Here is a 55686-nt window from a genome sequence, read left to right as displayed (position 1 = left end):
CGCGCCGGGCTGCAACCCGCCGGCCTCGGTCTACGCCCCGACCCAGATCGGCGCCGAGGCCTGCGGCTATGACTACATGGCCGACACCGAGATCTATCCCAAGTCCGACAAGACCTCCTTCCTCACCCGCGGCGTGATGAAGCTCAGCGAGGGCCGCCAGGTCTTCGGCGAGCTGCTGCTGGCCCGTGCCGACACCGAGTACGTGCTCTCGCCCAACCCCACCACGCTCAGCGGCATGAGCTGGTCCGCCGTGAACGCCTTCCTGCCCAAGCCGGTCACGAACGGCCGGACCTTTGAGATCCGCTTCCGCGCCAAGGAGCTGGGCAACCGGACCAACGAGGTGCGCAGCGACGCCAAGCGCGTGGTCGTCGGCACCAGCGGCACGGTCTTCGGCGACTGGGACTACACCGCCGCGCTGAGCCACGCGCAGAACGAGGTGGCCGACCGCTACGTCGACGGCTACTTCAAGTTCAACGAGCTGCTGGACGCTGTGCGCGCCGGCAAGATCAATCCCTTCGGGCCCTCGCCGGAATCGAGCCGCGGCCTGATCGAGTCCCTGCGCGTGGACGACGTGGCCCGCCGCAGTGAGGGCACGACCTCGGGCCTGGACTTCAAGCTCACCGGCAGCCTGGCCCAGCTCCAAGGCGGCGACCTCGGCCTGGCCGTGGGCGCCGAGCTGCGCCGCGAGACCCAGCGCTTCACGCCCTCGGCCCTGCTGATCAGCAACAACATTGGCGGTGACCGCGACAGCACCGGCACCAGCCCCGCGCCCGAGGCCACGAACTACGGCCGCAACATCACCTCGGCCTATGCCGAACTGAGCGCCCCGCTGAGCAAGCAGCTGGAGCTGCAGGCCGCCCTGCGCGCCGACCACTACGAGAAGGTCGGCAGCTCGGTGAACCCCAAGCTGGGCCTGCGCTATCAGCCCAGCAAGACCGTCGTGATCCGCGGCTCGGCCGGCACCGGCTTCCGCGCGCCGACTTTCAGCGAGCTCTACCGCCCGGCCACCTACGGCACCAGCCCGGCCTTCCTCTATGACAAGGTCTATGACGCCTTCGACCAGTACCCCACCGAGAAGGTGGCCAACCCCGACCTGAAGCCCGAGAAGAGCAAGCAGTTCTCCCTTGGCATCGCCTTCGAGCCCAGCAGCACCAGCCTGGTCAGCGTGGACTACTGGCAGATCCGCAAGACCGACGTGATCAGCGACCTCTCCGGCAAGATCATCCTGGAGAACGCCGACCGCTACGCCTCCTACATCAAGCGCGACCCGGCCGATGACTACCCCACCCTGGTCCTGAAGAAGGAGAACCAGGGCGGCCTCAAGACCTCAGGGCTGGACTTCGAGGCCCGCTGGCGCTCGGCGGCCACGGACATGGGCCGCTTCGGCCTGAACTTCAGCGGCACCTACGTGATGCACTACCAGCGCCAGTTCGGCGCCGCCGAGCCCTACCTGGAAAACGCCGGCCGCTTCCTGCAGGACCAGGTCATTCAGCGCTGGCGCCATCGCCTCTCGGCCGACTGGGACTTCGGCCCGCTCTCGATGACCCTGGCCAACAGCTACTTCTCCGCCTACACCGACGACAGCTACCTGCCCGGCACCGAGCCGCGCCAGGTCAAGGCCTACTCGCTGTGGGACCTGAGCGGCAGCTACCGCTTCAACGAGCGCCTGAGCGTGCGCGCCGGCATCCAGAACCTGCTGAACACGGCCCCGCCCTTCTCCAACCAGTCCTACTATTTCCTGTCGACCTTCGACCCGACCTACACCGACCCGCGCGGCCGCAACTTCTTCGTCAGCCTGAACTACAAGCTGCGTTGATCCTGTGCTGATCGAGGTCCGCGGACCCTGACAGCCCCGGTGCCTGCCCTGGTGCCGGGGCTGTGTGCTTTTTGACCGGCGCTGCCGGCTCAGTACAGGCGGATGGCGGTGTCGAAGTGCCAGGTGCGGCGGATCTCGATCACGTCGTAGTCCTTGGCCAGGGCTGGCGGGAAAGGCGGGTAGACGGCCAGGTCCCGCACCGTGCGCTCGATGGCGGCGTCCAGGGCGGGCAAGCCGCTGGAGCGCACGAAGCTCACCGACTCCACCGAGCCGTCCGCGCGCACGGCCACGGTCACCAGGGCATCGAAGTGCGGCTGGCGAAGCAGCTCGCGCAGGCGCTCGAAGCTGACGGTATCGAGCTGGATCTTGCGGGCCCAGGTCTCCCCATAGGCCACGAGCTCCGGATTGGGATCGCTGCGGCCCATGAGCCGGCCGCGGCGCGCACTGCTGGCATAGGGCAGGTCCTTGGACTGGCGGGCGGACGCGGCGGCGGCGTCGCGCTGGGCGCGTTCCTCGTCCAGCTGGCGGCCGATCTCGCGCAGGCGGGCCTCGCGCCGTTCGGCGGCTTCCTGTTGCGCGGCCCGGCTTGCGGCAGCGGCCTGTGCTGCTGCCTGGCGGGCCGCTTCCTGGCGTGCGGCGGCCTGGCGTTCGCCTTCCAGGCGCTCGGCCTCCTGGCGGGCCGCGGCCGCCCTGGCCGCTTCGGCGCGCTGGGCCTCCTGCCGCGCGGCTTCGGTGCGCTCGGCCTCCTGGCGTGCTGCTTCCTGCCTGGCCGCTTCTTGTCGTGCCGCTTCTTGTCGTGCCGCTTCGGCGCGCTGGGCTTCTTGACGTGCAGCCTCGGCACGCTGGGCTTCCGCGCGTGCCGCGGCCTGCCGGGCTGCTTCGGCCCGCTCCGCTTCTGCACGCAGGGCTTGCGCCTGCGCGGCGGCAGCGCGGGCGGTGGCCTGCTGCTCGGCTTCCGCCCGGGCCGCGTCGCGGCGGGCGGCCTCCTGTCGGGCCGCTTCCGCTCTCGCGGCGTCCTGGCGCTGGGCTTCGGCGCGGGCGGCCTGGCGGCTGGCTTCCTGGTGCGCGAGTTCAGCGCTGCTGCGGTCGGCCTGTGCCTGTGCCTGTGCCTGCGCGCGCGCCTCCTGGCGTTCCTCTTGCCGTGCTGCCTCGCGCTGGTCCTGCCTCTGCCGGGCCTGAGAGCGCTGCATCAGGCGCAGCAGCTCCTGCGCATCGGCCTCGGGCGCCGGGGTCGGCGCAGGCGCCGCCGCGGCTACGGGTCGCTCCGGCTCCAGCGGACGCAGGGCCTGGCGGGCCATCAGGGCCTGCATCTCGCGGCGGGCTTCGGAGGCGTCCAGGGGGAGGGACTCCTGCGCCGCACGGGCCGGCTCCGGCGCGGAGGCGGCGCTGGCTTCGGGCACGACCCAGCTGTCCGGCTGTGAGGGATCCAGGGCCAGCAGACGACGGTCGGTGGCGGCCTCAGCGGGTGCGGTGGCGGGTGCGGTGGTGGGCGAGTCCGTGGCGGCGAGAGGCGAGGGGCGCGTTGGTGGGGCGGCTTGGGAGGCCTCTGATCGCGTCGCCGCAGGCGGCGGGGCCTCGTGGGCGTCTGCCTTTTGGGGTGCTGGGTCGGGCAAGGCCGGCGCGGGGGGCGGTGCCACCGAGGTGCTGGCCGACAAGGTCGCTGCCGAGGCCGGCACCGGAGGCGGGATCAGCCGGGCCTGCAGGGGCGGGAACTCCATCCGCTGCTCGCTCCAGGGCAGGCCCAGGCCGGGCAGGCCAAGGCCCTGGCCACCAAAGGTGAGGCTCAGCACGAAGGCATGCAGGGCCAGCGACAGGGCCAGGGACAGCCCCGGGCGACGCACGGCCGCGCGCTCCCGGCCGCCTGCGTCCGCATGGGCCGATGCCGCCAGGGCCGCCAGTTCCGCAGGCAGCTGCACGCGGAAAGCGGTGGGGGTCGCGAAGAGGGGCGCGAAGGGGCGGCGGAGTGCTTTCAAGCGTGCGTCGGGCTGGGAGTGCGGCGCTGATTTTCACCGTTTCCTCGCCGCGTCACGCGCCCGGGCCTGCGGGGGCCGGGCGGCGACAGACCCAGCGGCAATCGGGGTGCCGGCCCGCCTTGTGCGCAGGCCGGCCAGGGGTGCCCCCCGACTGAGGGATGCGCACCTCCCGGTTGCTGGAAAACGCCGTTGTGCGCTGCGGCATGATGCGGCAGATTGCCGCAGTCCGTTGCTGGCCCCGTCTCCTTTGGCGGGGTCTGTCAAACGCCTGTCGAATGCATCTGTCATAAAGCGGGCTGGCCAAGCACCGCCGCAGGGCCGGGAAGGCTCGCTCAGGCCGTGAGCCAGGGCAGGGTCCAGATCACATGAGGGGATGTATGAGTCGTTGCCGCCGCCCGTGCGCAGGGCGTGGGTTCACTTTGCTGGAGCTGCTGGTGGTGATGGTCATCATTGGCCTGCTGGCGGGCTATGTGGGGCCACGCTTCTTCGGGCAGATCGGGAAGTCCGAGGTCAAGGTGGCGCGCGCGCAACTGGACGCCCTGCAAAAGGCCCTGGACCAGTACCGCATCGACACCGGGCACTACCCCTCTGCCGAGCAAGGCCTGCAGGCCCTGCGCGAAAAGCCCTTGGACGAGGCTCGATGGGCCGGCCCCTATCTCTCCAAGGCCGTCCCCAAGGACCCCTGGGGCCAGGCCTACCAGTACAAGGCCCCTGGCGACCATGGGGAGTACGACCTGCTCTCCTTCGGCCATGACGGCAGGCCCGGCGGCGAGGGAGAGGATGCCGACATCACCAGTTGGTGAGCCCGGCCTGCCTTTGACCATGCCTGACTACATCGTCCGCTACCAGCCCGAGCGCGCCGGCCTGCAGCAGACCCGGCTGCAGGCCCCTGACCGCCAGGCACTGGCCGGCCTGCTGGGGGTGAGCCCGCAGCGCATCCTGTCCGTGCAGGAGGTCGATGAAGGCCCTGAGCCGCTGTCCGCGGCCGCCGGCAAACGTTTCCCCCTGCAGCTCTTCAGCCAGGAACTGGCAGTGCTGCTGGGTGCCGGGGTGTCCCTGGTCGAGGCCCTGGAGACCCTGAGCGAGAAGGAAGCTCAGCCCATGGTGCGTGCGGCCCTGACGGCCGTGGTGCAGGCACTGAAGGCCGGCCAGCCCTTGAGTGCGGCCTTGCGTGCCCAGCCCCAGGCCTTCGACGAACTGATCTGTGCCTTGGTCGCAGCCAATGAGCGCAGCGGACAGCTGGCCCCGGCCCTGGCCCAGCACGCGCGCTACCTGGCCTGGGTGCAGCAGCTGCGCGACCGCCTGGTGGCCGCCTGCGTCTACCCAGCCCTGCTGCTGGGGGTGGGTTCGGCGGTGATCCTCTTCCTGCTGCTCTTCGTGCTGCCGCGCTTTGCCGGCATCCTGGACGGCCTGGGCTCCGACCTGCCCTGGGGTTCGCTGGCGCTGCTGCGCTTCGGCCGCTTCGCCGGCGAGCATCCGGCGGCCGTGACCGGGGGCCTGGGTGGCGTGGCCCTGGCCGCGGGGCTGGCCCTGCGCTCGGCGCCCGTGCGCGCGATCCTGCAGGCCCGGCTGTGGACCCTGCCGGCAGTGGGCCCGCGCCTGCGCGTGCTGGCCCTGGCCCGCTTCTATCGCAGCCTGGCCATGCTGCTGGCGGCGGGCGTGCCGGCCCTGCAGGCCCTGAAGATCGTACAGCCGCTGATGGCCCTGCCTTGGCAGGACGCAGTGGCCCGCCTGGCCACCGCCGTGGGCGGGGGCCAGCGCTTCTCCGAAGCCCTGGAGGCCCAGGGCCTGGCCACGCCGGTGGCGCGGCGCATGGTGCGCGTGGGCGAGCGCAGCGGCGAGCTGGCGGCCATGCTCGAACGCGCCGCCGCCTTCCACGACGAGGAAGCCGTGCGACTCACCGACTTCCTCAGCCGCGCCCTCAACCCCGCCCTGATGCTGATCATGGGCGTCCTCATCGGCGGCATCATCGTGCTGATGTACCTGCCCATCTTCCAGCTCGTGGAGCAGGTGCAATGACAGCCGTTCACCTCCACGACTGCCTGCCTGCCGAGCATGGCCCCTGGCAGCTGGACTTCGAACGCTGGCCGCAGGCCCAGGCCCAGCGCTGGCGGGCGGTGCTGGCGCAGGGGGCGATGTCGCGCCTCGTGCTGCTGGCCGACCGCGACCCTGATGTGCTGCTGCTTCAGAGCGTGGAGGCCCGTCTGCAGGCCGCGGTGGACTGGCAGCGCTGCGAGCCTGCGGCCCTGGCGCACTGGCTGGGCAGCGGCGAGGCTGACTTCCGCGCCCTGGCCGAGGTCGACGAGGGACTGGGCGCGGGGGAGGCCGGCGTCGTGATGGTGGAGGAACTGTCTGCCCTCTCGCTGTCCGAGTCGGTCTCGCCGGCCGTGCGCCTGCTCAACGCCACGCTCTTCGATGCCCTGCAGGACGGCGCCAGTGACGTCCACATCGAGTGCACGGCCCGTGGCGCCCAGATCCGCTTTCGCATCGACGGCGTGATGGCGCCGGTGCGCCAGGTCGAGGGCGCGGCCCTGGCCGAGCAGTTGGTCTCGCGGCTCAAGGTCATGGCCGAGCTGGACATCGGCGAGCGCCGCGTGCCGCAGGACGGCCGATTCAAGCTGCGCCACGCCGGCCGCGAGATCGACTTCCGTCTCTCCATCATGCCCAGCGTCTTCGGCGAGGACGCCGTCGTGCGCCTGCTGGACCGCGCTCGCATTGAACAGGACCAGGGCGCCCTGAGCCTCGATGCCCTGGGTTTCGATGAGACCGAGCGCGCCGCGCTGCGCCTGCAGGCCCGTCAGCCCCATGGCATGTTGCTGGTGACCGGTCCCACGGGCTCGGGCAAGACCACCACGCTCTACGCCACGCTGACCGAGATCCACACCGGCCAGGACAAGATCATCACCATCGAAGACCCAGTGGAGTACCAGCTGCCCGGCGTGGTGCAGATCCCCGTGAACGAGAAGAAGGGCCTGACTTTCTCGCGCGGCCTGCGCTCCATCCTGCGGCACGACCCGGACCGTGTCATGGTGGGCGAGATCCGCGATGCCGAGACCGCGCAGATCGCCGTGCAGGCGGCGCTCACCGGCCACCTGGTCTTCTCCACCGTCCATGCCAACAGCGCTTTTGATGTCATCGGGCGCTTCATGCACATGGGCCTGGACCTCTACAACGTGGTCTCCGCCCTCAACGCCGTGCTGGCGCAGCGCCTGATGCGGCTGAATTGCCGCCACTGCGCGACGCCCGTCACGCCGGACCCGGCCCTGCTGGCGCGCCACGGGCTGCAGGCCGGCGAGCACCGCTTCATGAAGGGCGCAGGCTGCGGCCATTGCCGTGGCACCGGCTATCGCGGCCGGCGCGCGGTGGCCGAGTTGCTGCGCCTGGACGACGGGCTGCGCGACCTGATCGCCAGCCGGGCGCCGATGTCCCAGATCAAGGAGTCCGCGCGCAGCCGCGGCATGAAGCCCCTGCGCCAGCAGGCCCTGGCGGCCGTGTGCCGCGGCGAGAGCAGCTTCGAGGAGTTGGACCGTGTCACCCTCGACGAATGAAGCCCGGCGCGCAGCGGGGGCCCGCATGCCAGGCCGCTGGACTCGCTGGCGCGCAGCCGCCGGGCGACCCCTGTGGCTGGGCCTTGACGGCCTGCGCGATGCGGACGGCGATGGTCTGGCCGACCTCAGCGCGTTCGGGACCGGCCTGGACCTGGTGCTGTCCGAACAGTTGCTGACGCCCCTGGTGGCCGAGGCGGGCCTGGACTTGCCGGGAGCCGATGCCATCCGCGCGCATGCCGTCCACTTGCTGAGCCATTACCACGGGCCCCAGGCACAGCATTGGCCGCTGGCGCCCTGGTCCGAGGGGCGGGGCGGGCTGCGCCGCTGTGGCGCCTGGGCCTTGTCGGCGCCGCAGTGCTGGCCGGAGCCTGGACCGCGTCTGCGCAGTGCGCGCCCGGCCTCGCTGGTCTGCCTGGAGGCCTGCCGCCGGCAGGATCCCGCCTGGGCGCACTTGCCGCATGCGGCCCTGGCCTGGGTGGAGGGCGGCCTCTTGTGCTGGCTGGAGTTGCAGGCAGGCGTCCTGCAGACAGTACGCCATTTGCGCCTGGCGTCGCCCTGCCCCGAGGCCCTGCTTCAGCGCCTGCAGCCCCTGCTGGCGGCGCTGCCGAAGGGCAGTGAGACCCTGCTGGCGGGGCACGGCCTGTCGGCGGCGCTGGACGCCGTGCCGGCCGGGGTGCGCTTGCTGAATCCTCTGCATGTCGCGACACCCGCTCCCTTGCTGTGGGCTCACGCGGCCCGGGCGCCGTGTGAGGCTTCGGGTGACTTTCTCCCGCCTTTCCCGCCGCTGGCGCGCTGGCGTTGGCCCCTGCTGGGCGTGGCGCTGTTGTGCCTGGGGCTGGCGGTGCAGGAAGCCTGGCAGGCGCACGCCCAGCGGCAGTCCGCCCGCGAGGGCGTTGCCAGCCTGCAGGCCAGGCTGAGCCGCAGCGTGACGCCGTCCCAGGGGCGTCCGGGTGCCCGGGCCCTGGCGGGTGATCCCAAGGCACTGGCCGAGGCTCGCCAGGCGCTGCAGCAACCCTGGCGGGGGGTCCTGACCCAGATCGAGGCGGCCGCCCTGGATGAGCAGCAGCGCCCTCGCGTGGCCTGGCTGGGGCTGGACCTGCAGGCGGCGCGGGCAGAAGTCAGGCTGGAGGGGCAGGCGGATGACCGCGCCCAGATCCTGGCCGTGGCCGATGCCCTGGCGCGGCTGCCGGGCTGGACGGAAGTCCTGCCCGGCGCCATCCAGGCCGAGGACGGCGGCCGGCCCGGCCTGCGATTCAGCCTGCAGGCGCGGCTGGCGCCCGTGTCAGCGGCACCGGCCGCGGCGCCGACGCCTGCGGTACAGACCCCGATTCCGCCAGCAGGAGGCCGCCCATGAACTCCCGGATCACCCCTTGGCAAGACCTGACCCCCGCTGCCCTTCGCCATCGGGCGCGCCTGGTCTGGCAGGCTCTGCGTGCGCTTGGCAAGCCGGGTGTCCTGGCTGCGCTGTGCCTGCTCTGTGCTGGCGTGCTGGCTCTGCAGCTGACACCGCGCTGGCAGGACGAGGCCGAGGAGCTGGCCGTGCAGCAGGCCGCCTTGCGCCGCTCACTGCGGTCGAACGCACCCCGGAGTGCCGTTGGCGCAGACTCGCCCGCGGCACTCCTGGCGGCATTGCCGCCCTCGTCCCAGCGCCAGCAGCGCCTGGCCGACCTGCTGGAGATCGGCCTGCGCCTGGGCCTGGTGCAGCAGCGCAGCGAGCAGCGGCTCAGCGTCGATGCCGACACCGGCCTGGAGCGCCTGCGCGTGAGCATGCCTGTGCAGGGCAGCTACGCCCAGCTGCGGCCCTACCTCGGTGCGGCCCTGGCCCACGACCCGGCCTTGAGCCTGGACAGCCTGCGCCTGCGTCGCGCGGAGCGCGACTCGCAGACGTTGCAGGCAGAGCTGGTCTGGACCCTGCACAGCCGTCGTGAAAGAGAGGCCTTGCCATGAGGGCTTCCCTGAAGACCGGTGCGTCCCCGTCCCGCCGGCAGTGGGCCCTGGCCCTGGCCCTGGGCGCGACGACTGCCGCCTGCATGTGGGCGGCGCAGCTGCCGGACCAGGCGCTGCCCGACCTGGCAGACGCTGCCCCAGCGCGCCGGTCGATGCCGGGTGGGGCTGGCGCCGAGGCATCCGCCAGAACGCAGCCCTGGCGCTGGACGGCGCCGCCACGCGAGCCCTGGCCCGAGGCCGAGTCCGCCGCGCTGGCCGCCTGGCAGCCTGTCCCGCCGCCGCAGGTCCAGCTGCCGCCGAAGAGCCGGGCCCAGCCCGCGCCCCCGCAGGCGCCGTCCTTTCCCTACCAGCTGATTGGCCGCCTCGTGCAGACGGGTAGCGTGCAGGCGCTGCTGGGCTCCGAGCAGCGCAGCCTGGCGGTGCAGGCAGGCGACACCATAGACGGTCAATGGCGCGTCCAGTCCATTGGCGAAGATTCCCTGGAGCTGCTGTGGCTGCCCGGCCCGCTGCCTCAGACGCTCCGATTCAAACCTTTGTGAGTGCCATGTCCAACGCACGGTGCCGCGCGGCCTTCCGCGCCCTTCCCCTTTCCCTGCTGGCCTTCAGCCTCGGCAGCCTGCTGGGCTGTGCCAACCCGGCCCTGCGTGAGGCCGACGAGCTGCTGCGTGCCAACCAACTGGGCCAGGCTGATGCCTTGCTGGGCGCTGCGTTGAGGTCGGCACCGCAAGACCCGGCCCTGCGCAGCGCCCAGCTGCGCGTGCGCGAGCAGCGGGTCTCGCGCTGGCTGGTGCAGATCGAGGGCCTGCGTGCCGCCCAGCGCTGGGACGAGGCCCAGGCCCTGCTCGACCAGCTGCTGCAGCTGGAGCCCCAGCATCCACGCGCCCAGGCCCTGGCCGTGGAGCTGCCGCGCGGCCGCCGCCACGAGCAGCGTCTGCAGGAGGCCCGCCAGCAGGTGAAGGCCGGTCGGCCCGGCATGGCCGACGCCCTGCTGCGAGAGATCCTCGCCGAGAACCCCCTGCATGCCGGCGCCCGCCAGCTGCAGAACCAGATCGCCCAGGCCAGGCCGCTGGAAAGCGGCGCCCAGGAGCTGGGCCCGGCCTTCCAGGTGCCCGTCACGCTGGAGTTCCGCGATGCGCCCCTGCGCCAGATCTTCGAGGCCCTGAGCCGCAGCAGCCAGGTCAACTTCGTCTTCGACCGCGATGTGCGCACCGACGCCCGCGCCAGCATCTTCCTGCGCAACGTCACCCTGGACGAGGCCATGCGCGTGCTGCTGTCCACCCAGCAGCTGGACCGCAAGCTGCTCAACGAACACTCGGTGCTCATCTATCCCAACAGCCAGGCCAAGCAGCGCGAACACCAGGAGCTGATCACCCGCACCCTCTATCTCAGCAATGCCGACGTGAAACAGGTGCAGAACCTGGTGCGCACCATCGCCAAGGTGCGCGACCTGCACATTGACGAGCGCCTCAACCTGATGGTGGTGCGGGACACGCCCGAAGTGGTCCGCCTGGTGGAGAAGCTGATCGCCTCGGTGGACCTGCCCGAGCCCGAGGTCATGCTGGACGTGGAGGTGATGGAGATCGGCTCCGACCAGGTCGAGGCCCTGGGCCTGCAATGGCCGGACCAGGTGCAGTACGGCCTCTTGGGCGCCGACGGCAAGATGGGCGGCACCGTGCTGCTGGGCCAGCGCAATGAGTTCCGTGGGTCCATCGCCAACCCGGCCCTGGTGGCCACGCTGAAGGGCACGGCGGGGCAGGTCAATCTGCTGGCCAATCCCAAGATCCGGGTGCGCAACCGCGAGAAGGCCAAGGTCCAGATCGGCCAGAAGCTGCCCATCTTCACCACGACGACCAACTTCAGCGGCACGACCTCGGTGGCGGCCTCGGTCAGCTATCTGGATGTGGGCCTGAAGCTGGACGTGGAGCCCACCATCCAGCTCGACGGCGACGTCATCATCCGCATGGGCCTGGAGGTCAGCAATGTGATCAAGGAGATGACGGGGCCCGGCGGCACCACCGCCTACGCCACCGGCACCCGCAACGCCACCACCACGCTGCGGCTCAACGATGGCGAGACCCAGGTGCTGGCCGGCCTGATCAACGACGAGGACCGCAGCGCCGCCCAGGGCGTGCCGGGGCTGTCCCGCCTGCCCTTGCTGGGCCGGCTCTTCGGCGTCACCACGGACACCCGCAACAAGACCGAGGTGGTGCTGCTGATCACGCCGCGCATCGTGCGCAACGTGCCCCTGCCCGACGTGCGGCTCACCCAGCTGATGGCCGGGACGGACGCCTCGCCGGGCGCCTTCAGCAGCCTGCTGCGACCGGCGTCGGCCAGTGCGCCTGCCGCCGCGCTGGCACCGGCCCTGTCTGCACCGGTCCAGGCATCGCCCGCGGCTCATCTGCCGGTTTCCGTTCCGTCCGTCGGCCCGGCGGACACCGGCGCCGCGGCCGCCGCGCCTATGGAGTCCGTGCTGCTGCAGTTGGAGACCACGCCTGAGGTCGTGCCGGAGGGGACGGTGTCCGTGGTCCTGCGCCAGGGCAGCCCCCTGACCGTGCGCGGCAGCCTGCGCTATGACCCGGCTCTGCTGCAGCCCGTTTCCGTCACACCCGGCGCGACGCCCGGCCACCTGGCCTTCGAGCTGGCGCCCGGGGCGGCTCAGGCTCTGCTGCTGCGGGCGCTGCCGGCAGCCCAAGGCCAGATCGTGTCCCTGCAGCTGGAGGGCCTGGTGGCGCGCAACGCGCAGGGTCAGGTCTTGCCTGTGCAGGTCGAAGGCGGCACTCAGGTGCGCGTCGAGGCGGCTCGCTGACATGATGCGCGCCCCTGGCATGCTCCGATCCGGTGCCAGGCGCCTGCACGGCTTCACGCTGATCGAGATGCTGGTGGTGCTTGCTCTGGTCGGCGTGCTGGCCGCGGCGGCGCGGCCCGTGCTGGAGTTCAGCGTGCGGCGCAGCCAGGAGTTTGCCCTGCGCGAGGCCCTGCGCCAGATCCGCACGGCCCTGGATGCCTACAAGCGTGCTGCCGATGAGGGCCGCATCGCCCGGCAGGTCGATGACAGCGGCTATCCGCCCGACATCCAGGACTTGGTGCGCGGCGTGCCCGACATCAAGTCGCCCAATGGCCGCAAGCTCTACTTCCTGCGCCGACTGCCTCGTGATCCCTTTGCACCGGCCGACGTCGCCGCGGAGGAGGGCTGGGCCCTGCGCGCCGCCGACAGTGGCCCGCAGGAGCGCCGCGCCGGCCGCGACGTGTTCGATGTGCACTCGCGCTCCGAGCGCCGCGCACTGGACGGCAGCTTCTACAAGGACTGGTGATGCGCCGCCGAGGATTCACTCTGATCGAACTGCTGGTGGTGATGAGCATCGTTGCTCTGTTGGCCTCCATCGTCGCTCCGCGCTATTTCAACAGCCTGCAAAGAGGGCGCGAGGTGGCCCTGCGCCAGACGCTGTCCACCGTGCGCGACGCCATCGACCAGTTCGCGGCGGACAAGGGCCGCTACCCCGATTCGCTGGACGAGCTGGTGGGGGCCCGCTATTTGCGCCAGTGGCCCGAGGATCCGGTCAGCGGCCAGCGCGAGGGCTGGCAGTTCCAGGCGCCGCCGGCAGATGCGGGCGTTGGCGGTGCCCTCTACGACCTGCGCAGCGGTGCGCCGGGAACCGCTCTGGATGGCTCAGCCTATGCGGACTGGTGAGCGGCCCGGTCCGCAGGCCCGGGGCTTCGGCTACCTGGGCCTGCTCTTTTTCATCGCTCTTACGGCAGCGGCCCTGGCGGCCTTGGGCCAGCGCTGGAGCCTGGCGGCACAGCGGGAGCGCGAGCGGGAGCTGGTCTTTCGGGGCCAGGCTATCGTCCGCGCCATCGAGAGCTATGCGGCCGCCACGCCGGGCCGCCCGGCCTATCCCCAAAGCCTGGACGATCTGGTCGAGGACCGGCGCAGCCTGCGGCCGCGTCACCACCTGCGCCAGCGCTATGCCGATCCCTTCACTGGCGAGGCCGACTGGGCGCTGATCCCCGCCCCCCCGCCGGCCCTGGGCTTCCTGGGCGTGCGCAGCCGCTCGGACCGGCTCCTGCTGATGAGCAAGGGGCCGGACGGGATGCCTGTGGAGCGGGCCAGCGGGCTGCAGTTCGCGGCGCAGCCGCTGCCTGCGCTTGCAGGCAAGCCCTGACCCTCTCAGACCGCTGCCCTCGCAATGAAGGGAGCGGGGTGGGAGGAAAGACGACGCTGGCGCTGGACGCGGTCCTGGCGGTCGGTGCGATCGCATGGGCAGACCTTTCTCCGTGCTGCGCCATGGCGTCCAATCCCGCCAGCTGGTGGGCTGGAGCCCCGCGGGACTCATGGCAGCCCTGGCCCAGCAAGGGCCGCAAAACAAAAGGCGCGAGTCCCGAAGGAACTCGCGCCTCGAAGGACTGCGGCACCGCAGGGTGCCGCAGCGCAGGGCTTACCAGCCGATGTCGCGCAGCAGGTGGAAGGTCAGATCCTTCGGAGCCTTCAGCACGGTGGTCAGGTCGGCGCTGATGAAGGGTTCCATCAGCTGGTTCGGGAAGGCGCTGGTGTCATAGTGGGACACCGAGGAACCCGAGGCGAAGGGATTGGGCGTGTACAGGTAGGGTCGACCCAGCAGGTCGGCACCAGCGTACTGGCTCATGTCCAGACCCAGGGTGATGTACAGGCCGGAACGCGTGCGGGTGCGGGCCTTCATCGCGTCCTTCAGGGCCAGGCCGTCCACCTTGCTGATGCGGGCGGAGGGGATGGTGATGGTGTTGTCGGCACCACCCAGGCCCGGAGGCGGGTTGTCGTTGGCGTTGTCCACCACCAGGACGGCCTTGGCGCCGGCCAACTGGGCGTTCTTGACCTTCACGGTGAAGGAGCAGACGCCACGGTCCACCAGGGCAATCTTGCCGGCCACGGCCAGCTTGTTGGCTGCGCTCAGCGGATCGCAGGCCAGTCCGGTGACACCGTCAGCCTGGTCGACCACAGGCATCACTTCGGCGCTGAGGCCTGTGGCGCTGATCTGCGGGCCGAAGCCGGCGGTGCCGATGGCCAGGGCACGCGTCAGGCTGGAAGGAGCGGTGATCTTGGCGGAGGGCGTGCCCAGGGCCAGGACTTCCGGCACCTTGGCCTTGACCTCGGCACCGTTCCACACCAGGCGGCGGCCGTTGGTGGCGGAGGTGACGCGCTCGGCGTTGGTCATCTGCGTCCACAGCTTGCCGGTCACGTTGTCCAGCAGGTTGTGGTCCCAGGCCGAGGGCAGGCCCAGCAGCATGGAGCCGGTGTTGCCGCGGGTGAAGGTGGCAAAGCCCAGGCCGTGGCCCAGCTCGTGCAGCAGCGTGGCGACGAAGTTGATCTTGCCGCCGGTGTTGCCGTCCAGGCCCAGGTAGAAGCCGGAGCCGGCCAGGCAGTCGGGCTTGCCCAGGTTGATGTTGAACTGGGTCTTGATATCGACATTGCCGTAGCCGCTGCCGTCATCGGGCTGGCCTTCGGACTGGTTGACGCCCGAGATCTTGTTGGCCAGGGCCTGGGGGTACCAGGTGCCGGGCTTGGGGGCGCCCGCGAAGTCACGCCAGATGTTCCAGGCGCTGGCGCTGCCCAGCACGGCGGAAGAGGCCGAGCAGGTCAGGGGTTCCCAGCCGGCGCTGACGGTGATGACCACGTCGCTGCTGAGTTGCTGTTCCCAGAGGTCGGCCACATAGCGGTAGACATTCCAGCGCTGCTCGCCCAGCGTGGTGCCGGGGTTGCCGCCCACGGGGGCCACAGGGGTGGGGTCATTGAAGCCCACGCCGGCGGCGTCGCGGTTCTGGATCTGGATGGTGGCGGCCTGAGCGGCGCCGAAGGCCAGCAGGAGGGACGCCGCCAGCGGCTTGATGAAGTGCTTGCTCATGACGGGGTTCACTCCTTGTTGGCGGACTTGGCCACTTGGCCCTTGACGATGGCTTCGGCCTGGTCCTGGCCCTGCACGCAGGTGCTGGACAGGCTGCCGTCGGCATTGCGGGTCACGACGGAGTAGCTGACGTTCTCGGGGCCGGGGCGGAAGCCGACGGCGCCGAAGGCGTTCACGCGTGCCGCCGGTGCGGCAGTGGCCGACAGGGCGCGGGCGCGGGTGGACTTGGCGGTCTGGGACTTGGCCTGCAGTGCGGCCAGTTCATCGGCGGTGGGGGCGCGCAGCTGGCCGGTGACGGGGTCGCGCACGGCGATCATGCCGTCGGCGCCCTCGGTGGTGCTGACGGTCGCCTTGGCCTCAGCCTTGGCGTGTTCTTCGCAGTTGGTGCAGGCCAGGGCGGCGCCGCTGAGCAGCAGGCCGCCGGCCAGCGCGATCAGAGATTGGCTCTTCATGGTGTGTTCTCCTCGTGTAGGGGCTCAGGCCTTGCGGCGGCGCTGGGCCACGGCGGCACCGACCAGGCCCAGGGCGATCAGGGCGTAGCTGGCAGGTTCGGGGACGGTGCTGACATCCAGGGTGTCGAGCGCAATGGCATCGGCCGTCGCGTAGTCACCCTTGTAGACGAAGGCCAGGCGGCCCGAGGCGCTGCCGCCCAGGCCGTCGAAGGTGGCGGTGTAGCGGGTCCAGCCGAAGGGGGCGCCGTTGACGTCGCCTGCGGGGTTGATCGACACCAGCAGCTGCGTGAAGCCGCTGGTGGCGCTGGCGCTGCCATTGGTGCTGAGCATCACGTCCAGCTGGTCGATGAAGCCGTCGGCCATGGCGTTGGCATAGAAGCTCAGCTGGAAGGACTGGGACAGCGAGATGGTCTTGGTGATCAGCCAGTTCTCGATGGTGCCGCCAGCCGTCTTGGAACTGTTGTACGTGGCCGTTGCGTAGCTGGTCGGGCCGCCCGCCTGCGGGGCGAAGACGCCATCGGCGCCCTGCAGCCAGTTGTTGCCAGGGTTGGCGCTGTTGTTGGTGAATACCCAACCCTGGGCAGCGAGGCCGGTCACGTTGTCAAAGCCCTCGGACAGCAGTGTGTCTGCCTGAGCGCTGGCCATGGCGGCCGACAGGGCCAGGGCCGAAAGAAGTTGCTTGCGCATGAGAAACCCTCCAAATACGAACTCGAGATGGGCTGGGATGCTTGCGGCGCTCAAAACTGCTCGGCCGGGGCTGTCCAGACCGTGCGAATTCTCACGAGCCATCCTACGAAGTGGGGATGCTGTAAGCCCTAGTGACACCGGATTGCGGGGTGGTGAAAGCCCCTAGAGGAAATTCAGGATGGTGCGGGCTGTTTGTGCTGTTTGTGGCACAGGTCGGGCGCATGTCGCGCTGAGGCCACCCTTGCGCCGCCGCCGCCACCCATGCAAGGGGGGGCGGGTCATGGCCTGAGCCAGTGTCGCTACAGTGCGGCCTGCCTTACCGCCATGGCTTCGCGCCCCCGTCTTCCTGATGTCTCCGGCCTTTTCGATCTACCTGGACTTGCTGCGTCTGGCCGCGGCCTTGCTGGTCTTCGCCCATCACGCGTCCTATGCGAGTTATCACGGCCGCTGGCTGCAAGGCCTGGCTGGCCACGGCCATGAGTCGGTGGTGGTGTTCTTCGTGCTCTCCGGCTATGTGATCGCCTATACCCGGGAGCACAAGGACCACGACTGGCGGCATTACGCGGTGCAGCGCCTGAGCCGGCTGTGGTCGGTGGCGCTGCCGGCCATCGCCTTGACCCTGGTGCTGGATGCCTGGGGCCGCCAGTGGCTGCCCGCGCTGTATGAGGAGGTGCAGGGCGGCTGGGCTCGTGCGCTCGCCTCGGCCGTTTTTGTCAACGAGTTCTGGGTGGAGGGCTGGGCGGCCGGCAGCAACATCCCCATGTGGTCCCTGTCGTATGAGGCGGGCTATTACCTGTTGTTCGGTGTGCTGAGCTTTGCCCCCGGGCGCTGGCGTTGGCCGCTGGCCCTGGCCTGCAGCCTGCTCATCGGGCCTCGTCTGCTGCTGCTGCTGCCGGCCTGGTGGCTGGGTGTGTGGGTCCATCGCAGCCCGCGGGTGCGTGCGATGGGCACCTCGCAGGGCGGGATGCTGGCTGCCATCGGCCTGGCCTGGGCCCTGGCCCTCGCCCTGGGCAAGGTGGGCAACCTCTACATCACCTGGCGCCTGCTGGCGATGCTGCCCCAGCCGCTGGTGCAGCTGATGGGGCACTCGGAAGCCTTCGTCTCGGACAACCTCATTGCCCTGGGCGTGGCGGCCCATGTGGCCGGCATGTCGGCCTGGCTGCATGGACGCAGCGTGCCGGCCCTGCTGGCGCACTGGGCGCCGCGTCTGTCACGGGCGACCTTCCCCATCTACCTGTTCCACTACCCGCTGCTGCAGTTCTTCTCCGCGCTGACTGCGCTGTGGCCGCTGCTGGCCTGCGGCGGCGTCACGGTGCTGAGCCTGGGGCTGTCGGCGGCCCTGACGGAGCCTTGCGAGCGCTTGCGGCAATCGCTGCGGCGCGGGCTCAGCCGCCTGCTGCGTGCCTGAGCGGCCCTATGATCGCGCGCCATGGCTGCATTGCGTTTCGTGCTGATCCTCCTGGCCTGCCTGCTGGGCGGGGTGCCGGGCTGCGTGGCGGCTGTGACCGCCCCCGCCCCCGCCCCTGCCCCGGACTGCCCGCCGGGCGTCGAGGATGCACTGCGGCTGGCCAATGCCTGGCGTGCCGAGGCGCGGCGCTGCGGCGCACGTGACTTTGCGCCGGCCCGGCCTTTGCGCTGGAACGCCGCACTGGCGGACTCGGCCCTGCGCTTTGCTGGCGAACTGGCGGCCCGGGATGAACTGAGCCACCAGGGCCTGAGCAGTCCGTCCCTGCGGGAGCGGGTGAAGGGGGCGGGCTATCTGCTGCGCAGTGTGGGTGAAAACCTGGCGGCAGGCCCCCTGGGAGCGGACGAAGTCTTTGCCCTCTGGGCCGGCAGCGAGGAGCACTGCAGCAACCTGATGCAGCCTGCCTTTGAGGACATGGGGCTGGCTTGCGTCAGCGGGACGGGGCGCCATGAGCGCTTCTGGGTCTTGCATCTGGCTGCGCCTGCGCGCCGGGCCGCAGAGGGCCCTTGAGCGGGGCCCTTCGAGACTCCTGAGCGGGTCTGGGCGGGCCTGGGCGGCTCCGGGACGCGCTCCCGCCCAAAACCCGCGGCGCAGGACCGCCGGGGGCGTTCAGATCCAGCCGAGGTCGATCGCCCGCAGCACGGCCTGGGTGCGGTCGCGCACACCCATCTTGGAGAACACGGCCGAGCAGTGGTTCTTGATCACGCCCTCGCTATTGCCCAGCAGGGCGGCGATCTCGGTGTTGCTGCGGCCGCTGGCGACCAGTCGCAGCACCTGCAGCTCCTTGGGAGAGAGCGGGTCCGGCTGCGGCGTGGCGCTGAAGGCGCGCTCGACGCTGGGGCGCTCCATGCGCTCGGTGAGCGAGGGCCGCAGGGCCGTGCCGCCAGCGGCCACATCCTTGAGGGCCTGGACCAGGGTGTCCGGGCTGATGGCCTTGAGCAGGAAACCCTTGGCACCGGCGCGCACGGCCTCGTCGAAGGCCTCGGCGTCGTCGAAGGTGGTCAGCAGGACCACGGGAATCTTCCAGGCGCGCGCGGCCAGGGCGCGGATCAGGCCGGTGCCGTCCAGGCGCGGCATGCGCATGTCGGAGAGGATGACATCGGGCTGGTCATCGGCCAGTTTCTCCAGGGCCTCGGCGCCGTCGGCGGCTTCGCCGATCAGCAGCACCTCCTCATGCAGGGCCAGCAGGCCCTTGAGGCCTTCGCGCACCAGTTGCTGGTCTTCTACCAGCAGCACCTTGATCTTCTCGCTCATGGATATCTCCTCTTCCGTCGTGATTCCTGGGCTCAGCTCTTGCGCGGTACCCGCCATTCGATCATGAATCCGGGCCCGTTTTTCAGGATCTTGAAGCTGCCGCCCAGCTCGGCCATGCGTTCCTGCATGCCCTTGAGGCCGTTGCCTTCGCGCAGCCTGGGCGCACCGGGGCCGTCGTCCTCGACGCTCACACAGACCTCGGCGGCATCGCCCTCGCCCACGCGGCTCAGGCGGATGCCGATGTGCTGGGCCCGGCCGTGGCGCACGCTGTTGGTGACGGCCTCCTGCACGCAGCGCAGCAGGGCATGGGCGGTGCGCGGGCTCAGGTCCTGGGCGACTTCGTCCAGCTCCAGGCTGATATCGGTGCTGGCAATGCCCTGGGCGAGCGCCTGCAGGGCCTCACGCAGGTCGATGCGGTTGCTGGCACGCTCGGCCGAGACGGCGGCGCGCACATCGGCCAGCAGGTGGGCGGCGCCTTCGCGGGCTCGGGCCACGGCCTGCGAGGCGCCGTCGGGGTCATTGCGCTTGAGCAGGGCCTCGGAGAGCTGCAGCTGCAGGTTCAGTGCAGTCAGGTGGTGGCCCATCACATCGTGCAGCTCGCGGGCCATCATCATGCGTTCGGCATAGCGCAGCTGCTCGGCCTGCAGAGCCTCGCCCGAGGTCTTCTCGGCCAGCATGACCTGCAGCCAGCGGCGCTTGTCCACCTCGTTGGCCAGCAGCCGGCCGATGCCGAAGGCCATGGCATAGAGGCCCACGAAGGCACCCAGTTGGGCCATCATCAGGGCCCACATCGAGGCATTGGGTTGGCGCTGCTCCTGCCACTCGGTCTCCGAGGGCAGCAGCGCGTACAGCAGCAGGCGGATCACGACCTGACTCACCGCGAAGAAGAAGGCCGCGCGCAGGCGCAGCCGCACCGAGGCCAGTACCGTCACCAGGAAGGGCAGGGCGGGCGTGATGCACCAGGCCAGCACATCCAGGGCCACGATGCGCTGCAGGGCGCGCGGGCGCGGCCGGTCCAGGCTGCTTTCCTGGGCCGCCTGCCAGAAGAGGTAAATGAAGGCGCAGAACAGCAGGAAGCAGGCGATCACCAGCACCGGGTCCTGCGGATTGCCCAGGCCGCGGCGGTAGAGCTGGGCCAGCAGGCCGTCGTAGGGTTCGGAGTTGCCGCCTCGCAGGGCCGTCACCAGGCTGCCGAACTCCATCAGGAAGTAGGCCAGGGTGGCGATGCGCAACACCACCGAGGGGCGTGCGATGCGGGCGAGGAAGCGGTCGAAGTTCAAGATGGCGGCGTGAGGAGTCGCCAGCGTGCCACAGCGCCTGGCTTTGATCACGTGCCGGGCGTCATGGCCCGGGCATTCACCGATCAGGGCTCAGGGGATGGCTTCGGCGATCACGCCGCCGCCCAGGCAGACCTCGCCATCGTAGAGCACGGCGCTCTGGCCCGGCGTCACCGCCCATTGCGCCTGCGGGAAGTCCAGGCGGAACTGGCCAGCGCCCGGGTGCTCGGGCGTGAAGGCGCAGGGCGCGTCGGCCTGGCGGTAGCGGGTCTTGGCGCCGAAGCCGCCGAAGGCCGGCGCGGGGCCGCACCAGGAGAGGTCGTCGGCGATGAGGCTGCGGTACTGCAGCAGGGGGTGGTCATGGCCCTGCACCACGACGAGGGTGTTGGTCTCCAGGTCCTTGCGGGCCACGAACCAGGGCGCATGTTCGCCGCCGCCGCGCGGGGCGCCCTTCTCCTTGATGCCACCGATGCCCAGGCCCTGGCGCTGGCCCAGGGTGTAGAAGGACAGGCCCACATGCTCGCCCAGCTTGCGGCCACGCTCGTCCTTGATGGGACCGGGCTGGTGGGAGAGGTAGCGGTTGAGGAACTCGCGGAAGGGCCGTTCGCCGATGAAGCAGATGCCGGTGGAGTCCTTCTTCTTGGCATTGGGCAGGCCGATCTCCTCGGCGATGCGGCGTACCTCGGTCTTGGGCAGCTCGCCCACGGGGAAGAGTGTCTTGGCCAGTTGGTGCTGTTGCAGGCGGTGCAGGAAATAGCTCTGGTCCTTCAGCGGGTCCAGGCCCTTGAGCAACTGCACTTGATCACCGACGCTGCGCACGCGGGCATAGTGCCCCGTGGCGATCTTCTCGGCGCCGCGCGCCATGGCGTGATCCAGGAAGGCCTTGAACTTGATCTCGGCATTGCACAGCACGTCGGGGTTGGGTGTGCGGCCGGCCTGGTATTCGCGCAGGAAGGCGGCGAAGACGCGGTCCTTGTAGTCCGCAGCGAAGTTGACGTGCTCGATCTCGATGCCGATCACGTCGGCCACCGAGGCCGCATCCAGGAAGTCCTGGCGGGAGGAGCAGTATTCGTCGTTGTCGTCGTCTTCCCAGTTCTTCATGAAGATGCCGATCACCTCGTGGCCGGCTTTCTTCAGCAGGTAGGCGGAGACGGCGGAATCGACACCGCCGGACAGGCCGATGACGATGCGCTGCCGGGCGGACGTGGGGGACAACGGGGGCAGGGGCGAACTCATGCCCCGATTGTCCCAAATGCCGGCACCTTGGCCCGGGCCTGGGGCTTTGCGGGCCCTGCTCAGCTCGCCACGGCCGCCAGCGCCTGCGGCAGGCGCTCGAAGCTGGCCTGGTCCACCGGGCGGCCGAAGAGGAAGCCCTGGAAACGGTGACAGCCCATTTTCAGCAGGGCATCGCGCTGCTCGGGCGTTTCCACGCCCTCGGCGATCACCTGCAGGCCGAAGGTCTGGCCCAGGGCCACGATGGTGCGGGCGATCACGGCGCCGTTGGGGTCGCCCAGCATGTCATTGACGAAGCTGCGGTCGATCTTGAGCTCCTCCAGCGGCAGGCGGCGCAGGTAGTTCAGCGAGGAGTAGCCGGTGCCGAAATCGTCCAGTGAGAAGCCCACGCCGGCTTTGCGCAACTCGCTCATCTTCGCGATGGTGTCTTCGACGTTCTCGGCCAGCAGGGACTCCGTGAGCTCCAGCTTCAGCCGGCGCGGGCTGGCGCCGTGGCGGTGCAGGGCATCCAGCACGCCGTTGACGAAATGGGCGTCCCGCAGCTGCAGGGCGCTGACGTTGATGGACAGGTCCAGCCGACAGCAGCGTGGGTGCTGCGCCCAGGCTGCGAGCGTCCGGCAGGCGGCATCCAGCACCCATTGGCCCAGCTCCAGCACGAAGCCGCATTGCTCGGCCGCGGGAATGAAGACCCCGGGGGGCACCAGGCCGCGTTGGGGATGCTGCCAGCGCAGCAAGGCCTCGGCCCCCAGCACCCGGCCCTGCTCGTCGACCTGGGGCTGGAAGTGCAGCAGCAGCTGCCGCCGTGCAATGGACTGGCGCAGGTCCGTCTCCAGGGCCGCGCGCGTGGCCAGCACCGCCTGCAGCTCGGCGTCGAAGAAGCGGAACGTGTTCTTGCCCTGGGCCTTGGCCTGGTACATGGCCGTGTCGGCATGGGCCATCAGCTCGCTGGCACTGAGCAGGTTGTCTCCGAACAGGGTGATGCCGATGCTGGGGCTGCTGTGCTGCTCGCGCTCCAGCAGCTGGAAGGGCTGCTCGAAGTTCAGCAGGATCTTGCGCGCCACCATCTCGGCATGGGCGGCCGCTTCCTGGAGGGTCTCGCCCAGGCTCTCGAGCATGATCACGAATTCGTCGCCGCCCAGGCGGGCCACGGTGTCGCCCTCGCGCACGGAGCCACTGAGCCGACGCGCCACCTGCACGAGCACGCGATCGCCGAAGTCGTGGCCCCAGGTGTCGTTGAGCAGCTTGAACTCGTCCAGGTCGATGAAGAGCAGGGCACCGAGCTGGCCGCGCCGCGCCGCGCTGAGCACGGCGCGGTCCAGCCGGTCCAGCAGCAGGCGGCGGTTGGGCAGATCGGTCAGTTGGTCGAAGAAGGCCAGGCGCTGGATCTCGGCCTCCGCGGCACGGCGCTGGGTGATGTCGCGCACCATGCCGATGTAGATGCGCTCGCCCTCCCGCTCGATCTCGTTGACGGCCAGGCTCATGGGGAAGCGCTCGCCGTTCTTGCGCAGGCCCTCGACCTCGCGGCCCCGGCCGATCACCTGGCGGATGCCGGTCCGGGCGTAGTCGGCCAGGTAGCGGTCGTGCGCCTCGGCATAGGGCGAGGGCATCAGCATGGTGATGTTGTTCCCCACGACCTCGCTGGCTTCGTAGCCGAAGATCTTGTGGGCCGAGCTGTTGTAGCTGCGGACGGTGCCCCGGCGATCGATGGTGATGATGCCGTCGATCACGTTGTCCAGGATGGTCTGGGTCTGCTGCGCAGCCTCCAGCAGGGCCTCGCGGGCGTTCACTTCCTGGGTGATGTTGCGGGACAGCACGATCAGGCGTGGCTTTTCCCCCGCCTCCTGCTGGCACCGCGTGGCGTGAAGCTCGAAGTAGTGCCGGCCCATGGGCAGGTCCAGCACGATGCGGCGGCCGCCCGAGCTGCCGCGGTCCAGGGCCTCGCCCAGGGTCTGCATCACGGTAGCGGTGGCCTCGGGCGGCAGGACTTCCGAGATGAGTCGGCCTATGAAATGGCTGGGTGACGCCGCCAGCAGGTCGCTGGGTGGTGAATGGTAGGAGAGGTAGCGGCCATCGGCATCGAGTTCGAAAACCAGGTCGGGGACGGTCTTGAGCGTGGCCTGCAGCTGCTCCTTGACCAGCTCCAGCTCCGTGTAGGGGCGCTGCACGGCCTCCATGAAGACGGCCCGGTGCAGGAACAGATAGCCGATGACCTTGTACACGTGGCCGGCGAGATTGAGCACATCGGTCACGCTGGCATAGAGCGTGAAGAAGAGTTCGCTCATGGCCATGCTCAGCACGGCGCCCAGCAGTGCCGCGGCATTGAAGGGCGTGGGCTCGCGCATGCGCCGCGTCAGCAGCAGGGCCGTCAGCAGCAGCAGGCCCACCAGCAGGTACTCGGCGGCGACCTTCAGCGGGGTCAGGCCTTGCCCCGCCACAAAGGTGCGGGGGAGACTCTCCGGATGCAGCAGCACGGCCCAATGCACCAAGGCCACGACGGCGCCTATGCCCAGCAGCAAGACATGCCGGTTCCGCCGCGGCAGGCCCGACTGCCAAGGCGTGGCGACCATCCACAGCAGGCCCAGGCAGGCGAGCAGCCGGGCCGCCAGCCAGAAGTCGATGGCTTTCTCAGGGCCTGCCGGCGTGATGTAGTCCGGCATCCCCGAATAGGACAGCAGATGCGAGAAGTCCAGCAGGGCGACGCCGGCAAAGGCGCAGGCCAGCACGCATACATTGCCCGAGACCTGGCCCAGCCGGCTGCCCCAGGCCAGGCTGAAGATCAGCGAGGCGACGATGATGGACAGCGTCTCCAGCAGCACGTGCAGCGGCGCATAGGAGGCCAGGCCTCGCAGCGAGGGCGGCACCGGCAGGGCCCAGCACGCGAGCAGCACGCCCAGCATCAGACCCAGGCGCGGCAGGAGCTTGCGCAGGTCGGCCCGGTGGCTGCGGTCGAGTCGATCGAGGACTTGCAAGGCGGCGGGGCCCCTCGGGCGAAGCGGTAGGCCGCCCGCACGCAAGGGCCGAGATGGTGGGTCGCGGTGATGCTAGCACCTGGCCTTCTCGTTGCCTGTGCATTGCTGCGCACGGCGTGCTGCTGCGTCGCATGTGCGTCTTGATGCAGGTCAAGTGCCAGGGCGGGCGCCGTACAGGAGGCAGCAGGCTAGGCCGCCGGGTAGCGATCGGGTTGCCAGAGGCTGTCCGCGCAGTGGATCAAGTCCAGGGGGTGGCGCTGGCCGCGTTGATGGTCCTGCACGCACTGCCAGACCAGGGCCGAACGCGCGCGCCCCTCGCGGTCCGCCTGGGCGATGTCCTCGGCGCTGAGCCAGAGCCAGCGCAGGATGCCGTGGTCCAGCGCCAGGCCGGGCAGGGCCTCGCCAACCTCGCCGACGAAGGCCAGGCGCAGGTAGGTGACGTCCTCGCCGGTGGCGGGGCGCTGGAAGCGGGCCATGTAGAGGCCCAGCAGCGACTGCGGCGTGAAGGCGTGCGCGGTTTCCTCGCGCACTTCCCGGACGACGGCCTGCAGCGGCGATTCCCCCTGCTCCAGGTGGCCGGCGGGCTGGTTGATGCGCAGGCCTTCGGGCGTCTGCTCCTCGACCATCAGGTAGCGACCCTGTCGCTGGATCACGGCGGCGACGGTGACGCTGGGCTTGAAACGGGCGGGGGGTGCTGGCGTGCTCATCCCCGCATTGTGGTGTGGAAGCCTCAGCAAGCCCGGCTTTGCGTCTCGCGAAAGGATGGGCCCTGACGCCGACGCCCGAAGCCCGACCCCATGGGGCTGCTGCCGGCGCCACGGGCGGCGCCCAGGGGTGTCCTGGGGCAAACCCGCGCTCGCTGCCGGGTCTGTGCGTCATGAAGCCCATGTAAGCTCGCCGCAAGTCTTGCCGATACAGATCCGCAGGCCGCGCAAGCACATGGGCTGCCGGCCTTCCGTTCCCACAGGAGAAGTCCGATGCTGATTGCAGTGCCGCAGGAAACCGCGGCGGGGGAGTCCCGTGTCGCGGCCACGCCGGAGACCGTGAAGAAGCTGGTGGCCCAGGGCCATCGTGTGCAGGTCGAGAGGGGCGCCGGCCTTCGGGCCAGCGTGACTGACGAGGCCTACGCCGCGGCGGGGGCCGAACTGGTCTCACGCGAGCAGGCCTATGCGGCCGAGATGCTGCTCAAGGTGCGCGCCCCAGGGCCGGAGGAACTGGCGCTGGTCAGGCCGGGCACGGTGCTGGTGGGCATGCTCAATCCCTTTGACCGCGAGGGCCTGCAGCGCCTGGCGGACGCCCGGATCACGGCCTTTGCCCTCGAAGCCGCCCCGCGTACCACCCGGGCCCAGAGCATGGATGTGCTCTCCAGCCAGGCCAATGTGGCGGGCTACAAGGCCGTGATGATCGCGGCCGAGCGCTACCAGCGTTTCTTCCCCATGCTCATGACGGCGGCCGGCACGGTCAAGGCCGCGCGCGTGGTCGTGCTGGGCGTGGGCGTGGCGGGCCTGCAGGCCATCGCCACGGCCAAGCGCCTGGGCGCGGTGATCGAGGCTTCGGACGTGCGGCCCTCGGTGAAGGAGCAGGTCGAGTCCCTGGGCGCCAAGTTCATCGACGTGCCCTACGAGACCGCCGAGGAGAGGGAAGCGGCCGAAGGCGTGGGCGGCTATGCCCGCCCCATGCCGCCGAGCTGGCTGGAGCGCCAGAAGCTGGAAGTGGCCAAGCGCGTGGCGCAGGCGGACGTGGTCATCACCACGGCCTTGATCCCCGGCCGCGCGGCGCCCGTGCTGGTGACCGAGGACATGGTGAAGTCCATGAAGCCCGGCTCGGTGGTCGTGGACCTTGCCGCGCCTGCCGGCGGCAACTGCCCCTTGACCGAGCCCGGCCAGACCGTCGTCAAGCATGGCGTCACGCTGGTGGGCGAAACCAATCTGCCCTCCCTGGTGGCGGCCGATGCCTCGGCCCTCTACGCCCGCAACGTGCTGGACTTTCTCAAGCTCGTCTGCACCAAGGACGGCGGATTCCAGATCCCTGCGGACGACGACATCGTCACGGCCTGCCTCGTGGCGCAGGACGGCCAGGTCAAGCGGAACTGACAAAGAGGAGCTGAGGCCATGGAAGCCATCGACCACACCATCATCAATCTCATCATCTTCGTGCTGGCCATCTACGTGGGCTACCACGTGGTCTGGACCGTCACGCCGGCCCTGCACACGCCGCTGATGGCCGTGACCAACGCCATCTCGGCCATCGTCATCGTCGGGGCCATGCTGGCCGCGGCGCTCACCCGCACCGACATGGGCAAGGTGCTCGGCACCCTGGCCGTGGCCCTGGCGGCGGTCAACGTCTTTGGCGGCTTCCTCGTGACGCGGCGGATGCTGGAGATGTTCAGGAAAAAGTCGCCCGCCAAGAAGGAGGGCCAGGCATGAGCATGAACCTCGTCACGCTGCTGTACCTGCTGGCCAGCGTCTGCTTCATCCAGGCCTTGAAGGGCCTGTCGCACCCGACGACCTCCATCCGCGGCAATGTCTTCGGCATGGTGGGCATGACCATTGCCGCCGGGACGACGGCAGCGCTCATCGTCAAGCTGGCCCATGGCGATGCCTTCGGGCTGAGCTATGTGCTGGTGGGGCTGCTCATCGGCGGCGGCACGGGCGCCTACATGGCGCAGAAGGTCGAGATGACCAAGATGCCCGAGCTGGTGGCCTTCATGCACAGCATGATCGGCTTGGCCGCGGTCTGCATCGCAGCGGCGGCCGTGCTGGAGCCGGCGGCCTTCGGCATCGCTGGCCCCATGGGCAGCATCCCCGGTGGCAACCGCATCGAGCTGGCGCTGGGGGCCTTCATCGGCGCGATCACCTTCAGCGGCTCGGTGATCGCCTTCGGCAAGCTCAGCGGCAAGTACAAGTTCCGCCTGTTCCAGGGAGCGCCGGTGGTCTTTGCCGGCCAGCACTGGCTCAACCTGGCCCTGGGCGTGGCCTCGCTCTTCTTCATCTTCGGCTTCTGGCACTCCCAGAGCTGGATGGACTTCGGCCTGGTGCTGGCCCTGGGCTTTGTGCTGGGCGTGCTGCTGATCATCCCGATCGGCGGGGCGGACATGCCGGTGGTGGTGTCCATGCTCAACAGCTATTCGGGTTGGGCAGCGGCAGGCATCGGCTTCTCGCTCAACAACAGCATGCTGATCATCGCCGGCTCGCTGGTGGGCAGCTCGGGGGCCATCCTGAGCTACATCATGTGCAAGGCCATGAACCGCTCCTTCTTCAACGTGATCCTGGGCGGCTTCGGCGGCGATGCCTCGGCGGCCGCGACGGGCGGCGCCGTGCAGCGCGCGGTCAAGAGCGGCAGTGCGGACGACGCCGCCTTCATCATGGGCAATGCGGAGAGCGTGATCATCGTCCCGGGCTACGGTCTGGCCGTGGCCCGCGCCCAGCACGCGGTGAAGGAGCTGGCGGCCAAGCTCACGGAGAAGGGTGTCAGCGTCAAGTACGCCATCCACCCGGTGGCGGGCCGCATGCCAGGGCACATGAACGTGCTGCTGGCCGAGGCCGAGGTGCCCTATGACCAAGTCTTCGAGATGGAGGACATCAACGCCGAGTTCGGCCAGGCCGATGTCGCCATCATCCTGGGCGCCAACGATGTGGTGAACCCTGCTGCCCACCAGAAGGGCAGCCCCATCTACGGCATGCCCATCCTGGAGGCCTACAAGGCCAAGACCGTGATCGTCAACAAACGCTCCATGGCTGCCGGTTACGCGGGGTTGGACAATGAGCTCTTTTACATGGACAAGACGCTCATGGTGTTCGGCGACGCGAAGAAGGTCGTCGAGGACATGGTGAAGGCGATCGAATAGCGACGATGGAATCGAGTCATGGCTGAGTCCTCCACCCCGCAGCCGCGGGTGGTGACGCGGACAAGCCGCCTGCGCGCACTCTTGCTGGGCGTGCTGTTGCCCCTGCTGGCGCTGGCCGGTCTGCACTGGCTGTCCTTGCGCCTGGGTCCCCTGAACATGCCCCAGGTGATGCGCCTGGTGGATGGACAGTGGATGGAGGACAAGCTTGGCCCGCCGCCCCTGCTGGCCGGGCAGCCCCTGCCGGAGAAGGCCGAGGCCATGCAGCTGCCCGATGTGCGCACCGAGGGCAGTGAGGCGGGTTGGTACCTGCTGGACTTCAAGCTGGCCGAGGGCGTGCACGAGCCCTGGCTGGTGGCCTTCACGCACAGCCCCGATCTCAACCTCTACCTCGACGGCAAGCTGCTGGCGCGCTCCCAGCAGGGCCTGGAGCTGGAACCCATGTACCGCGGGCTGCGCCTGGGCAGCAGCGGCGTGCTGATCAACGTCCCCCCGGCCATGCTGGAGGCCGGCGAGCACCGCCTGGCGATGCACCTGGGAGCCACCGGGGACCAGATGGGCACCCTGTCCGTGGTGCAGATGGGGCCGGCGACCCAGATGCGCCAGCTGCAGCAGGCGCGGGACTTCTGGCAGAGTGCCCGCCTGCTGACGGCCCTCAGCGCGGCCCTGCTGGGGCTCTTCCTGCTGCTGGTCTGGCTGGCGCTGCGCCAGGAGTGGATCTATGGCCTGACTGGGGTCTATGCCCTCAGCGCGGCCCTGCTCCTGCTGCCCTATCTGAGCGTGGCGCCTGTGCCCCTGCCGTGGTGGCGCATGATCCTGGACGCCGCCGACATCCTGGCCCGGGGCCTCATGCTGCTGCTGGTGGTGCAGTGGTTCGCCCCGGGTGATTCCTGGGGGCGGCGCCTGGCCCTGGCCTTCATGGTCATCGCCCTGCCCATCGACCTCTGGGCGGCCTACCACGGCTCGGTCTGGGATGCCTTCGAGAACCTCTGGCCCTGGTGGGCCCTGGGCAGCCGCGGCGTGGTGATGATTGGCGCCTGGGGCGTCGTGCTGCGTGCGGCGCTGCGCAGCGGCCAGGTCGCGCATGGCCTCGCTGCGGCGAGCCTCGGGCTGGCCTTCTTCTGCTGGGCCTATGTGGGCTACTTCGCGCTGATCGACGAAGGCAGCTTCCCGCTGGTCGACATCAATGTGGCCGGCTATGCGGCCGTGGTGGGCATGGCGGGCTATGTGCTGCAGCGCCGCTTCGTGGCCTCGCTGCGCGCCCAGGCGCGCTCGCGCCAGGCGCTGGAGGAGGCACTGGCCGCACGCAGCCGCGAGCTGGAGGCCCGCTATCAGGACCTGCAACGCAGCGAGCAGCTGCGTGTGGCCGCCCAGGAGCGCGAGCGCCTGCTGCAGGAAATGCACGATGGCCTGGGTTCGCAGCTGCTGATGGCCAAGCTGGGCGCGCGCCAGGGCATGGACACCGACACCCTCGTGGCCCTGCTGGACGACTGCATTGCCGAGATGCGTCTGACCATCGATGCAATGACGGTGGACGACGGCGACCTGGGCCTGTTGCTGGCCAATGTGCGCCACCGCCTGCAGGACCGCCTGCGCTCGGCCGGGCTGCAGCTGGAATGGCAGCTCCAGGACACGCCGCACCTGCCACGCCTCATGGGTGCCCAGGGCCGGGATCTGGTGCGCATCGTTCAGGAGGCGCTGAGCAATGTGCTGCACCATGCGCAGGCCGGCCGGGTGCGCTTTGCCACCCGCGTCGTGGACGACGGCGCCGCCGTGCTGCTGAGCATCAGCGACGACGGCCTGGGCCTGCGCGACAGCCGTCGCGAGGGGCAGGGGCTCAAGGGCATGCGCAAGCGCGCCGAACGCATCGGGGCGCAGATCAGCTGGCGCGAGGTGGACCCGGGCAGCGAGCGTCCGGGCTGCGAGTTGCAGCTGCGCATCCCGGTGGTCCCGCGCTGAGCGACGTCGGACCCGCGGCAGGGGGCGGGCTCAGGCCACCATGGGTGGCCGCGGCGGCGTCAGCTGATGCTGCCAGCGGCGCTGGATGTCAGCCAGCTTGGGCGCCAGCGTCAGGAATAGGCCGGCCAGGCGGGGGTCGAAATGCCGCCCCTGCTGCTCGGCGATGCAGGCCAGGGCCTGTTCCGCTGGCCAGGCTTCCTTGTAGGCGCGCTTCATGGTCAAGGCATCGTAGACATCGGCGATGGCCACGATGCGGGCTGACTCAGGGATGGCGGTGCCCGCGATGCCATGCGGGTAGCCGCTGCCATCCCATTTCTCGTGGTGGTGCAGGGCGATCTCGGCGGCCATCTGGAACACGGGCGCGGCGCTCCTGGACAGGATCTCGTGTCCGATCAGGGGGTGCCGGCGCATCAGCACCCATTCATCCTCGTCCAGCGGGCCGGGCTTGCCCAGGACGGCGTCGGGCACGCCGATCTTGCCGGTGTCATGCAGGGGGGCGGCCAGCTCCATCAGGCGGCAGCTCTCCACGCTCCAGCCGGCCGCGCGTGCCAGCTCGGCGGAATAGGCCGCCATGCGCCAGACGTGGGCGCCTGTGTCCTTGTCATTGAAGTGACCGGCCTCGCTGAGCATGTAGATCGCATCGCGGTGGCTGCGTTCCAGGCGGCTGTGGCGCACCAGGGACAGATGCGTCTGCACCCGGGCTCGCACGACCAGGGGCGAGATGGGCTTGACGATGAAGTCCACGCCGCCGGCCTCGAAGCCGCGGGCCTCGTCGCCTACGTCGGAGAGGCTGGTGACGAAGATCACCGGCAGGTATTCGGTCGCCGGGTTCGCCTTGATGGCGCGGCAGACCTCGTAGCCGTCCATGCCCGGCATGCGGATGTCCAGCAGCACCAGTGCCGGCTTGTGCTTGGCGATGGCCTCCAGCGCACTGCCGCCGTCGCGGGCATAGACCAGCTTGTGCACGGCACCCAGGGCCAGGCGCATGGCATCCAGGTTGATGGGCTCGTCGTCGACGACCAGGATGGGGCCTTGAGGCATGTTCAATTCTCCCTTTCCAGAACGGGGCCGCGGCTCGCGGCATCAAAGATGAGTCGGGCGCCACGGAAGTCGTAGCTGGCCAGGCATCGGTCCAGTGCTGCCAGCAGTTCGGGGCCCAACTGGCCCTCGCATTGGGACAGGGCCTGGGCAAAGTGGTCGTAGTCGTCGCTCTCCAGGGCAGCGCGAAGCCGGGCGGTGGCCTGCCCGTCGCTGGGGCGGGCCGACCTTGTGTCTGCGGGGGGTGGGGCCAGGTCCGGGGATTCCTCGATCAGCTGGAAGGCCTGCTGCAGGGCCTGCTGCAGGCCCTTCATGGCTGGCTGGGGCAGCGGCGCCGACGTGTCGGTGCAGGCCTGCTCCAGGTGCGCTGCGGCGGCGGCCAATTGCTCCAGCCCCAGCAGGGCTGCGGCGCCGCGCAGCTTGTGGGCATGGGCTTCCCAGGCTTCATGTGTGGAGGCCAGCGAGGCCTCGGCGTGGCGGTAGGCCCTGGAAAAGCGCAGCAGCGCGCTCCGCCAGACCGCCTCCTCGCCAAAGGACTGCAGGCCGCGCTCGCGGTTCAGCAACTGCGGGCCCGCCGGGGCGCCCTGGGCTGCTCCATGGGCGGGGGGCGGCAGCGGGGGCTGTTGAAGGGCCTGTCGGATGGCGTCGACCAGCTCGTCGGCGGTATAGGGCTTGGCGACAAAGCCGTTCACCCCGGCGGCCAGCGCCCGTTCGCGCTGTTCCTTGAAGGCGCCTGCGCTGATGGCCAGCACGGGAAGCCGGACATGACGCGCCTTCTGGCGCAGGCTGCGCGTGGCGCTGTAGCCGTCAAGGACGGGCATCTGCATGTCCATCAGGACCAGGTCGAAGTCCTGCGGCCCATCCATTAGTTGCAGCGCGGCGCGACCATCCTCGGCCTGACTGACGTCCGCGCCTTCGCGCTGAAGCATGCGGGCCGCCACCTCGCGGTTGATGTCGCTGTCGTCCACCACCAGCACGCGCACGCCCTGCAGCCGCGCCAGGCCGGGATCGCCGTCCTCGGTGTGCTCGATCTGTCCCCGGTGACCCTGGGCCGCCAGTACGGCGTCGTAGAGGCTGGAAGCTGTCACGGGCTTGGTCAGCACGGCATCCACCAGTTCGCCGGGGTCCTGCTCGCGCAGCTCGCTGCGGTCGTGGGCGGTCACCATGACGATGATGGGCCAGCGGCCGTCGTCATGCTGGCGGGCGCGGATGCGACGCGCGGTCTCCAGGCCGTCCAGCCCGGGCATGCGCCAGTCCAGCACCAGCACGTCGTAGGTTTCCTGCTGCTGCTGCTGCTGCTGGTCCAGGCAGGCCAGCACGGCCTCGCCAGACTCGACCGCCTGGGCGCGCCAGCCCAGGCCCTGGGCCGTCTGGCGCAACACCTGGCGGGCCAGGTCATGGTCGTCGGCGATCAGCACCGACAGCCCTGAGCTGGTCCGGCGCGGCAAGTCCTCCACCAGGGCAGGCTTCAGCGACAGCTCGAAGCTGAACTCGCTGCCCTGCCCGGGGGAACTCTGCACCGCCAGCTTTCCGCCCATCAGGGCCACCAGGCGCGAACTGATGGCCAGGCCCAGCCCGGTGCCGCCGTAGCTGCGGGTGGTGGAATTGTCGGCCTGGTTGAATGCGTCGAAGATGGATGCCTGCTTGTCCAGCGGGATGCCAATGCCCGTGTCGCGCACACTGAAGCGCAGCACGCGGGGGGCGTCTGTGCCGGTGTCGACGTCCAGGCGCCGGATGTCCAGCACCACCTCGCCGCTGTGGGTGAACTTCAGGGCGTTGCCCAGCAGGTTGGTCAACACCTGGCCCAGGCGCAGGGCGTCACCGATCAGGTAGTCGGCGCCGGTCGGTGCATGGCCGATCAGCAGCTCCACCGGCCTGGCCCCCACCATGGGCGCCATGATGGAAGCCAGGTTGTCCAGCACGTCGCTGAGGCGAAAGGGCGCATGCTCCAGATCCAGGCGCTCGGCCTCGATCTTGCTGAAGTCCAGGATGTCGTTGACGATGCCCAGCAGGCCTCGCCCGGCGCTGTGGATCTTGCCCACCATCTCGCCGGTCTCGCCGTCCAGCCGCTGCTGCTGGAGCAGGTAGGCCAGGCCCAGGATGGCATTGAGCGGCGTACGGATCTCGTGGCTCATATTGGACAGGAAGGCGGACTTGGCCAGGTTGGCCTGCTCGGCGGCCACCACGGCGTCCTGGAGCTGTGCGGTGCGCTTGAGCACCAGGCTTTCCAGGTCTGCATTGAGTTCCTGCACGCGCAGCTTGGCCTCGACCTCTGCGCTGATGTCGAGGTTGGTGCCCACCATCTGCACGGGCTGGCCCTGGCGGTCGCGCTCGATGATGGCGGCGGCCTTGATCCAGCGAGTCTGGCCGTTGTCCATCAGCACCCGGAAGACCGGGTCGTAGACGCCCTGGCCGTGGATCAACTGCTGCAGCTTGCGCTCGGCCACGGGCAGGTCCTCCGGATGGACGTGCTTGCGCCAGTACTCGTAGAACAGGCCTTCGCTGTGCTGCTGTGGTGCCAGGCCGTAGAGCTCGCACATGCGCTCGTCCCAGAACAGCTGGTTGTCGCTCAGCTGCCAGATCCAGATGCCGATGCCGGCTGCATCCACGGCCATCTTGAAGCGGGCGTTGTGGCGCTTCTCGTCGGTGATGTCGCGGGCGGTCTTGGCGGCGCCGATCACCAGGCCATTGGCGTCTCGTATCGGGGACACCGTCACGGCGACATCGATCAGTCGGCCGTCGCGCCGGCGCCGGACGGTGTCGAAATGCCGCACTGTTCCGCCGCTGCGCACGGTCGCCAGGATGCGCTGTTCTTCGTCCCGCAGGTCGTCCGGGATGAGGAGGTCTGCCATCTGCATGCCCAGCGCCTGCTCGGCGCTGTAGCCGAAGATGCGTTCGGCCGCCGGATTCCAGCTGGTCACCCGCCCGTCGAGGTCCTTGCCCACGATGGCATCGCTGGAGCTTTCCACGATGGCCGCCAGCCGGGCCATGCCCGCCTGGCCCTGCCGGCGGCGTTGCAGGGCCAGATGCCCCACGTACAGCAGCAGAGCCAGCAGGCTGAAGGTCGTCATGACCAGGATGGCCGCGCCGCCGGGGCTCAGTGTGCCGTCGGGAGGCATGAAGTCCGCCGCGGCCCGTGCCTCGACGCGCCAGGGGCGCCCGTAGACCGACAGGATGCGGTCCATGCTGGCCAGGCCCTCGGGCGCCTGCGCGAAGCGGGCCGAGACGAACAGCGGCGGCAGGTCCGGCGCCTGGGCAGCATCCGACACCCGCAGCAGCATGCCCTTGGGCACGGCGCCCAGGTTCTGCAGGATCTCGTCCATGGCCAGCGGGCTGTAGACCAGGCCGTAGACCGCTCGGCGGCGCTCGGTCACGGTGTCCAGCGGCAGGCCAGGGCCATAGATGGGCAGGAGAAAGAGCATGCCCTGGCTGGGCTTTCGCGTCGCCTGTGACAGGGTGATGGGTTGCGACAGGATGGCCGCGCCGGTGTCAATGGCCATCTGGGCGGCGTCGCGGCGGTGCGGCTCGGACATGATGTCCAGGCCGATGGCGGCTTCGTTGCCCTCGACGGGCTCAAGATACTGGATGACCTGTCGGTCCTGCCCCTGGGGATTGATCTGCCGGATCTGGAAGTCCGGCCAGCCATCTGCGCGGGCGGCGTCCAGAAAGGCCTCCTGTGCAGCCACCGGCACGCGCCGGATGAGCCCGAAGCCACGGGAGCCGGGAAATTCCCGCACCAGGTCACGGGAGGCCATGTAGGCGTTGAAGCGCCGACGGTCCATGAGCTCGGGGCCGGTGGCGATGACGGCGCCACGTGCGCCGCGCAGGCCGTATTCGTAGGTGCGCATGCGCTCCTGCAAGGCCATCAGCACGCCCTCGGCGGCACTTTCGAAGCGTTGTTCGATCTGCGCCTGCTGGGCTTGAGCCAGACGCTGCTGGACCCAGGCTGCGGCCAGACCTCCCAAGGCCAACAAGAGCAAAGGACCGGCCAGGCCGGCATGCCATCGCTTCATCGCTCAGTCCTGCTGCTGCAGGCGGCCCTGCCGTGCGCAGCGCACTGGCCAGGATCGCCAAGGAACCAAGTTGCCCGGATTGGCCGCTTTCTCTCCCTGTGACCTCTGGCGCGCCTGCTGCCAAGGCGGGCGCTGCTCGGGTCTGGACCATCCGAGCTTGCAGGGTAGCGTGCCGCGCAGCCCTTGTCTCGCCGGGCTTGTGACATTTTTTGCAGCTGATACCAGGATCGCCGGCAGGCCCGGAGGGTGCAATCTGGGGGTTTCTCTCTAGTTTCGCTATCGAATCCCCTGATCGCGCGCCCTGCCGCCTCGGGGAGAATCGGCGCCACGATATGGAGACAACAATGGAGAAACCCTGGCTGAAGAGCTATCCGGCAGGCGTCCCGGCTGAGATCCATGCGGAGCAGTACGCTTCCCTGGTCGAGCTGATGGATGCGGCGTTCAAGAAGTACCCGGACCGGCCAGCCTACAAGCTGATGGGGCGGACCCTCAGCTTCGCCCAGATCGACGAGGCCTCGCGTGCGCTGGCGGCCTATCTGCAGGGCCTGGGCCTGGAGAAGGGCGACCGCGTCGCCATCATGATGCCCAACATCCCGCAGTACCCGGTGGCCGTGGCCGCCGTGCTGCGGGCCGGTTTCGTGGTGGTCAACGTCAACCCGCTGTACACCCCGCGCGAGCTGGAGCACCAGCTCAAGGATGCCGGCGCCCGCGCCATCATCATCATCGAGAACTTCGCCGCCACCCTGCAGCAGGTCATCAACAGCGTGCCCACCAAGCACGTGGTGCTGGCCTCCATGGGCGACATGCTGGGCTTCCCCAAGGGCCTGATCGTCAACTACGTGGTGCGCAAGGTGAAGAAGCTGGTGCCGGCCTTCGAGCTGCCCCAGGCCGTGCGCTTCAACGACGCCCTCAGCCGCGGCCGTGGCCTGGGCTACAAGACGCCCAAGGTCGCTTCCTCGGACATCGCCGTGCTGCAGTACACCGGCGGCACCACCGGCGTCAGCAAGGGCGCCGTGCTGCTGCACCGCAACCTCGTCGCCAATGTGATGCAGTGCGAGGCCTGGTACCTGCCGGCCCTGGCCAAGGTGCCGCAGGGCGAGCAGGTGGTGTCCATCTGCGCGCTGCCGCTGTATCACATCTTCGGCTTCACCACGAACATGATGCTGTCCATGCACATGGGCGGCTGCAATGTGCTGATCCCCAATCCGCGCGACCTGCCGGCGGTGTTCAAGGAGCTGTCCCAGCACCGCTTCCACAGCATGCCGGCGGTCAACACGCTGTTCATGGCCATGGCCAACCACAAGGACTTCGGCACGGTGGACTGGAGCCACCTGGTGATCTCCGTGGGCGGCGGCATGGCCGTGCAGCAGGCCACGGCCAAGCTGTGGCTGGAGAAGACCGGCTGCCCCATCTGCGAGGGCTACGGCCTCTCCGAGACCTCGCCCGTAGCCAGCTGCAACCCGACGGATTCCAAGTCCTACACCGGCACCATCGGCCTGCCTGTGCCCGGTACCGAGATGAAGCTGCTGGACGATGACGGCCACGAGGTGCCCGCTGGCGGCACCGGCGAGATCGCCATCAAGGGCCCGCAGGTGATGGCCGGCTACTGGCAGCGCCCGGACGAGACGGCCAAGGTCATGACGGCCGACGGCTTCTTCCGCACCGGCGACGTCGGCCAGATGGACGAGCGCGGCTACTTCAAGATCGTGGACCGCAAGAAGGACATGATCCTGGTCAGCGGCTTCAACGTCTATCCGAACGAGGTCGAGGACGTCATCACCCAGATGCCCGGGGTGCTGGAATGCGCCGCCGTCGGTGTGCCGGACGACAAGGCCGGCGAGGCGGTCAAGGTGGTGGTGGTGCGCAAGGACCCGAACGTCACCGAGGCCGACGTCCGCGCCTTCTGCGAGGCCAACCTCACGGGCTACAAGCGCCCCAAGATCGTCGAGTTCCGGACGGATCTGCCCAAGACCCCGGTCGGCAAGATCCTGCGTCGCGAACTGCGGGACAAAAAGTAGCACTTTCCCGACGGCGGGCCTCCTGGGCAGCGCGTAAGCTCCCGCCCAGGAGACTCATGCCGTGTTGGACCAGAGCTATCAGAAAACCGACGCCGGCCGCGCTGAAATGAAGGTGCGCCAGCTCGTCAACGCCCGTGCCACCCGCAACCTGCTGCTGGTGATCGACGCCAGCAAGTCCGCCCGCCAGTGGCTGGGCCTGGTGCAGGGCAGCACCGAGGCCGATGTCCAGCAGCTGCTGGATCTGGGCCTGATCCGGGCCACGGGCGTAGTGCAGGCCCCGGCGCCGGCTGCCGATGGTGCCTTTGCCCCGGCCTTTGGCGCGGCCCCAGCCCCTGCGGCCCCTGCTGCCGCTGCGACCGCAGGGCCGACAGGCGGCCAGCCCCAGTTGGACTATGAGCAGCTCTACGCCTACCTCACCCGTCATGCCAAGCAGTATCTGGGCCTGATGAAGGGCTACAAGGTGGTGCTGGAGGTCGAGCGCTGCAGCGGCCTGCCCGAGCTGCAGGACTATGCCCGCCGCTTCGTCGAGATGGTGCGCGAGGCCCAGGGCGATGACCTCGCCGAGCAGGTCAAGCGCGCCATGGGCATGCACTGAGCATCTGCTTGAGGGGGCCGGCTTCTTTGGCACACTGGCGGGTTCCGGCGACCTCTCCCTGAATCCCGTCCATGCCTCCACGCTTCTTCGTCGACACCCCCCTGGCCGGCCCGGCCGAGCTGAGCCTGCCCGCCACCGCCGCTCGCCATGTGCAGGTGCTGCGCCTGCAGCCCGGCAGCCCCCTGACCCTGTTCGACGGCTCGGGCGACGAATGGCAGGCCGAAGTCACCGCCATGGGCCGAAGCGAGGTGCGCGTGCTGCTGCACGCCCGTCAACTGGTGGATCGGGAGCTGGCCACGGCCCTGACCCTGTGCGTGGTGATGCCTGCCAATGACCGCATGGACGGTATTGTCGAGAAGGCCACCGAGCTGGGCGCCGTGGCCATCCAGCCCCTCATGAGCGAGCGCTCGGTGCTGCGCCTGCAGGGAGAGCGCGCCCAGAAGAAGCAGGCGCACTGGCAGGGCGTGGCCATCGCCGCCGCCGAGCAGTGCGGCCGGGCCCGCGTCACGCAGATCCATCCGGTCCAGACCCTGGCCGCCTGGCTGGCGGGCCTGGACGCGGCGGCGCCTGCGCGGCGCTGGCTGCTGAGCCCCACCGCCGCCCGGCCCCTGCACGAGCGCGCCGCCGGTGAGCCCCAGCCCACCCTGGTGCTCAGCGGCCCCGAGGGCGGCCTCAGCCCCGCCGAGGAGCAGGCCGCCCGCGAACGCGGCTTCGAGGCCTTGCAGCTGGGCCCGCGCATCCTGCGTGCGGACACCGCCCCCCTGGCCGTGCTGGGCTGGGTGGCTTTGCAGCAGGCCTGAGCGGCCGGTTCCGACGACGCTGGATCCACCCATGCTGGACGTGTACCTGGGCTCCCGCCACAGCGAGCTGTGCCTTCAGCTCTGTGAGCGGGACTTTGCCGGACGCTGGGAACTTGTCGAGTTCCTGCAGCGGCATGGCATTCCCTTCGACTTCTATCGCGATTTCCAGATCGACGCCGAACGCGCCGAAGCGCTGGCCCGGCACTTGGCCACCGCCCTGGTCTCGCCGCTGAACAGGGAGTCCCCGGCGATGCTGGCGCTGTATGCCCTGCTGCTGAAGTCGGCGCTGCAAGGGCAGGCGCTCTACTTCGTCGGGGACTAGGGCCCCAAGGTCGGGCCGGACAGAAAGCCGTGTCTGGTGTTAGCCTCGCGGCCCCGCCCCCCGAAAGCCGCCATGAACCCCGCGCTGATGCTGCTGACCCTGTGCCAGGGTCTGTTCCTGACCAACAACGTCACCTTCATCGCCATCAATGGCCTGGTGGGCCTGGCCCTGGCGCCGGAGCCCTGGATGGCCACGCTGCCGGTGTGCAGCTATGTGGCGGGTGGGGCCCTGTTCGCGCCCCTGGTGGCACGGCACCAGCGGGCCTGGGGACGGCGCCGGGGCTTCCAGGTGGCGGCGCTGGTGGCGGTGATGAGCTGCTCGCTGGCGGCCTTTGCGGTCAGCGAGCGCAGCTTCTGGCTGGTGGTCCTGGCCACGCTGCTGGCGGGCTACTACAACGCCAGCGCGGGCCTGTACCGCTTCGTGTCGACCGAGCTGGTGAAGCCCGCGCGCCGCGAGACCGCCATCTCCTGGGTACTGGCCGGCGGCCTGCTGGGCGCGGTGGCCGGGCCGGCGCTGGCGAAATACAGCCGCGACCTTCTCGTCCAGCCCTTTGCTGGCGCCTACCTGGCGCTGGTGGGCGTGGCGCTGCTGAGCCTGCTGGTGGTCTCGCTGATTCCCTTCCCGCCCCTGGCCGAGTCCCAGCCCGGCGCCGCCACGGGCCGCTCCTGGCCGCAGCTGATGCGCGAGGAGCCCTTCTTCCTCGTGGCCATCGCGGCCTGCTCTCTGGGCTATGGGGTGATGAACCTGCTGATGGCCGCCACGCCCATCGCGATGAAGCAGTGCAGCCTGCCCTTCGACAACGCCACCTTCGTGCTGCAGTGGCACGTGCTGGGCATGTTTGCGCCCAGCTTCTTCACCGGCCACCTGATCCAGCGCGTGGGCGTGCTGCCGGTGATGACGACGGGGCTGCTGCTCAACCTGGTCTGTGTGGGCTTTGCCCTGTCGGGGCAAGACCTGACCCATTTCCTGGGCGCCCTGCTGGCCCTGGGCGTGGGCTGGAACTTCCTCTTCGTGGGCGGCACCACGCTCTTCACCCGGGCCTACCGCCCCGAGGAGAAAACCCGGGCGCAGGCCACCATGGAGGTCTGCATCAACAGCACCATGACGCTCACCGCCTTCAGCTCCGGCGCCCTGGTGACGGCCGGGGGCTGGCAGCGCATGGCCCTGGGCTCCCTGCTGCCGCTGGCCCTCATCGGCCTGGCGCTGGCGGTGGGCGCGCGCCGCCTCATTCAGCAGCGCGCGGCTTCTCCCGTGCCGAACCCTTGATCAGGTCGAAGCGGAACAGCCGGCATTCGATGGGGCCGTTCCACATGGGCACGCGGCGGTTCTCCTTGAGCCGCATCTTGGTGGGCAGCTTCATGTCCGGGCATAGCAGCCAGGCTGTCCAGCCGGCGGGGTTCTCGGTGTAGCTGCGCTTCCAGTGCGAGGCCAGGCGGGGGAAGAAGTCGTCCTCGGCGTCACGCTGTTCCGATCCGCTCGCTTCCCGGACCGCGGCGGCCTTGCCCCGCACCTCGATCCGCTCGCCATAGGGCGGGTTCATCATGATGGTGCCGGGCATGCCCTCGGGCAGCTTGGGGGCCGCGCGCTCCAGGGCATCGCCACCGTTGAACTGGATGTACTGGGCCACGCCGGCGCGCTCGGCATTGCGGCGGGCGAAGTCGACCATGCGGAAGGTGACGTCGCTGGCAAAGATGGGCACGGCCGGCGCCTTCACGCGGGCCTGGGCGGCCTGCTTCATCTCGGCCCAGCGCGCACGCAGGGGTTGGAAGGGCAGCTGGCGCTCGAAGGCGAAGCGGCGCTGGATGCCGGGGGCGATGCCGCAGGCGATCTGTGCGGCCTCGATGGGAATGGTGCCCGAGCCGCAGCAGGGGTCGTGCAGGGCGCCGCCGGTTTCGGGCGTGCCGCGCCAGCCGGCCGCGGCCAGCATGGCGGCGGCCAAGGTCTCTTTCAGCGGGGCGTCGCCCTTGTCGACGCGCCAACCTCGCTTGAAGAGGGGCTCGCCCGAGGTGTCCACGTACAGCGCGGCGCGTTCCTCGCCCAGGTGCAGGACCACGGGCAGGTCGGGCGCGCGGGTGTCCACGCTGGGGCGCTCGCCGGTGGCGTCGCGCAGGGCGTCGCAGATGGCGTCCTTGATGCGCAGGGTCGCGAAGTTCAGGCTGCGCAGGGGCGAGCGCTGGGCGGTGGTGTCCACGCGGATGGTGTGCTGGGGGCCGATCCAGCGCTCCCAGTCCACGCGGCGGGCCAGCACGTAGAGGTCGTCCTCGTGGCGGTAGCCGCCTTCGGTCAGCTCGACCAGCACGCGCTGGGCGAGCCGGCTCTCGAGGTTGATCTGCATGACGTCTTCCGCCGTGCCCTGCACCGAGCAGCCGCCGCGCAGGGCGTGGATACGGGCGCGCGGGACGATGCGCTGCAGCTCCTCCTCCAGCAGGGGCTCGACGCCACCAGGGCACGAGACGAAGAGATACAGCGTTTCAGGGCGGGACATGGCGAGACTTCGGCTTGCAAAGCGCCCATTGTCCCAGGTCCGTCCCAGGTCTGTGGCAGGCAGCCCCGGCCGTGGCCGCTCAGGAGTGCGCAGGACTGGCAGGCCAGCCTTGCACCAGGGCCTCGAAGTCCTGCAGCGCCAGCGGGCGGGCGTAGAGGTAGCCCTGGAAGCCATGGCAGCCCTGCTGCCGCAGGGCTTCGCGCTGGGCCTCGGTCTCCACGCCCTCGGCGATCACGTCCAGCCCCAGGCTTTCACCCAGCTGGATCACCGCCCGCGCGATGGCCATGGCATTGGGCTCGGTGACCAGGTCTCGCACAAAGCTCTGGTCGATCTTGAGCTGGTCCAGCGGCAGGCGCTTCAGGTAGGCCAGCGAGGAATAGCCGGTACCGAAATCGTCCAGCGAGAAATGCAGACCCAGGCTGCGCAAGGCCACCATCAGGGCGATGACCTGTTCCACGTTCTCGACCAGGGCGCTTTCGGTGATCTCCAGCTTGAGCTTGTCGGTGGGCGCGCCGCTGCGGGCCAGCAACTGCTGCATGAAGCCGAGGAAGCCCTTCTGGCGGAACTGGTGGGCGCTGACGTTGACGGCCAGCGTGAGCGCCGCCATGTGGGGCTCGCGTGCCCAAAGGCCCAGCTGCGCGCAGGCCTGCTGCAGCACCCATTCGCCCAGTTGGGCGATCAGGCCGGTGTGCTCGGCCAGCGGGATGAAGCGCGCCGGAGAGATCCACCCCTGCACCGGATGGTTCCAGCGCAGCAGGGCTTCGGCGCCCACGACATTTCCTCGCTCATCCACCTGGGCCTGGTAGAAGAGCTCCAGCTGCTGACAGTTGATGGCCTGGCGCAGGTCCGCCTCCAGGGCGGTCAGCTCGGCCATGGCGGCCTGGGTGGCCGGATCGAAGAAGCACAGGCGGTTGCGGCCGGCGGCCTTGGCCTGGTACATGGCGTGGTCGGCATGCTTGAGCAGGTCCTCGCTGCTGCCGGTGTCGCCGCCCCAGATGACGATGCCGATGCTGGGTGTGCTGTGGTGCTGATGGCCGTCCAGCTGGTGAGGCTGGCCCAGTACGCGCAGCAGCTTCTCGGCTGCCGCCTCGGCATGCAGGGCTGCTACCTGCGCGTTCTGGCCCAGGTCGTGCAGCACGACCACGAACTCGTCCCCGCCCCAGCGCGCGATGGTGTCCTCGCTGCGCAGGGCCGCCTGCAGACGGCGTGCCACGCCCACCAGCACGCGGTCGCCCATGCCGTGGCCCAGGGTGTCGTTGAGGGCCTTGAAGTTGTCCAGGTCGATGAACAGCACCGCACCGTGGCGGTGGTTGCGTCGGTTGATGGCCAGGGCCTGGTTGAGGCGGTCCAGCAGCAGGCGGCGGTTGGGCAGGCCGGTCAGGGAGTCGTAGAAGGCCAGTTGCTCGATCTCGGCCTCGGCCTTCTTGCGTTCGGTGATGTCGCGGGTGAGGCCGATGAACAGTGGCTCGCCGTCCTGCAGGATCTCGGACACCGCCAGGCTCATGGGGAAGATGCTGCCGTCCTTGCGCCGGCCGTTGACGTCGCGCCCGATGCCGATCACATGCGGCACCTGCGTCTCCAGGTAGCGGCGAACATGCCCGGCGTGGTGCGGGCGCTCGCCCTCGGGCATCAGCAGCTCCACGCGCTGGCCCACCAGCTCCTCGGCGCTGTAGCCGAACATGCGGCAGGCGGCTGGGTTGATGGCGTCGATGCGGCCCTTCGTGTCCATGGTGATCATGCCGTCGACCATGTTGTCCAGGATGGCCTGCGTGTGCTGGGCCTGCGCCTGCAGCAGGGCCTCAGCACGCTTGGTCGCGCTGATGTCCATGTGCGTGCCGACCATGCGGGTGGGGCGGCGCTGGGCATCGCGCGCCATGATGCGGCCGTTGGCGTGGATCCAGACCCAGTGGCCATCCCGGTGGCGCAGGCGGTAGTCCTGGGTGTAATGGGTCAGCTCACCGGAGAGGTAGCGCTGCAGGTGCTCGCGCACGATGGGGCTGTCGTCCGGATGCAGGCGGTCTTCCCAGGCTTTCACATGGCCTTCGATCTCGTGCGGCACATGGCCCAGCATCGTGCACCAGCGCTGGTCGAAGCGTGTTTCGCCAGTGACGAGGTTCCAGTCCCACAGCCCCAGCGCCGCGCCTTCCAGCGCCAGTGCCGTGCGGGCGGCACTGTCGCGCTCGGTGCGGCGCTGCTGGCTGCGCAGCTGCTCCACCAGGCGGCGGCGCCGTTGGTACAGATACAGGCCCAGCGGGGCGAGCAGGGTGAGGATCGCTCCACCGAGCAGGGTGCTGAACACCTGGCGCCGCCACAGCCCTTCCACGCTGGCCATGGAGCGGCCGACCGCCACGTACAGGCGCTGGTCCAGCCACAGGCTTTCAGGGGCCACGGTGCGTGCAGCGACCAGGCGCAGGTCATGACTCAGGCGAGATTTCTGCAGGTGCAGGCTGCTGAGCCGCTGACTGCGCAGGTGGTGCTCAAGCACCGAGCCGGGCTGATCCAACACATTGCGGCCGATCCAGGCTTCCACCTGAGGCTGGACCGCGAACATGGCGCCGCTCTCGTGGGCGATGGCAGCCCAGGTGTCCTCCGATGGCTGGACCGTGGCCAGCACCAGCGAGAAGTAGCCCGGGTCCAGGCCGGCCACGATCACGCCCTGGTAGTGGCCTTCGGCGTCGTGCAAGGTGCGCGCCACGGCTACGCTGCGATCGTCCAGCAGGGTCTGGTAGGGCGGGGTGACGTGCAGAAGCCCCTCCTGGGGGCGCCGCTGGCTCTGGATGAAGTAGGGCCGATCCGACACATCCCTGCCCAGCAGCTCAGGCATGGACGAGGCCTGCACGCGGCCATTGGCATCAACCACGAGCAGCAGCCGCACACCGGGCATCGCACGCGTGAGGGTCTGCAGCAGCGACTCGCCGTCGGCCTGCTTCTGCGCCGCACGCCATCGCGGGTACTCGGCATCGACGGTCTGCAGCGCGGCCTGGATCGCGATCAGCTGCTGCGAGACGATGCCATCCAGCGTCTGGACCAGGCTCTGCAGCTTCTCGCCTTCGTGTGCGCGAGCGACCTGGCGCTCATTGCGCAGCCACAAGCCCAGCAGCAGCCAGAGGCCAAGAAAGGCCAGGCCCAGCCAGAGCCAGGCCTGCCAGGGCTTGAAGCGGGTGCTGCCCGAGCCCACGGCCGACGGGCGCACGTCCACAGGCGCTGGCGGGTCGGCCGAGGTCGCTGCGGAGGAGGGAGGGGAGGACATGGCCATGGCGCGAAACCACGACACCATATCGACAGCCAGGCGGTACCGGCTTGATGTTGGTCAATTCCCGCCTCCACCGAGGCTTCGTCAACGGTGGAGGCGCCGCTTGCGGCCCTCGGGCGCCTCAGGGATGGGCGGCCATCACTTGGGCCACGGCGGCCGTCAGGCGCTTGCCATAGGGCACATGCAGGAACTCATTGGGTCCATGGGCATTGCTCTTGGGGCCCAGCACGCCGCAGACCATCATCTGCGCCTTGGGGAAGCCCTTCTGCAGCATGCCCATCAGCGGGATGGTGCCTCCCTGGCCGATGTAGCCCACCTCGGTGTCGAAGTGCGTCCGGCTGGCCTCGGCCACGGCCTGCGAGAGCCAAGGCTGCAGGTCCGGTGTGTTCCAGCCGGTGGCGCCATAGGCCCCGGCGCGGCCGTCGGGCACGAAGCTGACGCGGGCGTTGTAGGGCGCGTTGTCCTCCAGCAGCGCCTTGAGCTTGAGCGCGGCCTCGTTGCCGTCGATCAGCGGAGGCAGGCGCAGCGAGAGCTTGAAGGCGGTGAAGGGGCGCAGCACATTGCCGGCATTGCTGATGGGCGGCATGCCGTCCACGCCGGTCACCGAAAGCGTCGGGCGCCAGGTGCGGTTGAGCAGCACTTCCAGGGGCTCGGTGGTGACGGGCAGCACCGGGCCGCCGTCCGCGCCGCAGGCCCAGGGCATGCGCTTGTAGACCTCGGCGCCGAGGATATCGGCCGTGGTCTGCGCCTGTACGACGCGGTCGGCGGGGATGTCGCAATGGAAGTCGGCAGGCAGCAGGCGGCCGGTCTTGGCGTCTTCCAGGCGATCCAGCAACTGACGCATGATGCGGAAGCTGCTGGGCGCCACGCCGGAGTTGTCGCCGCTGTGGATGCCTTCGGTCAGCACCTCGACCTTCAGCGTGCCGGTCACGTTGCCGCGCAGGCTGGTCGTCAGCCAGAGGCGGTCGTAGTCACCGGCCCCGCTGTCCAGGCAGACCACCAGGCTGACGTTGCCCAGGCGCTCCTTGAGTACGTCGATGTAGGCGGGCAGGTCGTAGGAGCCGGACTCCTCGCAGGTCTCGATCAGGCCCACGCAGCGCGGGCGCGGGATGCCCTGGCGGTCCAGGGCCATGATGGCGGTCAGCGAGGCGTAGATGGCGTAGCCGTCATCGGCGCCGCCGCGGCCGTAGAGCTTGCCGTCCTCGTACTTGGGTGTCCAGGGGCCGAGGTCGGAGCGCCAGCCGCTGAACTCCGGCTGCTTGTCCAGGTGGCCGTAGAGCAGCACCGTGTCCTCGCAGCCTGCCTTGGTGGCGGGCACCTCGAAGAAGATCACCGGCGTGCGGTCGGGAATACGGATGACCTCCAGCTTGAGCCCGGCGACCTTCTTGCTCTCCACCCAGCTGGCAGCATTGCGCAGCACGGTTTCGATGTGGCCGTTGGCTGCCCAGTCCGCATCGAACATAGGGCTCTTGGCTGGGATGGCGATGTAGTCGGTCAGGGCGGGAACGATTTCCTCGTCCCAGATCTGGGCGGCAAACTGTCCGAGGCTGCTGGCTTCGTCGGCCTGCAGGGGCAGGTTGGGGTCACGTGCGTTCATGGCGGTCTCCTGGCGGCTGGTGGCCGCGAAGCCGCCATTTTAGGATTGCGACCTTAGACACGGACCGTGGTGGTGGAATGAAACTCCATCAGAGGTCGCTGAACCTCGTGGCCGAACCGACCCTCGGTTTACCAACCTGGCAGTGGGCCAGGCTGCGGGGGCTGAGAAGCTGGGCAGTCTGTTCCTTCTCCGCCTGAGACCCATTCCAGTTGCTCCTCTGTCAGTAGAACTGGCTGACTGGCTGTCGGCGCTTCAGCCTCGCTAGGAAGACACGGGTTTTGGTAGGTATTCATTTGCCTCTCCTTAAATTGGTCAAAAAATTATGCCGAGTCTCAAAGCTTTGAGCGCTGCCTGTTGTTCGGTGGCGCAACCAAGATCCATAGCAACTTTACGTAAAGATAGCTTCACTGCTTCTTCGCTGGTATTCAACAAGTCAGCAATTTCTGCCGCCGACTTTCCGTCAAGGATCCAGCTCAAAGCATCGACCTCTTGACGGGTGAACCGATCAATGGTCACGTTCTCCGGCGGCAGGAACAGGCGGAATGCTGCGTCAAGGGCATGGGTCGCGAACAACTGCAATCGGGGAAGTGCGTGCGTAAGGTGCCGCACGTCGGTGTCGAGGTCCCGGTCGGTGTGCACGCAAAATGCAAAATGGCGACCGCCTTGCAAATGCGCAGCGACGCTGATTCCTGATCGGAGGCCATAGGCCGAGAACAAATCGTAAATGTCAGCTACGAGTGGCGAGCGGTAGTTGCGAGTGCCCCAAACAATGGGAACACTGCTGACCTTGCAGTGCTGCATGACAGGGTCACGCTTCCAGTAGCTAGGGCCAATTGCATTCCAATCTGGATTGCCGACGTTGTCCACGCAGATGAACTCCGAGTCCTCGCTTTCATGATCGAGGACGGTCAGTGTGTCGACGGTTCTGAAGCCAAGGTTCTGCGTGAATCGAACGATCTCCGTCCGGAAATCGTCCTCGCTTCGTGCGGACATGACGCCGAGGTAGTCTGTATGCACCATGGATGGCAGCTCCAAGCAGTTGGCGCGAATTGTGCCGGTCTTGCCAGTCCGGGAGATCTGTAACGCTTGCCAGTAGGCATGCAAACGTTGGCGACGGAGACTCCGGCTCAGACTCGGAGTTAGTCGCTCAATGCAAACCCCCTCGTACATCTCCCCGGCCTTGATGAACTGGACCGCAAAGTCCTGGCCGGCGGTCCTGTGGTCGGTTGGCAGCAAGTCCGTGCTGAAGTTCGCCCATGTCAGGACCACGCGACTGACGAGCGTCGATCGGGGCTCGGGTTGCGCGGCCTACGGCCATACCCTCTGGGCCTGCGTCAACAGCTCGGATGCCATCGGCCTCGGATGGGACTGGGCCTTGCTGGACTACCCGGCCAACTGCCTGCTGGTGGCTGACGCGATGTCCGTTGCCAGCAATCTGCGCTTTGTCGATGAAGCGATGCAACGCTATGTCAGCGCCTATCGCTCGGCGGCCTACCTCAATCGACTTGTCGCTGACTTGAGCTGGCATGCCGAGGTCGCCCGGCAGGCCGGCCTTACCTTGGTCGATTGATGCCCAGCGACGCCCGAGGCCTCTTCAGCGCTTGTCCATCCACTGCCTCAACCTCTCAAACACCTGCTGCTGCTCCGGCTCATTGAAGATTTCGTGGAAGAGCTTGTCGAAGCACTGGCTCTGCACGACGGCCTTGGGCGCGGCGGCGGCGAAGCGGCTGGAGCCGGCGGGGGACACGCAGCGGTCGGCGCCGGCCCACATCAGCAGGGTGGGCAGGGTCCAGTCGGCGGCGCGGGCCAGCACGGCCTCGCCGCCGCGGGCGATCATGGCGGCCAGGGTCGGCGTGATGCGGTTGTGCACCAGCGGGTCCAGCTGGTAGGCGCTCACCACGTCCTGGCTGCGTGAGATCCAGGCCGGCTTGAGGCCGTTGCCCACGGCCAGGTGCGGCACCAGGGGCAGGGTGGCAGCCAGCAGGCCGCGCTGGAAGGCGCTCATGTCCACGGCCAGGGCCGGGGAGCTCAGCACCAGGCCGTCCAGGGGGCGGTACCAGGGCGGGGGCGACCCCGCACCGGGCAGTCCGCCAGCCGCGAAGCGTGCGGCGATCAGCCCCCCCATGCTGTGACCCAGCATGACCAGCGGGCCTGCGCTCAAGCCAGGGTCGGCACGCAGTTCGTCGATCACCAGGGCCAGGTCTTGCTCGAAACGGCGGTCGTGCGGCAGGTCGCCGCGGGCTCCGCCGGACGCGCCATGCCCGCGCTGGTCATGGCCGACCACATGCCAGCCCCAGTGGTTCAGATGGGCCGCCACATGCTCATAGCGGCCCACATGTTCACCCAGGCCATGAACGATCAGTACCGTGCCTCGGGCCGGCCCCATGCCCGTCTTGTTCCATTGCCGCCAGTGCAGCGGCACGCCATCGTCAGTCTTCAGGGTTCGCATGCGGCGCAGTGTAGGCAGGGCCGGGGGCGGCTCTTCCTGGGGCAAGCCCTGGGAAACGTGCGCTTTGACCTAGGGGCATCTCTCCATCTTGTCACTTGTGCGATGGCTGTACGCCGGCGGGGCGCTAGGCTTGGCGGCTTCATCGAGCTTGCAAGGATTCCCATGAGCGCAGCCCACTACTTCGACCTGGACCTGCAGGAGGGCGGCGTGGCCCTGCTGACCCTCAACCAGCCCGAGCGCATGAACACCATGGCGCCGGACTTCTTCCCCGCCCTGCGCGACGCCGTGCAGCGCCTGCATGACGACGGTCAGGCCCGGGTGCTGGTGATCGCCTCCACTGGCAAGCACTTCAGCGCCGGCATGGCGCTGCAGACCTTCGCGGGTCAGGGTGGCCTGCTGGACACCAGCGATGCGCGCGCCCGCCTCTCCTTCCAGGATTCCCTGCGCCGCCTGATGGCCTGCTTCACGGTGCTGGACGAGGCCCGTTTTCCCGTGATCTGCGCCGTGCAGGGCGGCTGCATCGGCGGGGCCTTCGACCTCGCCGCGGCCTGCGACATCCGCCTGTGCAGCGCCGACGCTTTCTTCAGCATCCAGGAGACGACCATAGGCATGGCGGCGGACTTGGGCATCCTGCAGCGCCTGCAGGGCCTGATCCCGGCCGGCATGGCCCGCCAGATGGCCTATACCGGAGAGCGGCTTGGCGCCGAGCGCGCCCTGCAGCTGGGCCTGGTCAATGCGGTGGCGCCCGATGCGGCTGCGCTGCTCGAGCAGGCGCTGGCCCTGGCACGGCAGATCGCGCTGAAGTCCCCGCTGGCCATTGCCGGCAGCAAGCTGGCCCTGAACCATGCGCGAGACCACGGCGTGGCCGCCTCGCTGCAGCAAATGAGCCTGCTGCAGAGTGCCCTTTTCGACACCGGCGAGATGGGCCGCGCCATCATGGCCTGGCAGGCCAAGCGCGAGGACGCGGGCTTCGAGGCCCTGAAGCCGGTGGCGCCGCTGCCGCAGGGTTGACTGCGAGCGGCACGGCGGCTCAGCCGGCGCGGCCCAGGCTGTCCAGGGCCGCTTCGGCGGCCGCGATGGCGTGGCGGTTGAGGTCGCGCGCATGGGCGCTGCTGAGGCGCGCATCCTTCAGCACCTGCTCCAGCACGGGCCGCGCCTCGGCCTTGCGATCCTGGGCCAGCAGGAACTGGCCCCAGGCGCTCTGGGTCTCCAGGCCGCTGTGCGTGCGCAGGGCGATCTCGAAGGCGGCTTCAGCCTCCGCGGGGTTCACCACGGCCAGCAGGCGGGCCATCAGCAGGGCCAGCTCGCCGCTGTAGCGCGCGGGCTGGTCGGCAAACAGTCGGCGCAGGCTGGCCACGGCCGCGGCTTCCTGCCCGGCGGTGGCCTGGCAGCGCGCCAGCCCGCTCAGTGCGGCGGCGTCATGGGCGAAGACGCCCTGGGCGCAGGCCTGGAAATGGGGCAGAGCCTCCGCCGCCTGGTCTGCCTCCAGCAGGGCCTGGGCCAGGCGCAGGCGGTTGCCCATGCTGGGCGTCTGTTCCAGGGCCAGGCGCGCCTCGCGCAGCTCCCGCTGGGGATCGATGATCTGCCGCAGCGCGGCGCCGGCCCTGCGTCCCAGACGGCTGTGGCGCTGCTCGGGCAGGAACTCGGCAAAGAGATAGACCAGGCTGCCGAGGAAGGGGAAGGACAGCAGCACGAACAGCCACACGGTGTTGCGGCCGGTGCGCACGGCGTGCACCGCGAAGAAGATCGCGATGGCGACGTGGAGGATGGCGAGGACAGGCATGGAATCTCCCTGGGGCAGCCTCGGATGGGCGCTTGGGGCGGCACTATAGCGAGTGCGCCGCCTGCGGTCTCGCGCGGACGCCCTTCGTCCATGTGGGCTGCGGGCCCGGGCGGCTGCCCTTGCGAATGGCATGCGGAGCCAGGGCCCTTAGCATGGCGCAGCGCCTGCAGTCCCGCTGCGGCGCAGTCGGTGCACTCCGCACCATCCATCCCCACTGCCCACGACGCCCATGCTCGGCCCAGATCCCAGGAACCCCCACCCCATGCCCGGTTTCCCCCAGGTGTGCTTCATCAAGAACAAAGTCCAGAACCCGAACATCGAGATCGGCGACTACACCTACTACGACGACCCCGAAGGCGCCGAGAACTTCGAGCGCCAGGTGCTCTACCACTTTCCCTTCATCGGTGACCGCCTGATGATCGGCAAGTTCTGCGCCCTGGCGCGCGGCGTCAGGTTCATCATGAACGGAGCTAACCACAAGACCTCGGGGATCTCGACCTATCCCTTCTTCATCTTCGGCAACGGCTGGGAGCGCGCGGCGCCTCAGCCCGGCGAGCTGCCGTACAAGGGGGACACGGTCATCGGGCATGACGTGTGGATCGGCTATGACAGCCTCATCATGCCGGGCGTGCGCATCGGCAATGGCGCCATCATCTCGGCGCGCTCGGTGGTCACCAGCGATGTGCCGCCCTACACCGTGTACGGCGGCAACCCGGCGCGCCTCATCCGCGAGCGCTTTGCGCCCGAGTTGGTGGCCGAGCTGGAGGCGATCGCCTGGTGGGACTGGCCCGTCGAGCGGATCAGCCAGAGCCTGGAAGCCATTACGGGCGGTGATGTGGAGGCCCTGCGGGCGTGCGTGCCCCGCTGAGCCGGAGCCGTCGTCCATGCCTGCTGGTACGCCCGCCAGCCGAGCGCCGTCGATACCAGCGGGGAGGGTGCCGATCGATCCCGCGCGCGGGGCCTTGCCGTTGCGCTGTTGCTGTCCGTGCTGGTCGGCGCCTTGCTGGCCCTGCCGTTGGCGGGCTGGCACGCTCAGGCCCACGCCTGGGTGGTGCGCGGCGTCATTCTCGCCACGAGCCTGATGGCCCTGGCCTACGCCGCGCTGGCCGTGTGGTGGCGCTTGCGCTGAGGGCGGCCCTGCGGCGGTGCCTCAGCCCATGCAGAAGGCATTGAGTTTGTTGCCGTCCAGGTCGCGGAAATAGGCCGCATAGAAGCCGCCGCCGCGCAGGCCCGGCGCGCCTTCGTCGGTGGCGCCCAGGGCCAGGGCCTTGGCGTGCAGGGCATCGACCTTCTCCTGGCTGTCGACCACCAGGGCGACCATCACGCCGTTGCCCACCGTGGCCGGCTGGCCGTCGAAGGGGCGCAGCACGCCGAAGCCGGGCTTGTCATGGCTGACGCCCCAGGCGTAGCCGCGGTCGAACTCCATCAGGCGCTTGGCGCCGATGACGGCGAACAGTGCGTCGTAGAAGGCCGCGGCGCGCGGCAGGTCGTTGGTGCCCAGAGTGGTGTAGCCGATCATGGGAGCGCTCCTTGGCGTGGGTTGGTGGAAAGTCCACGAAGCCTACACGTTTGCGTCCGTGCAGCGGAGGCGTCTTGATCCGAATCAAGGACAGGGGCCGGCATCGGTGCGACCGTGATGGTTTGATGACAGCCACCGGAGTCCAGAATGCCCAGCCGCCGTGCCCAGCCCGACCCTGACACCCCGACCCGCAAGACGAACGCCAGCGCCGCACTGAACGGCACGTCGGCGCCCCGGCCGCGTCGTGCCAAGGCCGGTGATACCAGCGGCAGCAGCAAGCCCGAGCGCATCGCCCGCCGTGTGGCCACGGACCGTGTGGAGGCGGCGCAGGCCCGGGAGCTGGAAGCGCTCAAGGACGTGGCGACGGCCGGCGCCTCGGGCGGGCTGGCCAACTCGGTGAAGAGCCTGCTGGCTGGCGCCTCGCCGGATGATGCGCAGTCCCTGCGCCAGGCCCTGCTGGCGGAGCTGCAGGAGATGCCCGGCGTCGGGCGCAACCCGGACGACGAGCTCTCGCCCAACTGGCGCCGCGGTGGCTACCCGTACAAGAACCTGATGTCCCGCAAGGCCTACGAGAAGCAGAAGTACCGCCTGCAGGTGGAGTTGCTGAAGCTGCAGGCCTGGGTGAAGGCCACGGGCGCCAAAGTGGTGATCCTGTTCGAAGGGCGCGATGCGGCAGGCAAGGGCGGCACCATCAAGCGTTTCATGGAGCACCTCAACCCCCGGGGGGCCCGCGTGGTGGCCTTGGAGAAGCCCAGCGAAGTTGAACGCGGCCAGTGGTACTTCCAGCGCTATGTGCAGCACCTGCCCACGGCCGGCGAGATCGTGCTCTTCGACCGCAGCTGGTACAACCGTGCAGGCGTGGAGCGGGTGATGGGCTTTTGCTCTGACACTGAATACCAGGAGTTCATGCGTCAGGCCCCCGAGTTCGAGCGCAACCTGGCCCGTTCCGGCGTGCACCTGATCAAGTTCTGGTTCTCCGTCAGCCGCGAGGAGCAGCGCCGTCGCTTCAAGGAGCGCCGCGCCCATCCGCTGAAGCAGTGGAAGCTCTCGCCCATTGACCTCGCCTCGCTGGACAAGTGGGACGACTACACCCGCGCCAAGGAGGCCATGTTCTTCCACACCGACATCGCCGAGGCCCCCTGGACCGTGGTGAAGTCCGACTGCAAGAAGCGCGCGCGCCTCAACGCCATGCGCCACGTCCTGCACCAGCTGCCCTACGCCAACAAGGACCTCGACAAGATCGGCCAGCTCGATCCCCTCCTCGTGGGGCGCGCCAACGTGGTCTATGAACGCGGCGAGAACCAGTCCGCCCCCGCCCCCCTCAAGACCTGACCCCACCAACGCCTTCCGCTGCCCCTAGAAAGCGCGGTGCAGCCCGCGCCCCTGCGCGGAGCGTGCGGATCCGGCTCCGCCGGTCCGCCACGCTCGCCCCCTGGGGGGCTGAGGCCTGGCGCGGCCTGCCAGGCTGGCGAAGCCAGTAGGGGGGATCATCATCCCTTCAGTTTGAAGACAGCCATGCTGGCCCTGAGGTTCGGCCACTGGCGCACCACGCGGCCGTCCTGTACTCCGAAGCTGTCCAGGATGTTCAGCCGGTTCTTGCGTGCCAGCACCTCGAAGTCGGCATAGGTGCCCACGCGGATGTTGGGCGTGTCGTACCACTCGTAGGGCAGGGTTCGGGTGACGGGCATGCGGCCGGCCAGCACCTGCAGGCGGTTGGGCCAGTGCGCGAAGTTGGGGAAGCTCACGATGCCCACGCGGCCCACGCGCGCGGTCTCGCGCAGCATGGCCTCGGCGTTGCGCAGGTGCTGCAGGGTCTCCAGTTGCAGCACCACGTCGAAGCTCTGGTCCTCGAAGACGGAGAGCCCCTCCTCCAGGTTCAGCTGGATGACGTTGACGCCGCGCCGCGCGCAGGCCAGCACATTGGCGTCGGACAGCTCCACGCCATAGCCGGTGCAGCCCTTCTTCTCCTGCAGCCAGGCCAGCAGCTCGCCGGTGCCGCAGCCCAGGTCCAGCACGCGGGAGCCGTCCGGCACCAGGGAGGCAATGGTCTCGATCAGGGCGGTGCTCATCAGCAGAACTCCTTGGCGATGCGCTCGAAGTAGGCGCGCAGCACGCCGTGGTAGCGGGGGTCTTCCAGCAGGAAGGCGTCGTGGCCGTGCGGGGCGTCGATCTCGGCGTAGGACACGTCGCGCCGGTTGTCCACCAGGGCCTTGACGATCTCGCGCGAGCGGGCCGGTGAGAAGCGCCAGTCGGTCGTGAAGCTGGCGAGCAGGTACTTGCAGCGGCTGCTGGCGAAGGTGCGGGAGAGGTCGCCGCCATGCTCGCGTGCCGGGTCGAAGTAGTCCAGGGCGCGGGTGATCAGCAGGTAGGTGTTGGCGTCGAAGTACTCGCTGAACTTGTCGCCCTGGTGGCGCAGGTAGCTCTCGATCTGGAACTCGATGTCCTGCGTGCTGTAGCCCAGCTCGGCGGCGCGGAGCTCACGGCCGAACTTCTGCTCCATCACGTCGTCGCTGAGGTAGGTGATGTGGCCGATCATGCGCGCCACGCGCAGGCCGCGCTTCGGGACCACGCCGTGCTCGTAGAAGAAGCCGCCGTGGAAGTCGGGGTCGGTGACGATGGCGCGGCGGGCGACCTCGTTGAAGGCGATGTTCTGTGCCGAGAGGCTGGGCGCGGTCGCGATGGCGATGCAGTGCCGCATGCGCTCGGGGTAGCGCAGCGACCAGTCCAGGGCCTGCATGCCGCCCAGCGAGCCGCCCAGCACGGCGGCCAGCTGCGTGATGCCCAGGGCGTCAAGCACGCGGGCCTGGGCGTCCACCCAGTCGTGCACGGTGACCACGGGGAAATCCGCGCCGTAGATGCGGCCGGTGTCCGGGTTGGTGTGCATGGGGCCGGTGGAGCCGAAGCAGGAGCCCAGGTTGTTGATGCCGATGACGAAGAACTTGTCAGTGTCCAGGGGTTTGCCGGGGCCGACGAGGTTGTCCCACCAGCCTTCGCTCTTGTCCTGCCCGGCATAGGTGCCGGCCACATGGTGGCTGGCGTTCAGCGCATGGCAGACGAGCACGGCATTGGACTTGTCGGCATTGAGCTGGCCGTAGGTTTCATAGACCAGCTCGTAGTCGCGGATCTGCGCACCGCTGCGCAAGGGAAGGGGCGCCTCGAAGCGCAGGCGCTGGGGCTGGACGTCGCCCACCGAAGCTGTGGCCATGTCGGGACTCTCCAAAAGCAAAAAACCGGCTCCGCGAAAGCTGCGGACGCCGGTTGCAGGAGCGCCCCTCTTTAGCGGAATTTATTGAGCGCCCGCAATTCGGAACAAATCGGCGCTGTACGACGGATTATAGGCCGCCGGCCCCATGCCCCGGCGTCAGGCCGAGGCGCTGCAGCAGGCGTTGGTGTTCACCGTCGCGCTTCAGGCGTTCGTAGGCTTCCAGCAGGGCCTGGACCTGGCGCTCCTGCAGATCCGGGCTGCCCACCAGCCAGATCGGACTCTGGTCGTAGCTGGGGCCTTCCACCCAGTCCC

At 69.2% G+C, this 55686-nt stretch carries 48 protein-coding genes (2 of these 48 cut by a window edge); 27 read left to right on the top strand and 21 right to left on the bottom strand.

What is annotated here, in order from left to right; genetic code table 11:
• Positions 1–1816 carry the 3' portion of a TonB-dependent receptor gene (locus tag ACS5PK_RS15180; protein ID WP_439441099.1) on the top strand. Its footprint begins 881 nt before the window's first position, so only the last 1816 of its 2697 coding nucleotides appear in the window; its start codon lies beyond the left edge, outside the window; it ends in the stop codon at positions 1814–1816.
• Between the two features lie 89 nt (positions 1817–1905).
• On the opposite strand, the gene ACS5PK_RS15175 is transcribed toward ACS5PK_RS15180, so the two are convergent.
• A complete protein-coding gene (locus tag ACS5PK_RS15175; RefSeq protein WP_439441098.1) occupies positions 1906–3789 on the bottom strand; it encodes a TonB family protein in 1884 nt (627 codons plus the stop codon).
• Positions 3790–4166: 377 nt separating this feature from the next.
• On the opposite strand from ACS5PK_RS15175, the gene gspG reads away from it, so the two are divergent.
• The 10 genes from gspG to ACS5PK_RS15125 are packed head-to-tail and all read left to right on the top strand — an operon-like array spanning position 4167 to position 13444.
• On the top strand, positions 4167–4592 hold the full coding sequence (gene gspG / locus ACS5PK_RS15170) for a type II secretion system major pseudopilin GspG (RefSeq protein WP_439441097.1): 426 nt from the start codon (positions 4167–4169) through the stop codon (positions 4590–4592).
• A gap of 19 nt (positions 4593–4611) precedes the next feature.
• Complete coding sequence (locus tag ACS5PK_RS15165) at positions 4612–5808, top strand: type II secretion system F family protein (RefSeq protein ID WP_439441096.1); 1197 nt, start codon at positions 4612–4614, stop codon at positions 5806–5808.
• On the top strand, positions 5805–7337 hold the full coding sequence (locus tag ACS5PK_RS15160) for a GspE/PulE family protein (RefSeq protein ID WP_439441095.1): 1533 nt from the start codon (positions 5805–5807) through the stop codon (positions 7335–7337). The genes ACS5PK_RS15165 and ACS5PK_RS15160 overlap by 4 nt, the downstream gene beginning before the upstream one ends.
• A complete protein-coding gene (locus tag ACS5PK_RS15155; RefSeq protein ID WP_439441094.1) occupies positions 7318–8691 on the top strand; it encodes a hypothetical protein in 1374 nt (457 codons plus the stop codon). The genes ACS5PK_RS15160 and ACS5PK_RS15155 overlap by 20 nt, the downstream gene beginning before the upstream one ends.
• On the top strand, positions 8688–9284 hold the full coding sequence (locus ACS5PK_RS15150) for a hypothetical protein (RefSeq protein ID WP_439441093.1): 597 nt from the start codon (positions 8688–8690) through the stop codon (positions 9282–9284). Before ACS5PK_RS15155 ends, ACS5PK_RS15150 begins: the two co-directional genes overlap by 4 nt.
• Positions 9281–9823: a hypothetical protein gene (locus ACS5PK_RS15145; RefSeq protein ID WP_439441092.1), complete on the top strand. Its 543-nt coding sequence runs from the start codon at positions 9281–9283 to the stop codon at positions 9821–9823. Before ACS5PK_RS15150 ends, ACS5PK_RS15145 begins: the two co-directional genes overlap by 4 nt.
• 5 nt (positions 9824–9828) lie before the next feature.
• Positions 9829–12090, top strand: a complete 2262-nt coding sequence (locus ACS5PK_RS15140; RefSeq protein ID WP_439441091.1) for a secretin N-terminal domain-containing protein — start codon at positions 9829–9831, stop codon at positions 12088–12090.
• Positions 12091–12109: 19 nt separating this feature from the next.
• Positions 12110–12595 carry a type II secretion system protein gene (locus tag ACS5PK_RS15135; protein WP_439441090.1) on the top strand — a complete coding sequence of 162 codons (486 nt, stop codon included), beginning with the start codon at positions 12110–12112 and terminating at the stop codon, positions 12593–12595.
• Positions 12595–12972 carry a type II secretion system protein gene (locus ACS5PK_RS15130; RefSeq protein WP_439441089.1) on the top strand — a complete coding sequence of 126 codons (378 nt, stop codon included), beginning with the start codon at positions 12595–12597 and terminating at the stop codon, positions 12970–12972. The genes ACS5PK_RS15135 and ACS5PK_RS15130 overlap by 1 nt, the downstream gene beginning before the upstream one ends.
• The gene (locus ACS5PK_RS15125; protein ID WP_439441088.1) at positions 12959–13444 is read left to right on the top strand and encodes a type II secretion system protein; all 486 of its coding nucleotides are present in this window, start codon (positions 12959–12961) and stop codon (positions 13442–13444) included. Before ACS5PK_RS15130 ends, ACS5PK_RS15125 begins: the two co-directional genes overlap by 14 nt.
• Positions 13445–13717: 273 nt before the next feature.
• Here ACS5PK_RS15125 and ACS5PK_RS15120 read toward each other — a convergent pair whose 3' ends face one another.
• The 3 genes from ACS5PK_RS15120 to ACS5PK_RS15110 are packed head-to-tail and all read right to left on the bottom strand — an operon-like array spanning position 13718 to position 16296.
• Positions 13718–15157: a PA domain-containing protein gene (locus ACS5PK_RS15120; RefSeq protein ID WP_439441087.1), complete on the bottom strand. Its 1440-nt coding sequence runs from the start codon at positions 15155–15157 to the stop codon at positions 13718–13720.
• A gap of 8 nt (positions 15158–15165) precedes the next feature.
• Positions 15166–15609 carry a post-PEP-CTERM-1 domain-containing protein gene (locus ACS5PK_RS15115; protein WP_439441086.1) on the bottom strand — a complete coding sequence of 148 codons (444 nt, stop codon included), beginning with the start codon at positions 15607–15609 and terminating at the stop codon, positions 15166–15168.
• A gap of 24 nt (positions 15610–15633) precedes the next feature.
• Positions 15634–16296 carry a choice-of-anchor J domain-containing protein gene (locus ACS5PK_RS15110; protein WP_439441085.1) on the bottom strand — a complete coding sequence of 221 codons (663 nt, stop codon included), beginning with the start codon at positions 16294–16296 and terminating at the stop codon, positions 15634–15636.
• A 349-nt stretch (positions 16297–16645) separates the two neighbouring features.
• On the opposite strand from ACS5PK_RS15110, the gene ACS5PK_RS15105 reads away from it, so the two are divergent.
• Both ACS5PK_RS15105 and ACS5PK_RS15100 read left to right on the top strand, forming a co-directional pair.
• A complete protein-coding gene (locus ACS5PK_RS15105; protein ID WP_439441084.1) occupies positions 16646–17704 on the top strand; it encodes an acyltransferase family protein in 1059 nt (352 codons plus the stop codon).
• Positions 17705–17725: 21 nt separating this feature from the next.
• Positions 17726–18271, top strand: coding sequence for a CAP domain-containing protein (locus ACS5PK_RS15100; RefSeq protein WP_439441083.1), 546 nt, complete (start codon positions 17726–17728; stop codon positions 18269–18271).
• Positions 18272–18370: 99 nt separating this feature from the next.
• Here the strand turns inward: ACS5PK_RS15100 and ACS5PK_RS15095 are convergent, their stop codons facing one another.
• The 5 genes from ACS5PK_RS15095 to ACS5PK_RS15075 all read right to left on the bottom strand — a co-directional run bounded on the left by ACS5PK_RS15095 (position 18371) and on the right by ACS5PK_RS15075 (position 25201).
• Positions 18371–19015 carry a response regulator transcription factor gene (locus tag ACS5PK_RS15095; protein WP_347611577.1) on the bottom strand — a complete coding sequence of 215 codons (645 nt, stop codon included), beginning with the start codon at positions 19013–19015 and terminating at the stop codon, positions 18371–18373.
• A 32-nt stretch (positions 19016–19047) separates the two neighbouring features.
• A complete protein-coding gene (locus tag ACS5PK_RS15090; RefSeq protein WP_439441082.1) occupies positions 19048–20295 on the bottom strand; it encodes a sensor histidine kinase in 1248 nt (415 codons plus the stop codon).
• A 90-nt stretch (positions 20296–20385) separates the two neighbouring features.
• A complete protein-coding gene (gene mnmA / locus ACS5PK_RS15085; protein WP_439441081.1) occupies positions 20386–21528 on the bottom strand; it encodes a tRNA 2-thiouridine(34) synthase MnmA in 1143 nt (380 codons plus the stop codon).
• 59 nt (positions 21529–21587) lie between these two features.
• Positions 21588–24494: a bifunctional diguanylate cyclase/phosphodiesterase gene (locus tag ACS5PK_RS15080; protein WP_439441080.1), complete on the bottom strand. Its 2907-nt coding sequence runs from the start codon at positions 24492–24494 to the stop codon at positions 21588–21590.
• A 188-nt stretch (positions 24495–24682) separates the two neighbouring features.
• Complete coding sequence (locus tag ACS5PK_RS15075; RefSeq protein ID WP_439441079.1) at positions 24683–25201, bottom strand: NUDIX hydrolase; 519 nt, start codon at positions 25199–25201, stop codon at positions 24683–24685.
• 270 nt (positions 25202–25471) lie between these two features.
• On the opposite strand from ACS5PK_RS15075, the gene ACS5PK_RS15070 reads away from it, so the two are divergent.
• The 4 genes from ACS5PK_RS15070 to ACS5PK_RS15055 are packed head-to-tail and all read left to right on the top strand — an operon-like array spanning position 25472 to position 30297.
• On the top strand, positions 25472–26587 hold the full coding sequence (locus tag ACS5PK_RS15070; RefSeq protein WP_439441078.1) for a Re/Si-specific NAD(P)(+) transhydrogenase subunit alpha: 1116 nt from the start codon (positions 25472–25474) through the stop codon (positions 26585–26587).
• An 18-nt stretch (positions 26588–26605) separates the two neighbouring features.
• On the top strand, positions 26606–26920 hold the full coding sequence (locus ACS5PK_RS15065; RefSeq protein WP_439441077.1) for an NAD(P) transhydrogenase subunit alpha: 315 nt from the start codon (positions 26606–26608) through the stop codon (positions 26918–26920).
• Positions 26917–28341 carry an NAD(P)(+) transhydrogenase (Re/Si-specific) subunit beta gene (locus ACS5PK_RS15060; RefSeq protein WP_439441076.1) on the top strand — a complete coding sequence of 475 codons (1425 nt, stop codon included), beginning with the start codon at positions 26917–26919 and terminating at the stop codon, positions 28339–28341. The genes ACS5PK_RS15065 and ACS5PK_RS15060 overlap by 4 nt, the downstream gene beginning before the upstream one ends.
• 18 nt (positions 28342–28359) lie before the next feature.
• A complete protein-coding gene (locus ACS5PK_RS15055) occupies positions 28360–30297 on the top strand; it encodes a sensor histidine kinase (RefSeq protein ID WP_439441075.1) in 1938 nt (645 codons plus the stop codon).
• A gap of 30 nt (positions 30298–30327) precedes the next feature.
• On the opposite strand, the gene ACS5PK_RS15050 is transcribed toward ACS5PK_RS15055, so the two are convergent.
• Together ACS5PK_RS15050 and ACS5PK_RS15045 are read right to left on the bottom strand one after the other, a co-directional pair.
• Positions 30328–31338: a response regulator gene (locus tag ACS5PK_RS15050; RefSeq protein ID WP_439441074.1), complete on the bottom strand. Its 1011-nt coding sequence runs from the start codon at positions 31336–31338 to the stop codon at positions 30328–30330.
• Between the two features lie 2 nt (positions 31339–31340).
• Positions 31341–35348: a CHASE domain-containing protein gene (locus tag ACS5PK_RS15045; RefSeq protein ID WP_439441073.1), complete on the bottom strand. Its 4008-nt coding sequence runs from the start codon at positions 35346–35348 to the stop codon at positions 31341–31343.
• A 344-nt stretch (positions 35349–35692) separates the two neighbouring features.
• On the opposite strand from ACS5PK_RS15045, the gene ACS5PK_RS15040 reads away from it, so the two are divergent.
• The 5 genes from ACS5PK_RS15040 (at position 35693) to ACS5PK_RS15020 (ending at position 40349) form a co-directional block, all read left to right on the top strand.
• Entirely contained in the window at positions 35693–37366 is a 1674-nt protein-coding gene (locus ACS5PK_RS15040) for a long-chain-fatty-acid--CoA ligase (protein WP_439441072.1), read from the top strand.
• A gap of 61 nt (positions 37367–37427) precedes the next feature.
• Positions 37428–37961 carry a hypothetical protein gene (locus ACS5PK_RS15035; protein WP_439441071.1) on the top strand — a complete coding sequence of 178 codons (534 nt, stop codon included), beginning with the start codon at positions 37428–37430 and terminating at the stop codon, positions 37959–37961.
• Between the two features lie 71 nt (positions 37962–38032).
• A complete protein-coding gene (locus tag ACS5PK_RS15030) occupies positions 38033–38761 on the top strand; it encodes a 16S rRNA (uracil(1498)-N(3))-methyltransferase (protein ID WP_439441070.1) in 729 nt (242 codons plus the stop codon).
• Between the two features lie 31 nt (positions 38762–38792).
• The gene (locus ACS5PK_RS15025) at positions 38793–39083 is read left to right on the top strand and encodes a hypothetical protein (RefSeq protein ID WP_269630931.1); all 291 of its coding nucleotides are present in this window, start codon (positions 38793–38795) and stop codon (positions 39081–39083) included.
• Positions 39084–39155: 72 nt separating this feature from the next.
• The gene (locus ACS5PK_RS15020; protein WP_439441069.1) at positions 39156–40349 is read left to right on the top strand and encodes an MFS transporter; all 1194 of its coding nucleotides are present in this window, start codon (positions 39156–39158) and stop codon (positions 40347–40349) included.
• Here ACS5PK_RS15020 and ACS5PK_RS15015 read toward each other — a convergent pair.
• From ACS5PK_RS15015 to ACS5PK_RS15000, 4 genes are all read right to left on the bottom strand, one after another.
• Complete coding sequence (locus ACS5PK_RS15015) at positions 40309–41568, bottom strand: THUMP domain-containing class I SAM-dependent RNA methyltransferase (RefSeq protein WP_439441068.1); 1260 nt, start codon at positions 41566–41568, stop codon at positions 40309–40311. The two genes, ACS5PK_RS15020 and ACS5PK_RS15015, sit on opposite strands and share 41 nt — an antisense overlap.
• A gap of 79 nt (positions 41569–41647) precedes the next feature.
• Positions 41648–44818, bottom strand: a complete 3171-nt coding sequence (locus ACS5PK_RS15010) for a bifunctional diguanylate cyclase/phosphodiesterase (protein ID WP_439441067.1) — start codon at positions 44816–44818, stop codon at positions 41648–41650.
• Positions 44819–44942: 124 nt separating this feature from the next.
• Positions 44943–46418 carry a M20 family metallopeptidase gene (locus ACS5PK_RS15005; protein WP_439441066.1) on the bottom strand — a complete coding sequence of 492 codons (1476 nt, stop codon included), beginning with the start codon at positions 46416–46418 and terminating at the stop codon, positions 44943–44945.
• A gap of 312 nt (positions 46419–46730) precedes the next feature.
• Positions 46731–47438: an autoinducer binding domain-containing protein gene (locus tag ACS5PK_RS15000; RefSeq protein ID WP_439441065.1), complete on the bottom strand. Its 708-nt coding sequence runs from the start codon at positions 47436–47438 to the stop codon at positions 46731–46733.
• A gap of 130 nt (positions 47439–47568) precedes the next feature.
• Here ACS5PK_RS15000 and ACS5PK_RS14995 point away from each other — a divergent pair, with 130 nt between their 5' ends.
• Positions 47569–47988, top strand: coding sequence for a DUF4902 domain-containing protein (locus tag ACS5PK_RS14995; RefSeq protein WP_439441064.1), 420 nt, complete (start codon positions 47569–47571; stop codon positions 47986–47988).
• A 24-nt stretch (positions 47989–48012) separates the two neighbouring features.
• Here ACS5PK_RS14995 and ACS5PK_RS14990 read toward each other — a convergent pair whose 3' ends face one another.
• Entirely contained in the window at positions 48013–48867 is an 855-nt protein-coding gene (locus ACS5PK_RS14990; RefSeq protein ID WP_439441063.1) for an alpha/beta hydrolase, read from the bottom strand.
• A 162-nt stretch (positions 48868–49029) separates the two neighbouring features.
• Between ACS5PK_RS14990 and ACS5PK_RS14985 the strand changes: the two genes are divergently transcribed.
• Positions 49030–49878, top strand: coding sequence for an enoyl-CoA hydratase-related protein (locus ACS5PK_RS14985; RefSeq protein WP_439441062.1), 849 nt, complete (start codon positions 49030–49032; stop codon positions 49876–49878).
• Positions 49879–49897: 19 nt separating this feature from the next.
• On the opposite strand, the gene ACS5PK_RS14980 is transcribed toward ACS5PK_RS14985, so the two are convergent.
• Positions 49898–50650, bottom strand: a complete 753-nt coding sequence (locus ACS5PK_RS14980; protein ID WP_439441061.1) for a hypothetical protein — start codon at positions 50648–50650, stop codon at positions 49898–49900.
• A gap of 229 nt (positions 50651–50879) precedes the next feature.
• On the opposite strand from ACS5PK_RS14980, the gene ACS5PK_RS14975 reads away from it, so the two are divergent.
• On the top strand, positions 50880–51518 hold the full coding sequence (locus tag ACS5PK_RS14975) for a Vat family streptogramin A O-acetyltransferase (protein ID WP_439441060.1): 639 nt from the start codon (positions 50880–50882) through the stop codon (positions 51516–51518).
• 108 nt (positions 51519–51626) lie between these two features.
• Positions 51627–51779 carry a hypothetical protein gene (locus ACS5PK_RS14970; RefSeq protein ID WP_439441059.1) on the top strand — a complete coding sequence of 51 codons (153 nt, stop codon included), beginning with the start codon at positions 51627–51629 and terminating at the stop codon, positions 51777–51779.
• A gap of 21 nt (positions 51780–51800) precedes the next feature.
• On the opposite strand, the gene ACS5PK_RS14965 is transcribed toward ACS5PK_RS14970, so the two are convergent.
• On the bottom strand, positions 51801–52169 hold the full coding sequence (locus ACS5PK_RS14965) for a VOC family protein (protein ID WP_439441058.1): 369 nt from the start codon (positions 52167–52169) through the stop codon (positions 51801–51803).
• Between the two features lie 147 nt (positions 52170–52316).
• On the opposite strand from ACS5PK_RS14965, the gene ppk2 reads away from it, so the two are divergent.
• On the top strand, positions 52317–53501 hold the full coding sequence (gene ppk2, locus ACS5PK_RS14960; protein WP_439441057.1) for a polyphosphate kinase 2: 1185 nt from the start codon (positions 52317–52319) through the stop codon (positions 53499–53501).
• 158 nt (positions 53502–53659) lie between these two features.
• On the opposite strand, the gene metW is transcribed toward ppk2, so the two are convergent.
• The 3 genes from metW to ACS5PK_RS14945 form a co-directional block, all read right to left on the bottom strand.
• Entirely contained in the window at positions 53660–54238 is a 579-nt protein-coding gene (gene metW, locus ACS5PK_RS14955) for a methionine biosynthesis protein MetW (protein ID WP_439441056.1), read from the bottom strand.
• A complete protein-coding gene (gene metX / locus ACS5PK_RS14950) occupies positions 54238–55374 on the bottom strand; it encodes a homoserine O-succinyltransferase MetX (protein ID WP_439441055.1) in 1137 nt (378 codons plus the stop codon). Before metX ends, metW begins: the two co-directional genes overlap by 1 nt.
• 127 nt (positions 55375–55501) lie before the next feature.
• A protein-coding gene (locus ACS5PK_RS14945; protein ID WP_439441054.1) for a substrate-binding periplasmic protein crosses the window boundary here: on the bottom strand, positions 55502–55686 show its final stretch. 631 nt of this gene lie beyond the right edge of the window; the window shows 185 of its 816 coding nt (coding positions 632–816); its start codon lies off the right edge, out of view; the stop codon is at positions 55502–55504.

This window comes from Roseateles sp. DB2 (assembly GCF_051857535.1).
GTDB lineage: Bacteria > Pseudomonadota > Gammaproteobacteria > Burkholderiales > Burkholderiaceae_C > Roseateles_B.
The sequence above is the reverse complement of the archived record's forward strand: the minus strand, read 5'-3'. Positions and strand labels throughout refer to the sequence as shown.

Excerpts from the sequence above, each read along its gene's own strand:
- gspG (WP_439441097.1), top strand. The coding sequence starts at position 4,167 with ATGAGTCGTTGCCGCCGCCCGTGCGCAGGGCGTGGGTTCACTTTGCTG.
- ACS5PK_RS15120 (WP_439441087.1), bottom strand. The coding sequence starts at position 15,157 with ATGAGCAAGCACTTCATCAAGCCGCTGGCGGCGTCCCTCCTGCTGGCC.
- ACS5PK_RS15045 (WP_439441073.1), bottom strand. The coding sequence starts at position 35,348 with ATGAAGCGATGGCATGCCGGCCTGGCCGGTCCTTTGCTCTTGTTGGCC.
- ACS5PK_RS15060 (WP_439441076.1), top strand. The coding sequence starts at position 26,917 with ATGAGCATGAACCTCGTCACGCTGCTGTACCTGCTGGCCAGCGTCTGC.
- ppk2 (WP_439441057.1), top strand. The coding sequence starts at position 52,317 with ATGCCCAGCCGCCGTGCCCAGCCCGACCCTGACACCCCGACCCGCAAG.
- ACS5PK_RS15020 (WP_439441069.1), top strand. The coding sequence starts at position 39,156 with ATGAACCCCGCGCTGATGCTGCTGACCCTGTGCCAGGGTCTGTTCCTG.
- ACS5PK_RS15165 (WP_439441096.1), top strand. The coding sequence starts at position 4,612 with ATGCCTGACTACATCGTCCGCTACCAGCCCGAGCGCGCCGGCCTGCAG.
- ACS5PK_RS15040 (WP_439441072.1), top strand. The coding sequence starts at position 35,693 with ATGGAGAAACCCTGGCTGAAGAGCTATCCGGCAGGCGTCCCGGCTGAG.
- ACS5PK_RS15025 (WP_269630931.1), top strand. The coding sequence starts at position 38,793 with ATGCTGGACGTGTACCTGGGCTCCCGCCACAGCGAGCTGTGCCTTCAG.
- ACS5PK_RS15030 (WP_439441070.1), top strand. The coding sequence starts at position 38,033 with ATGCCTCCACGCTTCTTCGTCGACACCCCCCTGGCCGGCCCGGCCGAG.
- ACS5PK_RS15140 (WP_439441091.1), top strand. The coding sequence starts at position 9,829 with ATGTCCAACGCACGGTGCCGCGCGGCCTTCCGCGCCCTTCCCCTTTCC.
- ACS5PK_RS15160 (WP_439441095.1), top strand. The coding sequence starts at position 5,805 with ATGACAGCCGTTCACCTCCACGACTGCCTGCCTGCCGAGCATGGCCCC.
- ACS5PK_RS15130 (WP_439441089.1), top strand. The coding sequence starts at position 12,595 with ATGCGCCGCCGAGGATTCACTCTGATCGAACTGCTGGTGGTGATGAGC.
- ACS5PK_RS15075 (WP_439441079.1), bottom strand. The coding sequence starts at position 25,201 with ATGAGCACGCCAGCACCCCCCGCCCGTTTCAAGCCCAGCGTCACCGTC.
- ACS5PK_RS15095 (WP_347611577.1), bottom strand. The coding sequence starts at position 19,015 with ATGAGCGAGAAGATCAAGGTGCTGCTGGTAGAAGACCAGCAACTGGTG.
- ACS5PK_RS15000 (WP_439441065.1), bottom strand. The coding sequence starts at position 47,438 with ATGGTGCATACAGACTACCTCGGCGTCATGTCCGCACGAAGCGAGGAC.
- metX (WP_439441055.1), bottom strand. The coding sequence starts at position 55,374 with ATGGCCACAGCTTCGGTGGGCGACGTCCAGCCCCAGCGCCTGCGCTTC.
- ACS5PK_RS15015 (WP_439441068.1), bottom strand. The coding sequence starts at position 41,568 with ATGTCCCGCCCTGAAACGCTGTATCTCTTCGTCTCGTGCCCTGGTGGC.
- ACS5PK_RS14985 (WP_439441062.1), top strand. The coding sequence starts at position 49,030 with ATGAGCGCAGCCCACTACTTCGACCTGGACCTGCAGGAGGGCGGCGTG.
- ACS5PK_RS14965 (WP_439441058.1), bottom strand. The coding sequence starts at position 52,169 with ATGATCGGCTACACCACTCTGGGCACCAACGACCTGCCGCGCGCCGCG.
- ACS5PK_RS15010 (WP_439441067.1), bottom strand. The coding sequence starts at position 44,818 with ATGTCCTCCCCTCCCTCCTCCGCAGCGACCTCGGCCGACCCGCCAGCG.
- mnmA (WP_439441081.1), bottom strand. The coding sequence starts at position 21,528 with ATGAGTTCGCCCCTGCCCCCGTTGTCCCCCACGTCCGCCCGGCAGCGC.
- ACS5PK_RS14975 (WP_439441060.1), top strand. The coding sequence starts at position 50,880 with ATGCTCGGCCCAGATCCCAGGAACCCCCACCCCATGCCCGGTTTCCCC.
- ACS5PK_RS15110 (WP_439441085.1), bottom strand. The coding sequence starts at position 16,296 with ATGCGCAAGCAACTTCTTTCGGCCCTGGCCCTGTCGGCCGCCATGGCC.
- ACS5PK_RS15135 (WP_439441090.1), top strand. The coding sequence starts at position 12,110 with ATGCTCCGATCCGGTGCCAGGCGCCTGCACGGCTTCACGCTGATCGAG.
- ACS5PK_RS15070 (WP_439441078.1), top strand. The coding sequence starts at position 25,472 with ATGCTGATTGCAGTGCCGCAGGAAACCGCGGCGGGGGAGTCCCGTGTC.
- ACS5PK_RS14995 (WP_439441064.1), top strand. The coding sequence starts at position 47,569 with ATGCAAACCCCCTCGTACATCTCCCCGGCCTTGATGAACTGGACCGCA.
- ACS5PK_RS15115 (WP_439441086.1), bottom strand. The coding sequence starts at position 15,609 with ATGAAGAGCCAATCTCTGATCGCGCTGGCCGGCGGCCTGCTGCTCAGC.
- metW (WP_439441056.1), bottom strand. The coding sequence starts at position 54,238 with ATGAGCACCGCCCTGATCGAGACCATTGCCTCCCTGGTGCCGGACGGC.
- ACS5PK_RS15005 (WP_439441066.1), bottom strand. The coding sequence starts at position 46,418 with ATGAACGCACGTGACCCCAACCTGCCCCTGCAGGCCGACGAAGCCAGC.
- ACS5PK_RS14980 (WP_439441061.1), bottom strand. The coding sequence starts at position 50,650 with ATGCCTGTCCTCGCCATCCTCCACGTCGCCATCGCGATCTTCTTCGCG.
- ACS5PK_RS14990 (WP_439441063.1), bottom strand. The coding sequence starts at position 48,867 with ATGCGAACCCTGAAGACTGACGATGGCGTGCCGCTGCACTGGCGGCAA.
- ACS5PK_RS15065 (WP_439441077.1), top strand. The coding sequence starts at position 26,606 with ATGGAAGCCATCGACCACACCATCATCAATCTCATCATCTTCGTGCTG.
- ACS5PK_RS15125 (WP_439441088.1), top strand. The coding sequence starts at position 12,959 with ATGCGGACTGGTGAGCGGCCCGGTCCGCAGGCCCGGGGCTTCGGCTAC.
- ACS5PK_RS15055 (WP_439441075.1), top strand. The coding sequence starts at position 28,360 with ATGGCTGAGTCCTCCACCCCGCAGCCGCGGGTGGTGACGCGGACAAGC.
- ACS5PK_RS15145 (WP_439441092.1), top strand. The coding sequence starts at position 9,281 with ATGAGGGCTTCCCTGAAGACCGGTGCGTCCCCGTCCCGCCGGCAGTGG.
- ACS5PK_RS15150 (WP_439441093.1), top strand. The coding sequence starts at position 8,688 with ATGAACTCCCGGATCACCCCTTGGCAAGACCTGACCCCCGCTGCCCTT.
- ACS5PK_RS15050 (WP_439441074.1), bottom strand. The coding sequence starts at position 31,338 with ATGCCTCAAGGCCCCATCCTGGTCGTCGACGACGAGCCCATCAACCTG.
- ACS5PK_RS15105 (WP_439441084.1), top strand. The coding sequence starts at position 16,646 with ATGTCTCCGGCCTTTTCGATCTACCTGGACTTGCTGCGTCTGGCCGCG.
- ACS5PK_RS15100 (WP_439441083.1), top strand. The coding sequence starts at position 17,726 with ATGGCTGCATTGCGTTTCGTGCTGATCCTCCTGGCCTGCCTGCTGGGC.